Source organism: Mesorhizobium sp. J428, from assembly GCF_024699925.1.
Taxonomy (GTDB): domain Bacteria; phylum Pseudomonadota; class Alphaproteobacteria; order Rhizobiales; family Rhizobiaceae; genus Mesorhizobium_A.
Genome location: NZ_JAJOMX010000001.1, coordinates 780,059 through 837,729 on the forward strand (window position 1 = coordinate 780,059; position 57,671 = coordinate 837,729).

53 protein-coding genes and 2 pseudogenes (2 of these 55 running past the window's edge) are annotated in these 57,671 nt (G+C 65.0%); 31 read left to right on the top strand and 24 right to left on the bottom strand.

Features of this window, described 5'->3' with window-relative positions; genetic code table 11:
• The 27 genes and pseudogenes from LRS09_RS04050 to LRS09_RS04180 form a co-directional block, all read left to right on the top strand.
• Positions 1-311, top strand: partial view of a DUF2730 domain-containing protein gene (locus LRS09_RS04050; RefSeq protein ID WP_257804414.1) — the 3' portion only. Its footprint begins 46 nt before the window's first position; the window shows 311 of its 357 coding nt (coding positions 47-357); its start codon lies off the left edge, out of view; it ends in the stop codon at positions 309-311.
• Positions 308-604: a hypothetical protein gene (locus LRS09_RS04055; protein ID WP_257804415.1), complete on the top strand. Its 297-nt coding sequence runs from the start codon at positions 308-310 to the stop codon at positions 602-604. Before LRS09_RS04050 ends, LRS09_RS04055 begins: the two co-directional genes overlap by 4 nt.
• 1 nt (position 605) lies before the next feature.
• Positions 606-1,202, top strand: coding sequence for a DUF3486 family protein (locus LRS09_RS04060; protein WP_257804416.1), 597 nt, complete (start codon positions 606-608; stop codon positions 1,200-1,202).
• Positions 1,199-1,771, top strand: a complete 573-nt coding sequence (locus tag LRS09_RS04065) for a DUF1643 domain-containing protein (protein WP_257804417.1) — start codon at positions 1,199-1,201, stop codon at positions 1,769-1,771. The genes LRS09_RS04060 and LRS09_RS04065 overlap by 4 nt, the downstream gene beginning before the upstream one ends.
• A complete protein-coding gene (locus LRS09_RS04070; RefSeq protein ID WP_257804418.1) occupies positions 1,768-3,465 on the top strand; it encodes a terminase large subunit domain-containing protein in 1,698 nt (565 codons plus the stop codon). Before LRS09_RS04065 ends, LRS09_RS04070 begins: the two co-directional genes overlap by 4 nt.
• A 12-nt stretch (positions 3,466-3,477) precedes the next feature.
• Complete coding sequence (locus tag LRS09_RS04075) at positions 3,478-5,052, top strand: DUF935 domain-containing protein (protein ID WP_257804419.1); 1,575 nt, start codon at positions 3,478-3,480, stop codon at positions 5,050-5,052.
• The gene (locus tag LRS09_RS04080) at positions 5,049-6,410 is read left to right on the top strand and encodes a phage minor head protein (protein WP_257804420.1); all 1,362 of its coding nucleotides are present in this window, start codon (positions 5,049-5,051) and stop codon (positions 6,408-6,410) included. Before LRS09_RS04075 ends, LRS09_RS04080 begins: the two co-directional genes overlap by 4 nt.
• Positions 6,411-6,889: 479 nt before the next feature.
• Positions 6,890-7,987, top strand: a complete 1,098-nt coding sequence (locus LRS09_RS04085; protein ID WP_257804421.1) for a phage protease — start codon at positions 6,890-6,892, stop codon at positions 7,985-7,987.
• Between the two features lie 25 nt (positions 7,988-8,012).
• Positions 8,013-8,465, top strand: coding sequence for a hypothetical protein (locus LRS09_RS04090; RefSeq protein ID WP_257804426.1), 453 nt, complete (start codon positions 8,013-8,015; stop codon positions 8,463-8,465).
• Positions 8,466-8,499: 34 nt separating this feature from the next.
• Positions 8,500-9,393, top strand: a complete 894-nt coding sequence (locus LRS09_RS04095; RefSeq protein WP_257804428.1) for a Mu-like prophage major head subunit gpT family protein — start codon at positions 8,500-8,502, stop codon at positions 9,391-9,393.
• Between the two features lie 95 nt (positions 9,394-9,488).
• Complete coding sequence (locus LRS09_RS04100) at positions 9,489-9,788, top strand: hypothetical protein (protein ID WP_257804429.1); 300 nt, start codon at positions 9,489-9,491, stop codon at positions 9,786-9,788.
• A gap of 98 nt (positions 9,789-9,886) precedes the next feature.
• Entirely contained in the window at positions 9,887-10,474 is a 588-nt protein-coding gene (locus tag LRS09_RS04105; protein ID WP_257804430.1) for an HI1506-related protein, read from the top strand.
• A gap of 2 nt (positions 10,475-10,476) precedes the next feature.
• Entirely contained in the window at positions 10,477-10,908 is a 432-nt protein-coding gene (locus tag LRS09_RS04110; protein ID WP_257804431.1) for a gp436 family protein, read from the top strand.
• On the top strand, positions 10,908-11,477 hold the full coding sequence (locus tag LRS09_RS04115; protein ID WP_257804432.1) for a phage virion morphogenesis protein: 570 nt from the start codon (positions 10,908-10,910) through the stop codon (positions 11,475-11,477). Before LRS09_RS04110 ends, LRS09_RS04115 begins: the two co-directional genes overlap by 1 nt.
• Positions 11,474-11,908, top strand: a complete 435-nt coding sequence (locus tag LRS09_RS04120) for a hypothetical protein (protein ID WP_257804433.1) — start codon at positions 11,474-11,476, stop codon at positions 11,906-11,908. Before LRS09_RS04115 ends, LRS09_RS04120 begins: the two co-directional genes overlap by 4 nt.
• Positions 11,908-12,102 (top strand): hypothetical protein, encoded by a 195-nt coding sequence (locus LRS09_RS04125; protein ID WP_257804434.1) that lies wholly within the window; start codon positions 11,908-11,910, stop codon positions 12,100-12,102. The genes LRS09_RS04120 and LRS09_RS04125 overlap by 1 nt, the downstream gene beginning before the upstream one ends.
• A 2-nt stretch (positions 12,103-12,104) precedes the next feature.
• Positions 12,105-13,034 (top strand): phage tail tube protein, encoded by a 930-nt coding sequence (locus LRS09_RS04130; RefSeq protein WP_257804435.1) that lies wholly within the window; start codon positions 12,105-12,107, stop codon positions 13,032-13,034.
• A 100-nt stretch (positions 13,035-13,134) separates the two neighbouring features.
• Entirely contained in the window at positions 13,135-13,908 is a 774-nt protein-coding gene (locus tag LRS09_RS04135) for a DUF1799 domain-containing protein (RefSeq protein ID WP_257804436.1), read from the top strand.
• Positions 13,905-17,093: a phage tail length tape measure family protein gene (locus LRS09_RS04140; protein WP_257804437.1), complete on the top strand. Its 3,189-nt coding sequence runs from the start codon at positions 13,905-13,907 to the stop codon at positions 17,091-17,093. Before LRS09_RS04135 ends, LRS09_RS04140 begins: the two co-directional genes overlap by 4 nt.
• Entirely contained in the window at positions 17,090-17,512 is a 423-nt protein-coding gene (locus tag LRS09_RS04145; RefSeq protein WP_257804438.1) for a hypothetical protein, read from the top strand. The genes LRS09_RS04140 and LRS09_RS04145 overlap by 4 nt, the downstream gene beginning before the upstream one ends.
• Entirely contained in the window at positions 17,509-18,027 is a 519-nt protein-coding gene (locus LRS09_RS04150; RefSeq protein ID WP_257804439.1) for a hypothetical protein, read from the top strand. Before LRS09_RS04145 ends, LRS09_RS04150 begins: the two co-directional genes overlap by 4 nt.
• The gene (locus LRS09_RS04155; RefSeq protein WP_257804440.1) at positions 18,024-21,917 is read left to right on the top strand and encodes a C40 family peptidase; all 3,894 of its coding nucleotides are present in this window, start codon (positions 18,024-18,026) and stop codon (positions 21,915-21,917) included. The genes LRS09_RS04150 and LRS09_RS04155 overlap by 4 nt, the downstream gene beginning before the upstream one ends.
• Before the next feature lie 9 nt (positions 21,918-21,926).
• Positions 21,927-24,731, top strand: a complete 2,805-nt coding sequence (locus LRS09_RS04160) for a hypothetical protein (RefSeq protein WP_257804441.1) — start codon at positions 21,927-21,929, stop codon at positions 24,729-24,731.
• Between the two features lie 16 nt (positions 24,732-24,747).
• The gene (locus LRS09_RS04165) at positions 24,748-25,563 is read left to right on the top strand and encodes a hypothetical protein (protein ID WP_257804442.1); all 816 of its coding nucleotides are present in this window, start codon (positions 24,748-24,750) and stop codon (positions 25,561-25,563) included.
• Between the two features lie 563 nt (positions 25,564-26,126).
• Positions 26,127-26,938 (top strand): annotated as a pseudogene (locus LRS09_RS04170) (DNA adenine methylase).
• Positions 26,935-27,288: a hypothetical protein gene (locus LRS09_RS04175; RefSeq protein WP_257804443.1), complete on the top strand. Its 354-nt coding sequence runs from the start codon at positions 26,935-26,937 to the stop codon at positions 27,286-27,288. The pseudogene LRS09_RS04170 and the gene LRS09_RS04175 overlap by 4 nt, the downstream one beginning before the upstream one ends.
• A gap of 141 nt (positions 27,289-27,429) precedes the next feature.
• Positions 27,430-27,555, top strand: coding sequence for a hypothetical protein (locus tag LRS09_RS04180; protein WP_257804444.1), 126 nt, complete (start codon positions 27,430-27,432; stop codon positions 27,553-27,555).
• Positions 27,556-28,142: 587 nt separating this feature from the next.
• Here LRS09_RS04180 and LRS09_RS04185 read toward each other — a convergent pair.
• The 8 genes and pseudogenes from LRS09_RS04185 to glpD all read right to left on the bottom strand — a co-directional run bounded on the left by LRS09_RS04185 (position 28,143) and on the right by glpD (position 36,213).
• Positions 28,143-29,867: an ABC transporter substrate-binding protein gene (locus tag LRS09_RS04185; RefSeq protein WP_257804445.1), complete on the bottom strand. Its 1,725-nt coding sequence runs from the start codon at positions 29,865-29,867 to the stop codon at positions 28,143-28,145.
• 77 nt (positions 29,868-29,944) lie between these two features.
• On the bottom strand, positions 29,945-30,349 hold the full coding sequence (locus LRS09_RS04190; RefSeq protein ID WP_257804446.1) for a DUF2160 domain-containing protein: 405 nt from the start codon (positions 30,347-30,349) through the stop codon (positions 29,945-29,947).
• A gap of 21 nt (positions 30,350-30,370) precedes the next feature.
• Complete coding sequence (locus LRS09_RS04195; RefSeq protein ID WP_257804447.1) at positions 30,371-30,694, bottom strand: hypothetical protein; 324 nt, start codon at positions 30,692-30,694, stop codon at positions 30,371-30,373.
• Positions 30,694-31,512: a carbohydrate ABC transporter permease gene (locus LRS09_RS04200; RefSeq protein WP_257810115.1), complete on the bottom strand. Its 819-nt coding sequence runs from the start codon at positions 31,510-31,512 to the stop codon at positions 30,694-30,696. Before LRS09_RS04200 ends, LRS09_RS04195 begins: the two co-directional genes overlap by 1 nt.
• 82 nt (positions 31,513-31,594) lie before the next feature.
• Positions 31,595-32,470: a carbohydrate ABC transporter permease gene (locus tag LRS09_RS04205; protein ID WP_257804448.1), complete on the bottom strand. Its 876-nt coding sequence runs from the start codon at positions 32,468-32,470 to the stop codon at positions 31,595-31,597.
• A 2-nt stretch (positions 32,471-32,472) separates the two neighbouring features.
• Entirely contained in the window at positions 32,473-33,537 is a 1,065-nt protein-coding gene (locus LRS09_RS04210) for an ABC transporter ATP-binding protein (RefSeq protein WP_257804449.1), read from the bottom strand.
• Positions 33,538-34,620, bottom strand: a complete 1,083-nt coding sequence (locus tag LRS09_RS04215; RefSeq protein WP_257804450.1) for an ABC transporter ATP-binding protein — start codon at positions 34,618-34,620, stop codon at positions 33,538-33,540.
• Positions 34,621-34,659: 39 nt separating this feature from the next.
• Positions 34,660-36,213, bottom strand: a pseudogene (glpD, locus tag LRS09_RS04220) (glycerol-3-phosphate dehydrogenase).
• 889 nt (positions 36,214-37,102) lie between these two features.
• Between glpD and LRS09_RS04225 the strand changes: the two are divergent.
• Complete coding sequence (locus tag LRS09_RS04225; protein WP_257804451.1) at positions 37,103-37,549, top strand: hypothetical protein; 447 nt, start codon at positions 37,103-37,105, stop codon at positions 37,547-37,549.
• 472 nt (positions 37,550-38,021) lie between these two features.
• On the opposite strand, the gene LRS09_RS04230 is transcribed toward LRS09_RS04225, so the two are convergent.
• The 14 genes from LRS09_RS04230 to LRS09_RS04295 all read right to left on the bottom strand — a co-directional run bounded on the left by LRS09_RS04230 (position 38,022) and on the right by LRS09_RS04295 (position 54,177).
• Positions 38,022-38,462, bottom strand: a complete 441-nt coding sequence (locus LRS09_RS04230; protein WP_257804453.1) for a hypothetical protein — start codon at positions 38,460-38,462, stop codon at positions 38,022-38,024.
• Entirely contained in the window at positions 38,462-40,213 is a 1,752-nt protein-coding gene (locus LRS09_RS04235; RefSeq protein ID WP_257804454.1) for a hypothetical protein, read from the bottom strand. The genes LRS09_RS04230 and LRS09_RS04235 overlap by 1 nt, the downstream gene beginning before the upstream one ends.
• The gene (locus tag LRS09_RS04240) at positions 40,201-41,241 is read right to left on the bottom strand and encodes a glycosyl hydrolase family 8 (RefSeq protein WP_257804456.1); all 1,041 of its coding nucleotides are present in this window, start codon (positions 41,239-41,241) and stop codon (positions 40,201-40,203) included. The genes LRS09_RS04235 and LRS09_RS04240 overlap by 13 nt, the downstream gene beginning before the upstream one ends.
• On the bottom strand, positions 41,238-43,556 hold the full coding sequence (locus LRS09_RS04245) for a cellulose biosynthesis cyclic di-GMP-binding regulatory protein BcsB (protein ID WP_257804457.1): 2,319 nt from the start codon (positions 43,554-43,556) through the stop codon (positions 41,238-41,240). The genes LRS09_RS04240 and LRS09_RS04245 overlap by 4 nt, the downstream gene beginning before the upstream one ends.
• A complete protein-coding gene (gene bcsA / locus LRS09_RS04250) occupies positions 43,553-45,742 on the bottom strand; it encodes a UDP-forming cellulose synthase catalytic subunit (RefSeq protein ID WP_257804458.1) in 2,190 nt (729 codons plus the stop codon). The genes LRS09_RS04245 and bcsA overlap by 4 nt, the downstream gene beginning before the upstream one ends.
• Positions 45,743-45,902: 160 nt before the next feature.
• Complete coding sequence (gene bcsN / locus LRS09_RS04255) at positions 45,903-46,703, bottom strand: cellulose biosynthesis protein BcsN (RefSeq protein ID WP_257804459.1); 801 nt, start codon at positions 46,701-46,703, stop codon at positions 45,903-45,905.
• 244 nt (positions 46,704-46,947) lie between these two features.
• The gene (locus LRS09_RS04260; RefSeq protein WP_257804460.1) at positions 46,948-47,691 is read right to left on the bottom strand and encodes an SDR family NAD(P)-dependent oxidoreductase; all 744 of its coding nucleotides are present in this window, start codon (positions 47,689-47,691) and stop codon (positions 46,948-46,950) included.
• 10 nt (positions 47,692-47,701) lie between these two features.
• Entirely contained in the window at positions 47,702-48,421 is a 720-nt protein-coding gene (locus LRS09_RS04265) for an NAD(P)H-dependent oxidoreductase (RefSeq protein WP_257804461.1), read from the bottom strand.
• 46 nt (positions 48,422-48,467) lie between these two features.
• A complete protein-coding gene (locus tag LRS09_RS04270) occupies positions 48,468-49,397 on the bottom strand; it encodes a 3-keto-5-aminohexanoate cleavage protein (protein WP_257804462.1) in 930 nt (309 codons plus the stop codon).
• Between the two features lie 25 nt (positions 49,398-49,422).
• Positions 49,423-50,367 (bottom strand): dipeptidase, encoded by a 945-nt coding sequence (locus LRS09_RS04275; RefSeq protein ID WP_257804463.1) that lies wholly within the window; start codon positions 50,365-50,367, stop codon positions 49,423-49,425.
• Between the two features lie 25 nt (positions 50,368-50,392).
• Positions 50,393-51,181 carry an HpcH/HpaI aldolase/citrate lyase family protein gene (locus tag LRS09_RS04280; protein WP_257804464.1) on the bottom strand — a complete coding sequence of 263 codons (789 nt, stop codon included), beginning with the start codon at positions 51,179-51,181 and terminating at the stop codon, positions 50,393-50,395.
• 30 nt (positions 51,182-51,211) lie between these two features.
• Positions 51,212-52,492: a TRAP transporter large permease gene (locus LRS09_RS04285; protein WP_257804465.1), complete on the bottom strand. Its 1,281-nt coding sequence runs from the start codon at positions 52,490-52,492 to the stop codon at positions 51,212-51,214.
• A complete protein-coding gene (locus LRS09_RS04290) occupies positions 52,489-53,058 on the bottom strand; it encodes a TRAP transporter small permease (protein ID WP_257804466.1) in 570 nt (189 codons plus the stop codon). Before LRS09_RS04290 ends, LRS09_RS04285 begins: the two co-directional genes overlap by 4 nt.
• A gap of 120 nt (positions 53,059-53,178) precedes the next feature.
• Positions 53,179-54,177 carry a TRAP transporter substrate-binding protein gene (locus LRS09_RS04295; RefSeq protein WP_257804468.1) on the bottom strand — a complete coding sequence of 333 codons (999 nt, stop codon included), beginning with the start codon at positions 54,175-54,177 and terminating at the stop codon, positions 53,179-53,181.
• Between the two features lie 197 nt (positions 54,178-54,374).
• Between LRS09_RS04295 and LRS09_RS04300 the strand changes: the two genes are divergently transcribed.
• The 3 genes from LRS09_RS04300 (at position 54,375) to LRS09_RS04310 (ending at position 56,193) form a co-directional block, all read left to right on the top strand.
• Positions 54,375-54,776 (top strand): hypothetical protein, encoded by a 402-nt coding sequence (locus LRS09_RS04300; RefSeq protein ID WP_257804469.1) that lies wholly within the window; start codon positions 54,375-54,377, stop codon positions 54,774-54,776.
• A 113-nt stretch (positions 54,777-54,889) separates the two neighbouring features.
• Positions 54,890-55,291 carry a hypothetical protein gene (locus LRS09_RS04305; RefSeq protein ID WP_257804470.1) on the top strand — a complete coding sequence of 134 codons (402 nt, stop codon included), beginning with the start codon at positions 54,890-54,892 and terminating at the stop codon, positions 55,289-55,291.
• Between the two features lie 107 nt (positions 55,292-55,398).
• Complete coding sequence (locus LRS09_RS04310; RefSeq protein WP_257804471.1) at positions 55,399-56,193, top strand: IclR family transcriptional regulator; 795 nt, start codon at positions 55,399-55,401, stop codon at positions 56,191-56,193.
• A 12-nt stretch (positions 56,194-56,205) separates the two neighbouring features.
• Here LRS09_RS04310 and LRS09_RS04315 read toward each other — a convergent pair whose 3' ends face one another.
• Entirely contained in the window at positions 56,206-57,342 is a 1,137-nt protein-coding gene (locus tag LRS09_RS04315; protein WP_257804473.1) for an alpha-D-ribose 1-methylphosphonate 5-triphosphate diphosphatase, read from the bottom strand.
• A gap of 115 nt (positions 57,343-57,457) precedes the next feature.
• Positions 57,458-57,671, bottom strand: partial view of a phosphonate ABC transporter, permease protein PhnE gene (gene phnE / locus LRS09_RS04320; RefSeq protein WP_257810116.1) — the 3' portion only. It continues 1,313 nt past the right edge of the window; 214 of the gene's 1,527 nt are visible here — the last part of the coding sequence; its start codon lies beyond the right edge, outside the window; its stop codon occupies positions 57,458-57,460.

The window sequence follows — 57,671 nt, forward strand, 5'->3', positions numbered from 1 at the left end:
TTTCGGTGGGGGGCTTCCTCTACGCCTGGCTAAGCTCCGGCGCGAAGAAGGCGATGACGGACCTGGAGGTCTTCAAGAGTGCCGAGGCCGAACGGTGGGAGAAGATCGACGCTGTGTTCATCGAGCATGAGCGCCGGGTCCAGTCGATCGAGAACGAACTGAAGCACCTTCCCAGCCAGAAGTCGGTCCACGAGCTGCAACTGACGCTCAAGGACATGCAGGTCGAGATGGCGAAGATCGGCGCTTCAGCGGATCAGTCGGCCCGGACCGCCGCCCGCGTCGAAACCTACCTCCTGGAGCATGGCAAGTGAGCTACGCCGAACATCTCGAAGCCGACGCCCGCCTGGTCATCCTGCGCGAACTCGCCAGGCAAACCGGCGGCAGCCTGAACGAGAATATCCTCGTCAAGGTTCTTGACGCGTTCGGCTACCATCGCTCGCGCGAATGGGTGCGAACCCAACTGCGCAAGCTCGACGATGTCAGCGCGGTCAGATTGACCGAACAGGGCACAGTCATGATCGCCTCGATCACCCGCGCCGGCCTAGACCACGTCGAGCGCCGCTCGGTCCTCGAAGGCGTGGCGCGCCCATCTCCGGAGGCGTGACATGGCGAAGCGTTCCGGCCGCGGCCGCCTGTCCGGCATGGAACAGCTGCCGGAGGAGGCATCCCCGATCATCGCCGCGGCGGCCGAGGCGCTGCGCGACCGAGAGCGGACCCAACTCGACATCTACGAGGAGTTTTTCAACGCCCTCAACGCGCTGAAGCGCGGGCACCGCGGCGAGCTCGAGTTCACCATCCCGTCGTTCTCGGCGTTCAACCGCTACTCGATCAGGCTCGCGACGCTGACCCGGCGGCTGGAGGAGACCCGAGAGATTGCGGCGGCGATCTCGAAGCGCTTCGATGCGGAGGCCTCCGACGACCTGACGCTCATTGCGGCCGAGGCGATCAAGACGCTCGTCTTCGAGGTGTTGACTGCTGCTGGCGAAAGCGGCGTCGACCCCAAGGGCGCGATGCAGCTTGCCGGCGCTCTCTACCGCGCCACCCAGGCGCAGGGTGTGTCGACCGCAAGGCGCATCAAAGTCGAGAAGGAGTTCGGCGACAAAGTGGACGACGCCGTCGAGACGATCGTGCGCGAGAAGGGAATGACCGCCGAGACCGCCGAGGCGATCAAGGCGAAGATCCTCGGGGTGAGGAAGACGTGAGTTCGACCGATCTCTTTGGGAGTAATTCGGTGCGCCGCGATGCGACCTTCGCGGATGCCGGCTCATGTCGTCTGACCCTCACCCGCGACTGGGGACCTGGGCGCACCGCCTGTATGATAGGCTGCAATCCTTCGCGTGCCGGTCGAGCTAGCGACGATCCGACTTCCTTGTGGTGGATGCGATGGGGGCAAGCGCTTGGTTTCGGCAGGTTCGTAGCCGTTAACCTTTACCCGTTCATCAGCAGCAGCCCGGCGGAATGTCGCACGCGGGCGGCTTGGCAAGAGAACGGCCCTGACTGGCTCGCTCGCGACCTGATGCAGGCAAATCTCGATGTCGTGGTGCGCGAAGCGAAATCGGCGGACATGGTGATTGCCTGCTGGGGCGCGATAGCTTGGGACTTGGAATGGGCCGAACATGTCATTGAAGCTATCCAGTTCGGGGATGAGCCATGGCCGGACCTCTATTGCTTTGGTCGAACCGCGGGCGGTGCACCCACGCATCCGATGGCGCGCGGCAAGCATAGGCTTCCGCGCGACGTTGAGCCAAAGCTCTGGCGGGCGGCGCGATGACCGCACCGATCAGTCAGGCCGACTGGGCGCAGCTCCGCCGGGAGTCGATCGAGATCATGCCGGAGCTGGCCGACAAGCTCGGCCTGCCGAATGTGCTACTGCGCTACCAGGGCGACACGGTTGCCGAGCTGGAAAGCGGCACGGCCCTCCTGGTGATCGAGAAGAGCCGACGCGTCGGCCTCACTTGGGGGCTCGCCTCCTATGCCGTGCTGCGCGCCGCCAGGGCGCGCTCGGCCGGCGGCATGGACGCGATGTATATCTCCTACTCCCAGGAGATGACCCGCGAGTTCATCGACGCCTGCGCCATGTGGGCGCGCGCCTATGCGATCGCCGCCGCCGACGTCCAGGAGTTCATCTTCGACGACACGGATCCGCGCACACCGGACGAGACGCGTCAGATCAAGGCGTTCCGGATCCAGTTCGCGTCGGGCTTCGAGATCCTCGCACTGTCATCGGCGCCGCGGTCGCTGCGCGGCAAGCAGGGCCTGGTCATCATCGACGAGGCGGCCTTCGTCGACAGTTTGAAGGAACTGCTGAAGGCCGCACTCGCCTTTCTCATGTGGGGCGGCCAGGTCGTCGTCTGCTCGACCCATAACGGTTCCGAGAACGAGTTCAACGTGCTCGTCCAGGACATTCTCGGCGGGCGGCGCAAGGGCAAGCACAAACGCATCGACTTCGACCAGGCGCTGCAGGATGGGCTGTTCGAGCGCATCTGCCTCGTCACCGGCAAGGAATGGTCGGCGGAGGCCGAGGCGGCCTGGCGCCAGGATATCATCGACTTTTATGCCGACGGCGCTGACGAGGAGCTGTTCTGCATCCCGTCGATGGGCTCCGGCGCCTGGCTCACCGCTCCGCTGATCGAAGCGCGCATGACGCTCGACCCGGAAGAGGCACCGATCCTGCGCGTCGCGCTTCCCGCCGATTATCTGCAGCGCCCCGAGGTCGATCGGCGGCACCTCCTGGCGGCACAGATTGACGGTCTCGACGATGCGCTGAAGCTGCTTAGCCCGAAGCACATTCATGCGTTCGGCTACGACCCGGCGCGGATGAACGATCCGGCTGTCATCACGCTGCTTGCGGTCGACGGCCTCCTCAGGCGTCGCACGGCCCTCACGGTCGAGTTCAGAAACGTGCCGTTCGATGAGCAGAAGGCCATCGCCAGGCAGATCATCAGGGCTACCCCACGCCTCGTCGGTGCGGCCGTGGACGCGACCGGGATGGGCATGAACCTTGCCGAGGATCTCGGGCGCGAGTTCGGCTTCTACATTCCGAACGACGATCCCACGAAGGTCGTCTACGGCCTGGTGTGGCAGGTGAAGCTCTCGACTGGCTGGTACAACGAGCACATGCCCCCGGTGAAGGTCGCGTTCGAGGATGGCGCGATCGCGCTTACGAAGGACGTCGAACATCTCGCCGACCTGCGGCTGGTGAAGGTGATCCGAGGCGTGCCGACGATCCCGGAGGAGCGGGTCGCCGTCGCGGGAAAGAAGCGCCACGGCGACTTCGCGGTCGCCCTGGTGCTCGCCTACGCCGCCAGCCGCCTGCAGTGGCACGAATACGGCTACACGCCGGTCGGCCGGCCCCGAACGAAATACGACGAGGCGGACGCCGCGACTGGCGACATGCGCATGACGGCCGATGAGAAGCCGCGGCCATTCCGCATGGCAAGCCTGCGGCGGGGCGGAGCATGGTGATGGAGAACCGACATGGCTGAGAAGCGCGTGCAGCTGCTCGACGCGTTCGGGCGGCCAATCAACCTTCAGGCGCTGAAGGAAGAACAGGCTGCCCCGACGATGGGCAGCGTGCGTCGCCATGATGCGATGCATCCGGCAGCCGGCCTCACCCCGGGCCGCCTTGCGTCGATCCTGCGCGAATCGATCGAGAACAATCCGGAAGCCTACCTCGCGCTCGCCGAGGACATGGAGGAGCGCGATCTGCACTATGCCAGCGTGCTGTCGACCCGCAAGCTCCAGGTCGCTGGGCTGGAGATCACGGTCGAGGCCGCTGGCGAAGACGCCGAGTCGGTGAAACATGCCGACCTGGTGCGCGAGTTCATCGAGCGTGACGCCTTTGAAATCGAGCTGCGCGACATCCTGGACGCGGTCGGCAAGGGCTTCTCGGCCACCGAGATCTGCTGGGACAGTTCGGAAGGCGACCACAGGATCCGCGCCCTGAAGTGGCGCGATCCGCGCTGGTTCGAGTTCGACCGGGTCGACGGCGAGACGCTCCGGCTGCGCGACAACGCCGGCCCGGTCGAGCTGACCCCGTTCGGCTGGGTCATTCACCACGCAAAGGCCAAGTCGGGCCTGCCGATCCGCGGCGGCCTGGCGCGCGGCGCAGCGTGGGCCTTCCTGTTCAAGTCCTTCACGATCAAGGATTGGGCGATCTTCGTCGAAGCCTACGGCCAGCCGCTGCGCCTGGGCAAATACGACGCCGGGGCAACCAACGAGGACAAGGACAAACTGCTTGATGCGGTGACCTCGATCGGCACCGATTATGCGGCCATCGTGCCGAACGGCATGGCGATCGAATTCATCGAAGCAAACCTGAGCGGCAGCCACGAACTCTACGAGAAACGGGCGGACTGGCTGGACCGCCAGATCTCCAAGCTCGTGCTCGGCCAGACGGCGACGACGGATGCGATCAAGGGCGGCTACGCCGTTGGCAAGACTCATGACGGGGTGCGCGCCGATCTTGAGCGCGCCGACGCGAAGCAGCTCGCCGGCACGCTCAACCGCGATATCTCGGTCCCGCTCGTCGCGCTCAATTTCGGGCTACAGAAGAAGTATCCGCGGATCAAGATCGGCCGCCCGGAAGAGATCGACGTCGACAAGCTCGTGGCCAACGTCGAGAGGCTGGTGCCGTTGGGCCTCGAAGTGGGCATGGCCACGATGCGCGACAAGCTTGGCCTTCCGGATCCGGCCGCTGGCGAAAAGCTGCTCCAGGTGCGACGCCCGGACGTGCCGGCGGCGGGTGTCGGTCCTGACGGAAAGCCGCTGCCGCAGGCTCCCCCACCGCAGCAGTCGCTGCAGCAGGAAATGTCGCCCACCGACGCGATCGACACCGCCGTTGCCGGGACCATCGACGATTGGGAGCCGCTGGTCGGTCCGATCGTGGCAGGCCTCGCCGGCAGGATCGCAGCGGCCGGCTCTCTCGACGAGGTCAAGCAGATCCTCGCCGAGCGCTTTCGCGACATGGATCTCTCCGCGCTCACCGAGCAGCTCGCCCGGGCGGCGTTTGCGGCGCGCCTGGCCGGTGAGGCCGACGAAGATCTCGCATGACGATCACGCTCGACCCGCTGCCGCCGCGAGAGGCAATCGCCGCCCTGGCGCGTCGTGGGGCGCGGCTCGAAGAAAGCTTCGCCTGGCAGGACGTCTGGCAGGAGACGCATGGCGAGATGTTCACGGTCGCGAAGTCGGCCGGTTTCGACATTCTGAGCGACATCTATGCCGCCCTGCAGAAGGCGCTGGCCGAGGGAAAGACCTTTCGCGATTTTGCCGAGGAGCTCACCCCCGTGCTTCAGGCAAAGGGATGGTGGGGGCGAAAGGCGACGTTCGACCCGCTGACCGGGGAGCCGGTGATGGCGCAGCTCGGCAGTGTGCGCCGGCTGCAGACGATCTTCGACACGAACATGCGCGTGTCGTATGCGGCCGGGCATTGGGCGAGCTTCGAGCGCAACAAGGCATCCCGCCCGTTCCTCCGCTATGTCGCCATCCTCGACGAGCGGACGCGGCCGGCCCATGCCGCCCGGCATAATCTCGTCCTGCCCATCGACCATCCCTATTGGAACACCTGGGCGCCGCCTTGCGGCTGGAATTGCCGTTGCACCCTGCAGAGCCTCAGCCAGCGCGACGTCGACCGCATGGTGGCCGAGGGCGTCCCGCTGAAGTTCGAGCCCCCCGAGGATACATTCCGCGACTATGTGAACAGGCGCACCGGCGAGGTGAGCCGCGTGCCGGACGGCATCGATCCGGGCTGGGCCTACAATCCGGGAAAGACCGGTCATGCGCCTGCGCTCGCCCAGGCGGAGGCGAAGATGGCGCGAGGGCTATTCGGCGAACTGCCGCGCATGTGGCCGCCGCCGCCCGGAACTCAAGCCGAGCTCGATAAGCTCGCGACGCGTCTGTCCGAGGCACAGGCCGATTGGGAGGACACGCTCACGCCGCACGAGGTCGAGGCGATAGCCTACTACAAGGGAACAGGCGCGCGCCCGATGAACGCGATGCTACGCGGTGATGAGGCCACGCTGGAAGAATATGAGGAAGAGGACCTCGATATCGCTCGCGCGCTCGCCGACGACCTGGATGAGGCGATCGGCCGGGCAACTCTCCCCGCTAACGTGCGCACCTGGCGCGGGGTGCCGGATAGTGTCGCCGAAGGCTTTCGCGGGCTGAAGCCGGGAGACACGCTCCGGGACGACGGCTTCTTCTCGTCTTCACTGAATCAGCGTGTCGCGGAATCGTTCGGCGACTTCGTGATCGAAGTGCGTGTGCCGGAAGGTGCGCCAGCGATCGCGTTCGTGCATTTCATTCCGGACGTCAATCATGTAGAATACGAGGTGCTGGTGGCGCCGGGCGTCGAGATGACGGTCGTCGAGGTTCGCCCCGAAGGGCTGGTTGTAGAGGTGAAGCGAAAGTGAGCGTGGACAGGAACATGTTGGAAGCGGATCTCGCCGGGCTCGTCCCGAGCGGGCGCGCTCGCGACACATACCTGCGCCTGGGTGACGATCGCCTTGCCGCCGCCATCGCTAGACTGCGCCGCGACGAGGCTCGCTTGCGCCGCGACGGCCATATTGCAAGCACAGGCTTTGGCCTCCAGCTCGTCTCCGAGCAGGATCGCTCAGGAGCGTGAGTGCCCCTTGGATGGTCCCTGAGGCCGTCCAGAACCTTCAATACGCCTCCTACCCCGTTTAAAACCGGTTTTACGGCGGTGTTTTCGTCCGACCGGGGAGACATCTTTTGAGTTTTGGCAGATTGACCTCCGATCGGGTCTCGTGACAGCCTGATCGTGGCGCAGGTCGCGCCGGCCTGCGCCGGCGTCCCTTAGCCAGAACGACTGGCACTGGATGGCCGAATTCGGCCACCCGACTGACACGCCCGCCGCTGGCTAGATGCGGCGATGTTTCGTCCCTCAACCTTCACTTCGCTGCACGCCGCCGCCGATACAGCCGGCCTGGCGCTGTGCGCGGCGTTCCCGCTGCCCGCCTTCGAGGATGACAAGATCCCGGAGTGGATCAATCTGCTTCCCGCCGGCGCGATCATCACGACGGTGGACGGACGCGGTCCCTACAAGGTCCCGAGCGCGCCCGAGGTGGTTCGCGCCAGCCTGCAGCAGGCGGCCGGACCGATGGTCCTCGACGAGAACCACGCGACGGACATTGCCGCCGCCAGGGGAGAGTCGGCACCGGCGCGGGGCTGGATCGTCGAGCTCGACGCTCGGTCGGACGGCATCTGGGGCAAGGTCGAATGGACGAGGTCCGGCCTCGAACTGATGGCGGAGAAGGCCTACCGCTACATCTCCCCGGTCATCACACACACGAAGGACGGCACCGTCCTCGAGATCCGGCGCGCGTCGCTGGTCAACAAGCCCAATCTGCGCGGCATGGCTGCGCTTCACCAGGAGAACACCATGGACCTGCTTACCAAGCTCCTCGCCGCGCTCGGCCTTCCGGCGGCCACGACGGAAGAAGCTGTGATCGCCGCCGTCACGACGATGCATGCCCAGCAGGCCGCGTCGTCGACTGCGCTCCAGGCCGCTCTCTCGCCGATCGCCAAGGCAGTCGGCCTCCCGGAAACATCTGACGCGGCGGCGGTGCTGGCCGGCGTCGAGGCGGTGAAGGGCGGCGACCAGGAGGTCACCGCGCTGCAGGCGGAACTGACCCGTGTCGCGACCGAGCTGAAGTCCCTGCAGGAGGGCGGCAAGAAGAAGGCTGCCGAGCTCTTCGTCGACCAGGCGATCAAGGCCGGCCATGTCGGCGTGAAGCCGTCGCGCGAGCGCTTCATCGCGCTCCACATGGCCGATCCGGTCGAGACCGAGAAGATGATCAACGCCATGCCGACGCTCGGCGTCGGAGGGCAGGTGGTCCCCAACACGCCGCCCGCAGCCAATGGCGAGATCTCGCTCAATGCCGAGCAGATTGCCGTCGCAAAGGCGCTCGGGGTCGACCCCAAGGCCTACGCCGATACGCTGAAGAGAGAGCGCGAAGCCGCGCTCTGAAACGAAACCCCACGAGGATCCGCAGATGACCCTTTCCGCCGACCGCAATACGCCCCGCGCCGAGGGCGATATCCAGAAGCAGGGCATGGCCGCCTCCGTGGTCTGCTACGCCGGCGGCATCCTGATGCGTAACGCCGCCGGCTACCTGACCAAGGGCGCCACCGCGACCGGTTCGGTCGGCGTCGGCATGGCCCTCGAACGCAAGACCGGCGGCGCGTCGGCCGGCGACGAGAAGATCAATTTCCGGAAGGGCTCCTTCTGGTTCAAGAACTCGACCTCGACCGACGCGATCACCGTCGCCGAGATCGGCGACATCTGCTTCATCGTCGATGACGAGCAGGTGGCCAAGACCAACGGTACCGGGACGCGCTCCCCTGCCGGCTTCGTCGAGGACGTCAACTCGTCACTTGGTATCCTGGTCCGCTTCGACGAGGTGCTCACCCGCCTCTACGTCGAAGGCATCGCCAACCCGGTCTGATCGGCCTTTCCACACCCAACAGGAATCCGCCACCATGCTCATCAATAGCGCCAATCTCGACCATCTTCGGATCGGCTTCACGACGGCCTTCCAGGCTGGCCTGTCGCAGGCTCCGAGCCAGCACAAGCGCATCACCACCACATTCCGTTCGACGACCGCCATGAACGACTATGGCTGGCTCGGTGACCTGCCCGGGATGCGCGAATGGACCGGACCGCGTGTGATCCACAGCCTCAAGCAGTACAACTACCGGGTCGAGAACAAGTCCTGGGAAGAGACGATCGGCGTCAACCGCGATCATATCGAGGACGACAATCTTGGCATCTATGCACCGCGCTTCACGGCGATGGGCCAGGCGGTCGGCTCCAGCTTCGATACGCTGTCCTTCGCCCTGCTGAAGGCCGGCTTTGCCACCGCCTGCTATGACGGCCAGTATTTCTTCGATACCGATCATCCGGTGCTGGACGAGAATGGTGCGCCTCAGTCCGTGGCCAATACGGACGGCGGCGCGGGCACGCCCTGGTTCCTGATCGACTCGAAGAAGCCGATCAACCCGGTGATCCTGCAGATCCGCAAGGACGCGCAGTTTGTCACAAAGGACGATCCCCGCGACGACCGCGTATTCATGAACAAGGAGTTCCTCTACGGCGCGGATGGCCGCTGGAACGTCGGCTTCAGCTTCTGGCAGTGGAGCTGGGGGTCGAAGCAGACGCTGAACGCCGCTAACTACGCGATCGCCCGTGCCGCGCTCGCCGGAATGAAGGGCGATTATGGCCGGCCGATCGGCGTGACGCCCGACCTCCTCATCGTGCCGCCGTCGCTGGAAAGCGCCGCGCGCAAGCTGCTCAATTCCGAAAATGCCGCCGGCGGCGAGACCAACGAGTGGAAGGGCACGGCCGAGCTGCTCGTGGTGCCCTGGCTCGCCTAACGCATTCGGCGGCTGGTGCCCCTGGCCGCCGATCTGCCCGCCGGCAGTGTATCGCCGGCGGGTCTTTTGGAAGCAACCTCATCCGGAGTGTTCACATGCTCAAGAGAATGGGCCTCGTCTTCGCCCTGGCGGCCAGCGTGTTGGCCGCGTCGTTCACCGCCTTCGTCCTCCCCGCTTCGGCGGCCGCCGAGCCGTTCGTGTCGGCGCTCACCCCGTCCGGCTCCTACGCGATTGTGTCGATCGCACCGGCGCTGCTGATCTTCGTCTTCGTGTCCCTGGTCCTGCTCGGCGTGCCGGCTCGTATCGCCTTCCGCGCCGCCAGGCGCTGGGTGGGGGCCGGTCTTACGCGCGTGTCCGACCTGTTCAGTCCGCGACCGCTTCCATCGCCGAGTTGAGGGGGCGGCGATGTAGGACTGATCCGCCGGGCGCGATCCCGGCGGGTCTTTCGAAGGACGGCCCGCGCGGCCCTCCTCCCAAAGACCCGGAGATAGACATGGCGAAAGCATCAAAGCCGACTCGAGCGGTCGAAGTTCCCGAGGGCGCAGCCGTGGCGAAAGCCGCGGTGGGCAAGCGTCCGGTCGACGCGGGCGGCGCGCAGCCCGACCCGACCTTGGCCGAGGAGCACGTCGACTCCTCGGCGACGAATACCCCGAGGGGGAGCTCTGGCACGGCTCGCGAGGCCTCCAGCGCCGGTAGCGGTGTGGCGATCGACGGATCTGCCACCGGGACACAGTCCGGCTCCCCGAACCCTTCCGAAGATGCCTCCCAGGCTGTGACCGAGGGCGGCGGGACCGGTGCTTCAGAGGCCGGTCCCGCCAGCGCCGCGTTTCTGGTTCCGGAGGACGTGGTCAATGAGGCTCACGCGAAGTATCCGCTGCTGTTCGGGGCGTGGGAGGCGTGGAGAGCCGCGAGCCCGGATGCGCCGCCGACCTCGATCCAGATCAAGTCGAAGGTTGAGGGGTTTCGCCGCGCCGGCATCGCGCATTCCCGCACCCCGACCGAACACCCGATCGGCACCTTCAATCCCGACCAGGTTGAGGCCTTGCTCGCCGAGCCACATCTGACCGTGAGGTTCGTCTGATCGTGACCTACGCCGTCAAGCAGGATCTGATCGACCGGTTCGGGGAGAAGGAACTCCGCGAGCTGACCGATCGCGTCAATCGCCCGCCGACCACGATCGACGACGTCGTCGTCGGCCGTGCCCTGGCGGACGCTGACGGCCTGATCGACGGCTATGTCGGCAAGCGTTATGCGCTGCCGCTGGCGGAAGTGCCGCCCATGCTCACCAAGACCGCCGCGGATCTCGCGCGCTACTTCCTGCACGGCAAGGCGGCGGACAAGGACAGTCCGGTGACCGCGGCTTACAACCAGGCTGTCGCCTGGCTGCGCGACGTGTCGAAGGGCCTGGTCGAGCTTGGCAACGGGGCCATCGAGCCGCAGGCCGCCGGCGGCGGTTCGGTGAAGACCAGCCGCCCGAACCGCGTCTTCACCCGCGACACGATGGGGGGCTTCTGATGGCGGATGGCCTCACCCTCAGGCTCGACGATCTGGAGGTTCGCCGGGATCTTGAGCAGCTCGTGCGCCGCGCCGACAATCCGGAGGCCGCGTTCCACGCGATCGGCGCCTATATGGTCACGGCGACCCAGCGCCGCTTCGAGCGCGAGACCGGGCCGGACGGCCAGCCATGGCAGCGGCTCTCGCCGCGCACGGCAGCCAAGCGCATCGGCTCGCGCCGGCGCGGCTATGAGAACATCCTGCGCGTAAAGGCGCGGCTCTATTCGAGCCTCGCCTACGAGGCCTCCGCCGACCAGGTCGCGATCGGCACCAATGTCGCCTACGCGGCTGCGCAGCACCTCGGTGCCGAGATCCAGATGCCGGCGCGCGAACAGGACATCAACCTGTCGATCGGCAAAGGCCGGCGGCGCTTTGTGCGGGCATCTTCCAAGCGGAAGGAGACCCGCCGCGTCTCAGTCGGCGAGCACGTCATCCGCATCCCGGCGAGGCCCTATCTCGGCGTCGATGAGACCGACCAGGCCGAGATCCGCAGGATCGTCGAGGATCACTACAGGGGCGAGGCACGATGAGCGCGGTCGCATCGATCATCGAACGGCTGAAGCCGGACACGGACGCGATGTTCGCGATCGTCGAGGGCGCAGGAGGCTGGGCTGCGCTGAACGGCAAGCTGCCGACCGCGCGGCCCGCCGCCTATGTCGTGACGCTCAAGGAGGCCGGTGGCGACAATGAGCGCATGACTGGGCCGGTGATGCAGAAGCTGGAGAGCGACATCGCCGTGATCATCGTTACGGACAATGTCTCCGATCCCATCGGCGGTGCAGCCTCCGACGATATCGAGGTGCTCAAGCAGTGGGTGCGCGCGCGCCTGCTCGGTTTCACGCCGGCGGGCGCCGACGAGCCGCTGATCTTCGTCTCCGGCGAGCTGCTGCAGACGCGCAACGGAAGCGTCTGGTGGGAAGATGTGTTCGGCAACGCCGCCTATATCGAGGAGCAATTCTGATGAGCGACAAACCCTATGTCGAGCCGATAGGCGGCAGCTATGTGGTGGACGAGGCGACGGGCTCGGCCCGCCGCGTCGGCGGGACAGAGGAGCCGAAAGGCGCCCGCCCGCGCCCGGCCGATCTGGACCGCGCCGCCAAGGCGCAGCGCAGCTCTCCTGACGAGGCCGGACCGGCCGCGAAGAAAGGCAAATAGCCATGGCCAAGCGGTACTGGCGCAAGCTCGCGCTCCTCGCCAAGGTCGAGACGGTCTACGGCACCGACGCGGTGCCCGCCGGCGCGGCCAATGCGATCCTCGCCATCAACGTGACGCACAGGACGATCGTCGCCGACCAGCTGACGCGCGACCTCATGACCCCCTGGATGGGCCATCAGGGCGTCATCCTCGACGGCGTCGTCTCGACCCTGGAGTTCCAGGTGGAGCTTGCCGGCTCGGGCACGGCCGGAACGGCGCCCGCCTACGGCGCCCTGCTGCGGATGTGCGGCATGGCAGAGGCCGTGTCCGCGGGCGTCTCGGTCACCTATACGCCGGTATCGGCCGGCTTCGATGCGGGCACGATCTATTTCAACCAGGACGGCGTGCGCAAGATCATGCTGGGCACCCGCGGCAACGTCTCCGCCGACCTGGCGCCCGGTAACGTCCCTCGCCTGAGGTTCAGCTTCACGGGGCTCCTCGGGACCATCACCGACACGGCTCTGCCGGCAGTGACCCTCACGGCGTTCAAGAAGCCGGTGCCGGTCAATCCCGACAACACGACGCTCTCCCTGCACGGGCTCACGCTGATCGGCGAGCGGTTCACCTTCGACCTCGGCAATGTGGTCGAGAAGCGGATCCTTATCGGCGAGAAGAGCATCCAGATCACCGATCGCAAGACGGTCGGGTCGATCGTTGCCGAGGGCGTCCCGATCGCGACGAAGAACTGGTATTCGACCGCGCTCGATCACACGGTTGGGCCGGTCGAGTTCGAGCATGGCGTCACGGCTGGCAACATCGTCACGATCGGAGGACCGTCGGCGCAGATCGGACCGCCGGAAGACGGCCAGACGCAGGGCATCATCAACAACACGCTGCCGCTGATGATGCTGCCTGACGCCGGCAACGACGAGCTGTCGATCGTCTTCACCTGACCGCTGCCGGGCGACGCCCGGCGGCACCCACCTGACCGGGGCGTATTACCCGCTCCTTCAAACGCCGTTGAACCGGCTTTCGAGGAGGCTTTTGCACGCCATGAAGTTCAAGCTGACGACCGAATATCTCTACTGGTGGCCGGTCACCATCACGCTGCCGGACGAGAACCAGCCAGGAAAGTGGGTGAAGCAGAACTTCACCATGCAGTTTGCCGCGATCGACGAAGGCCGCGCCAAGGAGATCCACGCTGAGATCTCGGCGCTGCCGAGCGAGGAAGAACGCAACGCGCGCAAGCATGACCTTCTCGTCGAAGCCTGCCGCGACTGGCGCGACGTGATCGACGGCAACAAGCAACCGCTGCCCTTTTCCAGGGAACTGCTCGTCCAGGCGCTCGGCGTCGTCTGGTACCCGAACCGGGATCTACGAGGCCTGGGTGAGATCGCTCGCCGGCGAGGAGGCCCGAAAGGGAAACTGACCGAGGCCGCGCGGGCATGGGCGTTCAACCTGCTCGGCCGTGACGATCCGACGAAGCCGATCGAGATCGATGAGGACGTGGTGGCGGATTTCGCGGCGCTCGGCGTCACCGTCGAACGACCGCTGGAAGACGAGGCAAAGGAAGAAACCGACGTGTTCCTGGTGTGGGACAAGAACTGGCCGGCGCTGACTGCCTTCCTGGCGGTCGAAACGCAATGGCGCGTCCTGTCGATCGGCATGGCCGGCGTGGTCCGGCGGCTCGGCCTCGACTATGCGGCCGTCGACGTCGTGATGCGCCGCCTGAAGATCAAGAACGCCGTGTTCGAAGATCTCCAGGCGATGGAGCGCGCGGCCCTGAAGGCCTTCGGCGAGATCGCAGCGAGCGAGGACGGGGCATGAGCCTGAACTTCGCCCTCGTCATCGACGGCAATGCGTCCGGCGGCAAGCGCGCCGCGAACGAGGTGACGGTCGCGGTCCAGGACCTCGGCCGGGAGGTGCGCAACACGTCGGCGAACATGCAGGCGGCGGCGAATGCGAACCGCCAGGCCGAGACGTCGCACCGGGCCGCGACCGAGGCGATCCGCGGCGAGACGGCTGCGCAGCGGGACCTGACGGCCGCCATTCTGCAGTTCGCCGGCGTCCGCGCCCCGACCGCCGACAGCGGGCTGGCGGCACGGCAGGCCGATCTCGACGCCTATGGCTCGGCGCTTGACCAGATCCGCGCCAAGCACGTGCCGCTGTTTGCGGTGCAGCGCCAATATGGCGAGCAGCTGGAGGAGATCGCGGCGGCCGCGCGCGTCGGCGCGATCTCGGAGGACGAGCGGGCGGCGGCCGCCATGCGGGCCAAGGCCGCCTACGACCTGCAGATCATGTCGCTCACCCGCGGCGGCGCCTCGACCAAGCTTGCCGCGCACGAAATCCAGAACCTGTCGTTCCAGGTCAACGACATCGCCATGATGCTGATGTCGGGTCAGTCCTTCGGCATCATCATGGCGCAGCAGGGCGGCCAGATCGCGCAGATCTTCGGCAAGCGCGGCCTGGCGTCGATCATGCCCGAGCTCGCGGCCGGCATCGCGTCACTCATCTCACCGACGACACTAGCGCTCGCCGCAATCACCGCGTTATGCTATGGGGCGGAGTGGGCCTTTTCCTCAATGCAGGAAGAGGTGGCCAGCACCGATGATGTGCTGAAGCGCCACGACGAGACGATCCGCGCGATCAATGACGCGTGGAACGTGGCCCTCCAGGGTCCTGAGAAATACGCTTCGCGCAGCCGCCTGCTGCTGTCTTCGGTCGCACGCCAGAACCTTGTCGCAGTGCAGGCTGCCGCTCGCCAGGAGGGGCGTGACTTCTTCGGCGAAGCGGGCACCATCCGTAATCGCGTCCCGGGTGGCGGCGATTTCGCCGTCAGCGGAGAATTTCGACCTTTCGATGAGGCTTTGAGACAACTCCGCAGGGGGGTCATCGCCGGCAAGCCGGATTTCGACGCCTTCTGGGCCTCGATCAACCAGAAGGTCACCAGCGAGCCAGGCCTGCGCGTGCTGGGCGATCGGCTCATTCTACTCAGCCAGGACTTCTTCGAAACCGATCGCGCGGCAAAGGAGGCGGCTAAGGCTGTCGAGGCCACAGGTAGAGCCGCGGCGCAGGCGGCCGAGCGCTTCGACACCTACATGGCGTCATTGGGCAGGCTGAGGGAAGGTAATCAGAACCCGCTGTCCGCGATTGAAGAGGCGGAACGCGACTATGCCCGTGCGGCGGGCTCGGCGAACTCGCGCGAGGAACGCGACGATGCCTATGACGCCTACCAGCGGCGGCTGCAGCGGATCCGCGAGGCGCAGGAGATCGCGCAGCTGCAGGCCGGCGGCGGCTTTCCCATGCCCGCGCCCAACCGCGAGGATGCGCTGCCCTCCGCCAGCGACGTGCTGCGCGGCCAGGATGAGCGGATCCAGTTCCTGCAGCTCGAGGCGCAGCTGATCGGCGCATCCGACCAGGTCCGCGCCCGGCTGATGGCACGACTCGAGGCGGAGCAGGACCTGCGCCGCCGCGGCATCGACCTGCAGAGCGAGGAAGCGCGGTCGATCATCGCCAATGCGGAGGCGATCGCCGAGAGCGAGGTCAAGATCGACCGCGCGGCGCAGGCCTGGGAGCGCTGGCGCTCAGCCGGCGAGGACGCAATCGACGGCGTCGTTGACCGGCTGCTGGAAGGCGACCTTGCGGGGGTGCTCGAAGGGCTGGGGAAGGACGCAGCCAAATACGCGGTGGACATGCTGATCAAGAACCCGTCGAAGAACGCGGCGTATAATTCCGGCCTGCCGACCATGGAAGACGCCGGCGGCATCATGGGCCTTCTGGCAAGGATGTTCGGCGGGGCCGACAAGACTGCCGAGTCGGCGATCGGCGCGATCTCTGGGCAAACGGTTGCCTCCATGAACGTCACGGCCGCCACCGTGATGATCAACGGCGGCATCGGCGGACTGGTCGGAGGCGACCCGGCCGCGAACGTCACCAAGCTGCTGTCGCCCGCAAACAGCAACGACCCGAATGTCGGCTCGACGATCGACTTCATGCGGGCCGGCGGCAAGGCCGGCGTCGGGCCGGACTACAATGTCGCCAATGCCACGGCCTTCATCCGGCAGTATGCCGAGCAGATCGGCATCGACCCTGACATTGCGCTTCGCGTGGCGCGGTCGGAAGGGCTGGCCGATGGCGTCTGGCAGTCGAACCTCTCCCGGAACGGCTTCCGTGAGCCGTCCTACGGACCGTTCCAGCTGCTCAAGGGCGGCGCCGGCACCGGCTACGGAACCGGTCTCGGCAATGCTTTTCTCCGGCAGACGGGCCTCGATCCTGCCGACCCGGCGAACTGGCAGGCGTCGACCGCCTTTGCGCTTCAGCAGGCCAAGCAGGGTGGCTGGGGACCGTGGTTCGGTGCACGCGACCAGGGCATTACCGGTTTCATGGGCATCGACCGGAACGCTCCCAACGTGGACCCGGCGGAGGTCCTTAAGTCTTTCCAGAGCACGAGCGATGCCGTGTCCAAGCTCGGCAAGGTGGCGCTGCCGGCATCCGAGAACCTCGACGTCTTCGGGTCCAGCCTCGGCGATATGGGCAAGTCGCTCCTCGGCGGCCTCGGCTCGGGTGGAGGCGGCGGTGGCGGAGTCCTCGACTGGATCATGAAGCTGCTCGGCGGCATTCCCGGCTTCGCCGGCGGGACTGAGGGCGCGCCGGAAGGCTGGGCCTGGGTCGGCGAGAACGGACGCGAGCTGAAGAGGCTGCGCCAGGGCGACGTGATCCGCTCGGCGCCGCGCTCGCAGCAGATGGTGGCCGAGAGCCAGGTCGCCGCCAGCCTTGCCGCCGGCCGCAACCATCAGGCGGTCGCGCCGCTGCTGATCCCGCAGAAGCAGACGATCGTTCACAACTACGCCGGTGACGACGTGACCTCGACCCAGGAGAGCGACGGCGAGGGCGGCGTGCGCGAGGAAATCTTCATCGAACGCAAGGTTGCCGCTGCGATCGCCCGGCCGGGATCGGCGGCCAACAGGCAACTTCGTGCGGGCGGCTTCAAGCCGAGGAGGGCGCGCCGGTGACGCTGCCCTCCTATCCTCCCGAACTGCCGAGACCAAACCGTGACGGCTACAGGGTTGCGCGCGGCGACGGCCGCACGATCGGCCGAACCGACGCCGGTCCGCCGCCCCGCCGCCGCCGCTTCTCGGCTGTGCCGAAGACCGTCTCCTTCTCCACCGACCTGTCGCTCAGCCAGAAGGCGCGCTTCGACCGGTTCTACGAGGAGGATACCGCCGAGGGCGCGCTGCCGTTCCTGATGCCCGACCCGGCGACCCACGGGACGCCGCTTCTGACCGCCGGCGGCACACCGTTGCTGACCGCCAGCGGCACGCCCTTGCTCATCTCGCGGATCTGGCTTTGCCAGTTCGGCGACCAGCTGCCGACCGAGACGCCGCGCGGTGTCGAGTGGCGCGTATCCTTCACGCTCCTGGTGCTGCCATGAGGACCATCTCCTTCAATGCGCGGCTGGCGGCCGATGCCGAGTCCACGGACGAGATCGAGGTGGTGCTGATCAAGATCACGCATCCGCTGCTCGACGCGCCGATCCGCCTGTCCTCGGACAACACGGAACGGCTGTCCGTGGATCCACTTGCCTACGTCACCCGCTCGACCTGGCTGACCGACGACGGCTCGCCGTTCAAGTTCATCCTGATGGGCACGCAGATCCCCGACGAGACGAGCGAGGAAGCTCCGTCAGGCAACATCGTCATCGCCGATCTCGACAGCGAGATCGCCGAGGTTCTGTGCTCCACGACGGTGCCCGCTACCGTATCGATGGCGCTGGTCTATGCGTCGAGCCCGGACGTGGTCGAGCACGAGTTCCTCGACATGAAGCTGCGCTCGGCCGAGATCGACGGCGACCAGATCGTGCTGTCGTTCAGCAAAGAGCCGGTCCTGGAGGAGAGCTACCCAGCCGCCCGGATGACCAAGGAACGCTTTCCGGGGCTCTACGCATGAGCCACTGGAGCACGCCCTTCGTCGGCATTCCCTATCTGGACAAAGGCCGGTCGGTGGCCGGCGTCGACTGCTGGGGCCTGGTGCACCTCGTCTTCACGCGCCACCTGGGGATCGCCGATTTCCCGTCCTACGCCGATCGCTACGCTAGCGACGACGAGCGAGCCGAGATCGCGGCCATTGTCGCCGGCGAGGCCGAGCTGCCGATCTGGAGCCGCATCGGCGACGCGCCGCGTCCCTTCGACATCCTGTTCTTCCGGCGCGGGCGATGGGACTCGCACGCGGCGCTCGTCGTCGACGGACGGCGGATGCTCCACACGTCGGCGCAGGCCGGCCAGTCGGTAATCGCGCGCTTCGACACGGGCCGCAGGCCGACAGTGTATCGGGCACGATGGAGGCCGGCGGTGAACGCGCTCGTCCCCGTCACGGCCATGCGCCACATCGACCCAGCGACGGCGCGGGTCGCTGTCGAGCTGCCGGAGGGACTGACGATCGCCGAGATCGTCGAGCACGTCATGCCCGGCCTGCCCGAACCGGCTCGCGGCCGCGTCCGTGTGGTGCTGGTGACACCGAAAGGCGAGATCGCCATCCGTCGAGGCCTGTGGCATCGCGTGCGGCCACACGCCGGCGTGCATGTCGTCGTGCGGCTGGTTTCCGGCAAGAGCGCCTTGAGCTCGCTGCTGACGATCCTGGTGTCGATCGCCGCCGCGGCGCTCGCCGGTCCGCTGGCCTTCCTGCTCACCGGTCCGCTCGGCACCTCGTCGATTGCCTACGGTGTCCTGAAGGCCGGCATCACGCTGGCGCTGACAATGGTCGGCGGCCTCCTGGTCAACGCACTGATACCCCAGGACACGCCGGAAAAGGAGAAGCCGGCCTTCGCGATCGGCTCCTGGCGCAACCGGTTCACGCCGAACCAGCCCGTGCCGGACCCGATGGGACGGATCCGCATCTCGCCGCCTTTCGGCGCGTCCAGCTTCACCGAGGTAGTCGGCGACTACCTCTATTCCCGATCGCTGTTCGTGATCGGCGAAGGCCCGATCGAGATCTCGGAGCCGAAGATCGGCGACACCCTTATCTCGGAATACGATGAGGTGCAGGTCGAGATCCGCGAGGGCTGGCCGGCCGACGAGCCGCAGACGCTCTATCCGCATCAGGTGTTCGAGGAGTCGCTGAGCGTCGACCTGACCCGGCCGATGCCGCGCGACGACTACGGCAACATCATTGCCGGCACGCCGGAATCGAAACCGGTGAACCGGTTCACGGCGAACGACGCGTCGGGCGCCGGCATTCTTCTGTCCTTCCCAGCCGGTCTCTTCGCTGTCGACGACGACGAGAAGGCATGGGGCATCAACCTCGATGTCCGCTACCGTCTGGTGGGAACCGAGGACTGGACGTCGGGGCCATCGCTCAATCTCTGGATGAAGAAGAAGGACCCCTTCTTCCGCATGATCCGGCTCGAGTTCCCGGCGCGTGGCCGCTACGAGATCGAGATCGAGCGGATGTCGCCCTCCGATCCGACCGATCCGGACGACAAATACACCTATGTGATGCGCTGCACCTGGGCGGGGCTGCAGTCCTACCGCCCCGAATATCCGCTGAACTACGGCAGGCCGCTCGCATTGGTGGCGATCCGGGTCAAGGCGACGTCGCAGCTCAACGGCACGCTCGACACGTTCAACTGCATCGCCGAGCCGCTGCGCAAGGATTACGACTCGGGCACAGGGACCTGGATCGTCCGCAAGACGCGCTGGGCGGCTTCCTACGCGGTTCATGTGCTGCAGGCGCCCGGCAACCCGTTCCCGGTTCCGGACGAGGAAATCGACTGGCCAGCCTTCGAGGCCTGGCACGACTACTGCGTGCTCAAGGGCCTGACCTACGACCGTATGCACGATTTCGACGCCTCGCTGCAGGAGGTGCTCGCGGCGATCGGCGCGGCCGGGCGCGCCGCCATCCGCCACGACGGCAGAAAGTGGACCGTCGTGGTCGATCGGCCGCGCGAGTTCCCCGTGACGCATCTGAGCCCGCGCAACTGTCGCGATTTCCGCCTGGCGCCTTCCTACTTCGATCCGCCGGACGCGTTGCTTGTGCAGTTCCTCGACGAGACGGCCGACTTCGCGCCGCAGGCGCGGCTCATCCCATGGCCGGTCGATCTAAGGTTCGCCACACAGGCTGCGCTGGCCGCCGATCTCGCCCATGACGACGGCGCAGAGGCCGAGGTCCATTCGGACACGCTCGACCTCAACAACGGCATCTGGGTGAAGTCGGGCGCTCCGGGAACAGGGTCCTGGACGAGGAAGGTGATGACGCGCATCGAGGAGATCGATCTGCCCGGAAGCGTCAATCCTGACAGGGTCTTCGTCGAGACCCGTCGGCGCCAGCACGAGATCATGCACCGCGCTGTTGAGTCGTCCTGCGTGCAAGACGGGAACATCCGGACCGCGACACCTGGCGACCTGGTGATGGCCTCGCGCGACGTGATCCGCCGCGTCAGACATTCGGCCAGGGTTAAGGCGGTCGACGGCAACATGGTCGTGCTCGACGATGCCTTCGAGATGGAAGAGGGCGAGACCTACGCGATACGGTTCCGCGTCTATGTGCCGCCCGCCGGCGAGGGCGACGAAGGCTCCGACCACTCGGTTGTCAGAACGATCGCGACCTTCGCTGGACGCACCAGCGTCGTCTACATGACCGGCACCGGCGAGGCACCGGAGCCGCGTTCGATTGTGCATTTCGGGCCGGCGGCGTCCGACTCGATCCCGCTCATTGTTGCGGCGATCGAGCGCGGCAGCGGCGACACCTCGGTGCTGCACATGCTGCCATCGGCCGAGATCATCGACGAGAAGACCGACGCGGAGATCCCGTATCCATGGACGGGGCGGACCGGCCCGATCTATCCGGACCTCAACGTGCCGGCCCCGGCACGTATCGTCCAGGTGCTGACCGGTTTGACGGGAACCGAAGACCCGGACGGCCTGTTCGTCTACCTCGCGCCGGGATTGGGCAGCCCGGCGATCATCGTGTCCTACAAGCTGCGGCATCGGCTCGCTGGCGCGGGGAGCTGGGCCGGCACGCTCACCTGCTCCTCGGCCGATGCCTGGATCGACGTCACCGGCTACGCCGCGGGCGACAGCGTCGAGCTGCAGCCGCAGGCGGTCAGTGTCGGCGGGGTCGAGGGTGATTGGGGCACGGCAATCACCATCATTGTCGGAAACGATGATGAGGACCTGCCGGTCGTGCTGCCGGATGCCAGCGTGACGGCAGGCCTTGGGCATTTCGAGATCGCCTTCGTCACCGGCCCGGACACGAAGACCGTGAAAGTTCAGGTCTACCACAACACGACCGGCAGCCCGCCCACGGCGGCCGACAAGCTCTGGGCGCCAATGACAGTCGAGGTGAACTCGCCCTACAGCCGCGTCTATGGAGACCCGTCCCGGACCAACGACTTCGCCAATTCAGGCTACGACAGCGATACCGTCTGGACGAAAGGCACCGGCTTTACGATTGGCGCGGGCAAGGCGACCGGTGTCCCGGGCACGGCGTCCTCGATCACCCAGGCGCTACCTCCCGAAGCCGGAGCCGAGTATCGCTTCGCGGTCGATGTAACCCATCGAGCCGGCAGTGTCGCGGCCCGCTTTAGCGGCGGGGGCGGCGTGACCGGCACGCAGATGAACACGACCGGCCGGCTTCGGGACACAATCACAGGCATCTCGGGCAACACGGTATCCGGCTTCCGGAAGGACGAGTTCTTCGACGGCGACCTCGACAACGCCGTGCGCTTCAAGAAGACGCCGTCCTGCCTGGCACCGGGTGCCCATTATGTCTGGCTCGAACCACTCAACGAAGACAACGCCGGCGGTCCGATGTCTGGCCGCTTCGACGTGTTTGTCGACTAGGAGAAATACATGCCCGAAGGAACGATATCGATCGATCTACCTCCGTCCGACACGCTCGCGGAAGTAATCGGCAACGTCGCCGGCGTGCCCAATACGGTTCGCCAGAGCTTCGAAAAGCTCTCGCAGCAGCTCGCCAGCACCGGGCCTCTTGCTCAAAAGATCGCGGCCGTCTCCGCTGGCGTTCAAAGGCGGCTTAGCCCTGCGGCGCTCGCAACGACCGGCGATGTCGTGCTGACCGGTGAACAGACGATCGACGGGACGCTCACCAGCGCGACGCGCGTGGCTGTGTGGAAACAGTCGGCGGGCGCAACAATCACCTATGCGGACGGCTCGACGAACTCTCCCGAGAACGGCGTTTACGACACGGCGGCGGGTGCGTGGAGCCGTGCGGCGGATGCAAACATGGCCGCGGAACTTGCGAACGCGGCCATTTACGTCTCGGGCGGGACTGATAATGGCGGGGTCACGCTCTTCTTCGGGATCGCCGATGACGACGAGCTAGGAACCGACCCTTGCCTGGTCGTGCAGATCGACGCGAACGACAGCGTTGTGGATCTGGATGACCGTGTCTCCTCCGCCGAGGACGAGATCGAAGCCGCGCGCGGCGGCGAAGCTGATCTCGCAGCGGCGATTGGCCTGAAGGCAGACGCCACTGCCCTCGCTGACCTTGCAGCAGAAGTTGACCTGAAGGCAAACGCCGATGCCGTGGTCAACAAGAGCGGCAACGAGACGATCGCCGGTATCAAGACGTTCAGCTCTCCGCCGGTCGTGCCGGGCGATTCGTTCTCGATCGCCGCGACGAACGGGCTTCAGGCTGCACTGGATGGGAAAGCGAGCAACACGGCGCTGGCGGGCGAGATCGCCCGGGCGACTAACGCCGAGGCCGCGCTTGCGCTGGTGAAGGCCAACATTGCTTCGCCGACATTTACCGGCACGCCTAATGCGCCGACCCCTGCCGATACGGAGAGTGGAACGAGGGTGCCGACCACACTCTATGTGACGCGCAAGCAGCGGCTTTTGGGGAGCACGCGGCCCGTCGACACGCCGTTCTATTCCGACGGAAAGCTGGTGCTGGAGACGGACGCCGCAGGCGCCACGCACTTCATCGATCCGGTGACGGGCCACCGCTCGATGCGCAACCTGGTGCTCGACGGCGGCCGCGGCCCGGCACAGAACGGCATTCTGCCCGTCGCCTTCGACCGAACCGGCAACGTCATCTCCGGCTACTCGGACGGCGACTACATCCAGTTCCACCCGGAGCGCTTCGCGGGCGTCGTCGTCCAGGGCGACCACAACAAGATCTCGCAGCTGTGGTGGATCGAAGACAATCACCATCGCGGGGCGCAGATCAAGCGCCAGCTCACCTATTCGCAGCACGGAGTGACGGGCTATCGCTGGGTCAAGTATCCGGACATGGCTGCCGGCGAGCCCGGCATCGTCATCGCAGAATTCAACGATCATGACCTGATCCGCGACCGCCACAAGAGCCGCCGCGTGCATGTGCACCCGAGCGCGCCGACGGAAGTGCCGACCAAGATCGTCATGGTCGTGGTCAACTCGCAGTCGAATGGCGTCGGTGCGGGTCCGACCAATGCCGCGTTCCCTGGCATCGGGAACAATGCACAGACCACGCGCAAAGCCATGCCGCTGCGCCGGCTCGTCCACTCCGCCACCGGAGCGCAGCTCTACAACAAGCTGCTGATGTTCAACGGTGGCGTTATCCCGCATCAGGACGGCGCCACCGGCCCCATCGCCGCGCTCGACGCGGCACAGATCGCCAGTCTTCAGCCGCTGGTCGAGGGCACGAATGCGGTCGCGACGAACCGCGAGACGTTCCTCGGTGCGCTGGCGCATCACCTCAACGGTCCGAACGGCTACGACGGTTCAGCCTACATCATCGCCGCGACGCTCGGGGTCGGAGGAACCGGGTGGAAGGATCTGTTCTACGATGTTGACGATGTCGGAGCGGAGAGGCAGCAGGCATACCTCAACTGCCTGATCGCCATCGAGCGGGCGCAGGTTCTCGCGACGAACGTCGGCCTGCCGCTGGAGGTGCACTTCGTCGTCGACCAGGGCGAGAACGACATGGCGGCGGGCATCAGCACCTACCAGGCCCTGATCGAGGAGTGGCTGCCGATCATGCAGGCCGATGTCGAGGCCATCACCTCGCAGGCCGTCACGCCGCAGCTGTTTCTGGCGCAGACCATGTGGGCGCGTGGCACGGAGAACAGGCCGGCAGACAGTTCGCTCGCACAGGTCAACGCGGCCATCGCCAATGCCGACGTCCATATCCTGCCGCCCGCCTACTTCGCGGATTACAACGGCGATACCGCGCACTATCCGGGCTGCGAGCACCAGTGGCGCGGCGCGCTCTACGGCGAGGTGATGGCCGACTGGCTGATCCGGGGCAAAAATTCGGCGCTCTACGCCACGGCCGCCACCTACTCCGGGGCGACCATGCAGGCGACATTCACGCATCCGCTTCAGCGTGACAACGATACGATCGTGCCGCCCACGGCAGGAGGTATCTCGCACAACAACTCGGCCGGAACGACTGTCTCGCTTTCGGCCGTGCGTCTGAACCAGGCCGATCCGACCAAGCTCGATCTCGCCTTCGGGGCTTCCGTTCCGGGTGGCGCCGCGGAGACGTTCCGTGTCGGTCATGGCGCCCAGGTATCGACGAACGCGCTTGGCTTCGACGTTGGACTCCGCTCCGTCTGGCGGAGATCGGACTGGGAGCGGTACTCGATGCTCGACGGGCGGCCACTCTACATATTCGCCAATCTCCAGGAAATCGTCGCTCCAGCGGCGTAACAGAAAGGACAATCCCGTGACCGGCTCGATCCCGAAAATCCCTTTTGCTCTCCCCCATATCCCTGCGCGACCGGCGTTCACGGTCCCAGGGGCCGAAGGGCGTATGCTCGACTTCGAAGACATCGAACTCTGGATACAGCCCGATCTTGGAAATGTGCGGACCGGGGCGGGCAATTATCTGTCGATCACGGGACGCAAGGGCTGGCGGGCGCAGAGCAACGACGCCAAGATCGCCCTCGGGACCGGGATGGCAAACGCGATCCCGACGATCAATATGGCGGCAGGCGTGACGACATTGGGAAAGCTGCCGCTGCATGTGCCGGGATACATCATAAGCGGCAGCTACTTTGTCGCCGTCCTGTTCAGATGGGCATCGACGGCGGTGTTCGATGCGACGGTCTATCGCTTCATGTCGGCCGGGATCACGGGCGGCGCGGATGTGGAGTTCTACTCGACTTCTAACCGGTTGGTGCTGCGTCACACCGATGCGCTGTCGCAAACGGCTGTCCTGACGATGGCCGCCAACACCAGCTATCTGGTCTGGGCGTCCTACGATGCCGCCCTCAATCAGGCAAAGGTAGGTATCAATTCGGCATCGGCGACTGCGTGGTCCACGAATGCGCTCACGGGGGCCGGAGGAGCTGGGCGCGAGATCGTCATCGGTTCCGTTCTGAACGCCGAAAAGACACAGGGATCGCAGCCGCTGCTTGGCGAGGTGCGGGGGTTCTGGGCCGGTCGCACACCATGGGTCGCACCGGAAACTGACACGGTGCGGGAGGCCTTCCTGCGCGAAATCGCTTCGCTTTACCCCGACGACATCACATTGTCCTGATCGCGGCATTGCTTGGACAGGCTCGGCGCGAACATCTGCTCGATCGAGCCGGCGCGCGGTCGGCACTGCTCCGGTGCCCGGCGCGCAGCCGGCGAGGCAAAGGGCAAAGAGGATCAGAATTCGCATGGCACTCCCCGGCTTGGGATCGGGGAGTTGGAAAGCCGCTGACGCAACCGCTTACGCCTTCGGGCCGAAGCCCTGTTGTATAGCGCAAGCCTCCCCGAACCGAAGCCGGGTCGGTGAAAACGCTCCCCGGATGCACCGGAGAGCGTTGCGGTCCCTCGGACCGTTCGTCAGCGGGGTTTCCACGCCCCAGCGCGCCGTTTGAACGCGCCAGGGCGGAATCTAGTCGCGGCGGCTCTCCGCTGCAAGGAAGGAAAGACGAAACAGCCGGGCGCAGCCGGCACATGTGGATGACCACGGATGGCCCGGAGTTTGCTCCGGGCAGCGGGACCGCCGCCAAGCTGATACCCGCCCGACAGCCAGATCACATACCTGTCGCACCCGCTGCCCACGGAAGACCGTGAGCCAGACGAGCGTGACCGATTCCTGGACACCCTTAAATGCCCGTTGAAAGCGAATTCACACCTGTTTCATCGACACACCCGCCGGCGCCTTATATCGGCGGCAAACGCAGGCTCGCGGCCGAGCTGGTGCGCCGCATCGCGGCGGTGCCCCATCGGACGTACGCGGAGCCGTTCGTCGGAATGGGAGGCGTCTTCTTCCGCCGCGATCGCAGGCCGCCGGCCGAGGTGATCAATGACCGCAACGGCGAAGTGGCAAACCTTTTCCGAATCCTGCAGCGCCACTATCCGCAATTCATCGAGACTCTGCGCTTCCAGATCTCCGGGCGGAAGGAATTCGAGCGGCTGAAGGCCTCGGACCCGTCCACGCTGACCGATCTCGAGCGCGCCGGCCGATTCCTCTATCTCCAGCGGACAGCCTTTGGCGGCAAGGTGGCCGGGCAGAATTTCGGCGTCGATCCTTATGCCGGCGGCGGCTTCAACCTCACCCGGCTGGTACGGTACTCGAGGGCGTTCACGAGCGGCTCGCCGGCGTCGTGATCGAGTGCCTGGACTGGCAGGGGTTCATCCGCCGCTATGATCGGCCTGGCACGCTCTTCTACCTAGATCCGCCCTATTGGGGCTCGGAGGGCGACTATGGGAAGACGCTTTTCGACCGGTCGCAGTTCGCGCTCCTGGCCGAGGTGCTGCGCGGGATCAAGGGGCGGTTCATCCTGTCGATCAACGACCGGCCGGAGGTGCGGGAGGTATTCGCGGGCTTCGAGGCCGACGGCGCGGAACTGCTTTACTCGGTGTCGGAAGGCAAGCCGGTCGAGGCGAAGGAACTGATCATCAGCGGGCCTGCGCAATGAGTGGACATCAGCAGACCCAGCCGGGCGTCAGCGCCTTGACGCTCCTCGGCCGGCGCTCCATTTCTGTGCCCATGTCCTCAACCCGGCTGGAAACCATAGGCGATCTCGTCGATGGCGGCTACTCGCTGCACTACCTGTGCTGGTGCGGCCGACACGGCTGGCTGGACCTTGAGGGTATCGCCGAGGGCTTTGGCCGCGATATCCGCTACCTGCACGACAACCTAACGCGCCGTCTGTCGTGCGTAGCCTGCAAGCGGAAGGGCCAGATCACGTATCGGCTACACGGACCATTGACGGATGGAACGCCCGTCAGCCGGGAGCGGCCTCGGATGCTCTATGGGGCGGGCTGAGCCGTTTCGCTCGTGGTGCCATTTGAACTTGCGCACCGCGCCATTTGATTTTGCGCGCTACAAGACGGCGTTTACTTGGACCGGTTCTGACGGTCGGCCTGTTCTCACAGGCTGGCTTTGCGGAAACGATGCCGCATTCCGATGCCGCTGCGAGGCCAGCAGTCCGGCTTTGGGCAGATCGTCTCCGGGCTCGTCAATGGCGCGCTGGGGCTGAAAGAAGACGTGCCGGCCGAGATGGCCGAGCCGTCAGCTTACAGGCGGACCTGAGTGGGTGATGCATCTCTGCGGGAAACACCGGGATGCATTTCCGTTCCAATGGATCTTGCTTCGAACAGGCCGACTAGAATGGGGCCGTTAGCGGGTAGTCCGCTTTTGGGCATTGAGAACCCAATAGCCCTTGAGCAATTGCCGGATCACAACGGCGATGTACGCAAAGATACACATTTCTCCCAGTGGCCAATATGCCAATGAAGACATAGCGACTGCGCCCGTTATGGGGAAGGCGGATCCGGGCATCCGAGTTGATCCTAGCGACCCGGCTTTGGCGCGGCGAAATAAGTTACCACCAATGTCAGGACGGTTGGGCTCCCGGCAACGACGCCGGCCGTGCGGTACCGGCCGTGCAGAGGGCGACCGTACCTGCCCAGCCGACCGACGAAAACTCTTCGGTGAAAGTAGCTATCCACGATAAAGTCTGGCGACGATGAAATTGCCGCATCTGTCCGCGAAACCAGAGCTGGATCATGGTCGCCGAGATTGCCGCTAGTGTCGAGCCGGCTGCCAGAATCAAAGAGTGTCGGGGCGAAACCATCGCGAAAGGGAGGCGGCCAAGCCGCCTCCCTCGCAAGTTCGACTTACTTCTGCCAGCTCTTGACCAATTCGTCGTAGCTGACGGTCTGTCCCTGGTCCTTCTCGTTCTCGATCTTGAGCTGCGGCGCGAGGTTGCCCTTCTTGACTGCGTCCGCGTTCCAGTAGGCGAGATCGTGCTCTTCGGCGAGCTTCGGGCCGATATCGCCCTGGACGCCTGCACGCTCGAGACGCGCCAGCACCGCTTCCTGTTCGGCGCAGAGCGAGTCCATCGCTTCCTGTGCCGTCTTTGCGCCAGACGACGCATCGCCGATCGCCTGCCACCAGAGCTGAGCCAGCTTCGGATAGTCAGGAACGTTCGTGCCCGTCGGCGACCACTGCACGCGGGCCGGCGAGCGATAGAACTCGATCAGGCCGCCGAGCTTCGGAGCGCGATCCGTGAAGCTCTTGTGCTGGATCGTGCTCTCGCGGATCAAGGTCAGGCCGACATGGCTCTTCTTGACGTCCACCGTCTTGGAAACCACGAACTGCGCGTAGAGCCATGCGGCCTTGGCGCGATCGTCGGGCGTCGACTTAAGCAGCGTCCAGGACCCGACGTCTTGATAGCCGAGCTTCATGCCGTCCTTCCAGTAGACGCCGTGCGGCGACGGAGCGAAACGCCATTTCGGCGTGCCATCCGCGTTCACCACCGGCAGGCCCTCCTTCACGAAGTCCGCCGTGAAGGCTGTGTAGGTGAACATCTGCTGCGCAATCATGCCCTGCGACGGAACCGGACCGGATTCGCCAAACGTCATGCCCTGCGCCTCCGGCGGAGCATAGGCCTTCATCCAGTCCAGATACTTCTGGATGGAGTAGACGGATGCCGGGCCGTTGGTGTCACCGCCGCGCGCGACGCAGGAGCCGACAGGACGCGAGTTCTCGTCGACCTTGATGCCCCATTCGTCGACCGGGAGACCGTTTGGCAGGCCCTTATCGCCGTTGCCGGCCATTGACAGCCACGCATCGGTGAAGCGCCAGCCGAGCGACGGATCCTTTTTGCCGTAGTCCATGTGGCCGAAGACCTTCTTGCCGTCGATCTCGCGGCCGGTGAAGAACTCGGCGATGTCCTCATAAGCCGACCAATTGACCGGAACACCGAGATCGTAGCCGCACTTGGCCTTGAAGTCGGCCTTGTTCTTCTCGTCGTTGAACCAGTCATAGCGGAACCAGTAGAGGTTCGCGAACTGCTGGTCGGGCAGTTGATAGAGATTTCCGTCCGGCGCGGTGGTGAACTTCGTGCCGATGAAGTCGGCGATATCGAGGTTTGGATTGGTGACGTCCTTGCCGGCGTTGGCCATCCAATCGGTCAGGTTGCGGGCCTGCTGGTAGCGCCAATGGGTGCCAATCAGATCGGAATCGTTGACGTAGGCATCATAGACGTTCTCACCCGACTGCATCTGCGTCTGCAGTTTTTCGACGACGTCACCCTCACCGATCAGATCATGGGTAATCTTGATGCCGGTGATGTCGCTGAATGCCTTGGCAAGCGTCTTCGACTCATATTCGTGGGTCGTGATGGTTTCCGAAACGACCTTGATGTCCATGCCTACGAAGGGCTTCGCAGCATCGATGAACCACTGCATTTCGGCTTCCTGCGCAGCGCGGTCGAGCGTCGACATGTCGCCGATCTCCGCATCGAGGAAGGCTTTCGCTTCGTCCATTCCGGCTTGGGCGTTGCCTGCTGCCAGGAGCAGGACAAGCACCGAGGTAGATGTTACAAGCTGCCGTCGCATGAGTTTCCTCCCTTATGAGTGTTTACGACTGTGATCGGAGCGGTCGCCGGCATGCGGCCGCTCCACCGTTTTTCCCTCTAGACGTAGCGGAATACGCCAACCGCGTAGACCAACGAGAGAGCGAGAGCCCACCATAGGTTCGGCCCGACGAGGCCGAGCCATGCGAGGTGGATGAAGGCGCTGCCGAGCAGCGATAGAAAGAGACGATCCCCCCGGGTCGTTTCGAAACGCAGGACCCCGACGCGTGGATTGCCGCCGGGCGAGGCGTATTCCCAGACCGCCATCAGCGAGAGCAGAAGGAAGATCGTCAGGAAGAACAGGGCGGTGGGGAACGTCCAAGCCATCCACCCTGCCCCCAGCGACCCGAACCAGTCGCGCGTGCCGTCCTTGACGGGCACGAGGGTGGTCAGCCCGAACACGGCCGCCGCGTAGACGGCAAGCACGATGGCGAGGGGGATCTGCCAGTGGCGGGTGGCGGTCATGTGCTTTCTCCCGCAGTTCGCTCACCCTTGGAGGACGGCTCCAGCGTTGCGGCAGCCAACACCGAGCAGACGCCAGCGAGATGGGCATAACGCATGCCAAGGCGTCCCGAGAGCTGACAGAGACTCGGCATCGACGACTTCGGATCGCAGGTCGGCAAGATCGTCTTCCACGTCGGAGAGGACGACATTAGGCTTGTCGACCAGGAACATGTCGGCAGGAAACACCGACCAATAGGTCGGCTGGTCGATCTCCACCGAGTCGATTCCTGATGCCGATATCTTGTCGAAGATACCTATGGCGAGCTGGCGCACTTCCTCGATCATGATCGCCTGTCGACCGCTCATCACACCCTCCCCAGGGCAAAGCCCTTGGCGATGTAGTTGCGAACGAACCAGATCACGAGCGCACCCGGAATGATGGTGAGCACGCCGGCCGCCGCCAACACACCCCAGTCGAGGCCCGATGCGGACACCGTGCGGGTCATCGTCGCCGCAATGGGCTTGGCGTCGGTGGTCGTAAGCGTGCGCGCGATCAACAGCTCCACCCACGAGAACATGAAGCAGAAAAAGGCGGCGACGCCGATGCCGCTCGCCACCAGCGGCATGAAGATTTTCACGAAGAAGCGCGGGAACGAATATCCGTCGATGTAGGCGGTCTCGTCGATTTCCTTCGGGACGCCGGACATGAAGCCTTCGAGGATCCACACCGCCAGCGGCACGTTGAACAGGCAATGCGCCAGCGCCACCGCGATATGCGTGTCGATCAGCCCGAATGCCGAGTAGAGCTGGAAGAACGGCAGGGCGAACACCGCCGGCGGCGCCATCCGGTTTGTCAGCAACCAGAAGAACAGGTGCTTGTCGCCGAGGAACCGGTAGCGCGAGAAGGCGTAGGCAGCGGGCAGCGCGACGGAGATCGAGATCACCGTGTTCAGCACCACGTAAGTGATCGAGTTGATGTAGCCATTATACCAGGACGGGTCGGTGAAGATCACCATGTAGTTCCGGAGCGTCGGGTTCTGCGGCCACAGCGAGAAGGTGCCAACGATCTCCGTGTTGGTCTTGAAGCTCATGTTCACGAGCCAGTAGATCGGCAGCATCAGGAAGATGATGTAGAGCGTTGGCACCAGCCACCAGAACGGCACGGTATCCCCTCGCCTGCGCATGGCGCGGGCGACCGAATCCTGGCCGGCACCGGCCGGCGCGTTTGCTACGGCCATGTCGCGCGCGGCCGCGCTGGTCTGCGGCTCAGCCATCGTTCCGCTCCGCGCCATAGTTGGTCATGACGGTGTAGAACACCCAGGACAGCAGCAGCACGATCAGGAAGTAGATGATCGACATCGCCGCCGCCGGGCCGAGGTCGAACTGGCCGACTGCCATCTTCACGAGGTCGATCGACAGGAACGTCGTCGAATTGCCCGGCCCGCCGCCGGTTACGACGAATGGTTCCGTATAGATCATAAAGCTGTCCATGAACCTCAGCAGCACCGCGATCAGCAGCACGCGGTTCATCTTCGGCAGCTGGATGTAGCGGAAGATCGCCCAGCGCGATGCGCCGTCAATCTTGGCGGCCTGGTAGTAGGCGTCGGGGATCGAGACGAGGCCGGCATAGCAGAGCAGCACGACGAGGCTCGTCCAGTGCCAGACATCCATGATGATGACGGTGAACCACGCATCGAAGGAATCGTTGACGTAGTTGTAGTCCCACCCGAGCCCGTTCAGCACGTAGCCCAGCAGGCCGATGTCGACGCGGCCGAACACCTGCCAGATGGTGCCGACGACGTTCCAGGGGATGAGCAGGGGCAATGCCATCAGCACCAGGCACACCGGCACACCCCAGCCTGAGCGCGGCATGTTGAGCGCGATAAAAATGCCGAGCGGGATTTCGATGGCGAGAATGACGCCCGAGAAGATCAGGTTGCGCCCCATCGCTTCCCAGAAGCGGTCGGACGTCAGCATGTCCTCGAACCATTCGGTGCCGGCCCAGAAGAAGACGTTGTTGCCGAACGTGTCCTGCACCGAATAATTGACCACGGTCATCAGCGGGATCACCGCCGAGAACGCCACCAGCAGCAGCACCGGCGCGACCATGAACCAGGCTCTGTTGTTCCAGGTTTTATCCATGGTCAGACCTCCATCCGCCAGGAATCGGCGTAGAGATTGATGCCGGCCGGGTCGAACGTCACCCTTGGCTCCGCTGGCACGCTCTCGTCTTCGCCGAGAATGGCGACGAGGTCTTTCCCTTCGAATGTCGTGCGCACGATCTTGTGGCGCCCGATATCCTCGACCTTGGTGACGGAGACCGGCATGCCGGTCGACCCGAGCCGCACGAATTCCGGCCTGATGCCGAGTTCGATATTGCCTTGCGGTTGCGACTTCGGCACGGACGGCAGCTCGATGCGCTGGGCGCCGATCCGCGCGCCATTGCCTTCGATCGCCGCCGGCAGGACATTCATGCCCGGCGAGCCGATGAAATAGCCGACGAAGGTGTGCTTCGGCCGGTTGAACAGCTCGGCCGGCGTGCCGATCTGCACGATCCCGCCGTCATACATCACGACAACCTGGTCGGCGAAAGTCAGCGCCTCCGTCTGGTCGTGCGTGACATAGACCATGGTGTAGCCAAAGCGGTGGTGCAGCTGTTTCAACTGTGAGCGCAGCACCCACTTCATGTGCGGGTCGATCACCGTCAGCGGCTCGTCGAAAAGGATCGCGTTGACGTCCGAGCGCACCAGCCCGCGGCCAAGCGAGATCTTCTGCTTCTGGTCGGCGGTGAGGCCCCTCGCCTTGCGCTTCGACCATTTCTCCAGGTCGATCATGGCGATGATCTCGCGCACCTTGCGGTTGACATCGGCCTCGGGCACACCGCGATTTCGTAATGGAAACGCCAGGTTGTCATAAACCGTCATCGTGTCGTAGATCACCGGGAACTGGAACACCTGCGCAATGTTGCGCTCCTGCGTCGACAGGTTCGTCACGTCGCGGCCGTCGAACTTCAGCGCCCCATGCGATGGGTTGAGCAGTCCGGAGATGATGTTGAGCAGCGTGGTCTTGCCGCAGCCGGACGGACCCAGCAGCGCATAGGCGCCGCCGTCTTCGAAGGTGTGATGCACCTCGCGCAGCGCGTAGTCCTTCTCGGACTTCGGGTTCGCGCCGTAGGCGTGGCGGATGTGGTCGAGTTCGATCCGTGCCATCTATGCCGCCATTGTCTGGGTTGACGTCATCGAGCGGCCGGCGTCGTCGAACACCAACACGTGGCGATGGTCGATGAACACATCGACCCGGTCGTCCGGCTTGAAGGTCTGGATTCCCGCGGCCAGCATTACCCAGCGCGCGTCGGCGAAATCGAGGTGGACGAAGCTTTCCGAGCCGGTGATCTCGGTCACTGTCACTCGCGCCGTCACCGACACCGCGTCGCGGTTCGGCCTGGTGACAGAAAGATGGTGGGGCTGGAAGCCGATAGTGTAACGCCCGTCGGCAATCCCCGCGACATCCGCAGGCACCGGGAGGTTTACCCCACCATCAAGCAGGAAATTCGCGCCGCGCTTTTCCAGTGCGATCGTATTCAACGGCGGATCGGCAAAGGTCCGCGCCGTGATCAGGTCGACCGGCCTGCGGAACACCTCGATCGTCGGTCCGAACTGCGTCACGCGCCCTTCCGACAGCGCCGTCGTGTTGCCGCCGAGCAGCAGCGCCTCGTGCGGTTCGGTTGTCGCATAGACGAAGATCGCGCCGGTCTCGGCGAAGATTTTCGGCAATTCGGCCCGCAGTTCCTCGCGCAGCTTGTAGTCGAGATTGGCAAGTGGTTCGTCGAGCAGAACCAGCCCCGCCTTCTTGACGATCGCCCGCGCCAGTGCGGTGCGCTGCTGCTGCCCGCCGGACAGATTGAGCGGCGTCCGGTCGAGATAAGGCGTCAGCTTGAGAAGGTCGGCAGCCCGCCTCACCTCGCCATCAATGATCGAGCGTTCGGCCCCGGCGACGCGCAGCGGCGAGGCGATGTTTTCGTAGACGGTCATCGCGGGGTAATTGATGAACTGCTGGTAGACCATCGCGACATTGCGCTTCTGGACTGGCACTCCGGTGACATCCCGGCCGTCGAAGAACACCGCGCCACTGGTCGGCCTGTCGAGGCCCGCCATCAGCCGCATCAAGCTGGTTTTGCCAGACAGCGTTGGCCCAAGCAGCACATTGAGCGAACCGTGCCGAAGCGTCAGCGATACGTCGCGGATGTGCTCCGCGCCGCTGACCACCTTCGAGACGTTCCTCAATTCCAGCATTGCTCCTCCCAAAGCGCCGCGTCTGGCTGGTGTTCTATTCTATGCCGCTTCCGTCCGTGCCCCACCTGCAACGTCGCGCAGGTACCCCTCCAGCACACGCGCCTCCTCAGGAGAGAGCCTAAGCCCGCGCTTTGTCCTGCGCCAGAGAACATCTTCCGCCGTGACAGCCCATTCATTGCGGATCAGGTAAAGCACTTCGGCCTCATAGAGATCCGCGCCAAACTTCTTGCCCAGGTCGGTTGCCGACTTCGCGCTTCCCAACACCTGCCGCGCGCGCGTGCCGTAGAGGCGCACCAGCCGCCGCGCGTGTGCATGCTCGAGGAAAGGGTAGCCGGACTTCAGCTTTTCCACCTCGTCCTCGAAGCCCGTCGGCGCGAAATCGCCTCCGGGAAGCACAGCATCGTGCGTCCAGGAGCGGCCCTTCTTGCCAAGATGCTTCTCGATCTTCTGCAGCATCGATTCCGACAGCCGGCGATAAGTCGTGATCTTTCCGCCAAAGATGTTGACGATCGGCGCTGAGCCGTTGCCACCCTCATCCTTCAGCACATAGTCGCGCGTCGCCTCCTGCGCCTTGGAAGCGCCGTCGTCATAGAGCGGTCGCACGGCCGAATAGGTCCAGACGATGTCCTCGCGCGTCACGGCTTGTGTGAAATATTCGCTGGCCGCGGCGCAGAGATAGTCGATCTCGGCATCGCTGATCGAAACGACATGCGGATCGCCGTAGAAATCCTGGTCGGTTGTCCCAATCAATGTGAACTCTTCTTCGTAGGGGATCGCGAAGATGATCCGCCTATCCTTGTTCTGGAAGAAATAGGCGCGCGGATCGTCGAACTTCTTTTTACGACGATATGGCTGCCCTGCACGAGGCGCACATTGTGCACGTCATTCTGGCCAACCGCGCCCGACAGGACATTGTCGACCCACGGCCCAGCTGCGTTGACAAGTAGCCGCGCCTTGACCTTTTCGGTCTTCCCGCTACGCAGATCTTCCAGCCCGATAGACCAAAGGTCGCTCTCCCGCCGCGCACTCACCACCTTCGTGCGCGTCCGGATCACCGCGCCCCTGTCAGCGGCGTCTCGCGCGTTCAGCATGACCAGCCTGGCGTCGTTGACCCAGCCGTCCGAATACTCAAATGCTTTGGAAAACAGCGGCTTCAACGGCTTGCCGGCCGCATCCTGCCGCATGTCGAGTACGTGTCGCCGGTAGCATCTTACGCCCGCCGATATGGTCGTACAGAAAAAGCCCCAATCGGATCAGCCATGCCGGCCGGATGCCCTTTGCATAAGGGAGCACGAAGCGCATCGGCCGGATGATGTGCGGCGCGTTCTGCCACAGGACCTCGCGCTCCATCAGCGCTTCGCGCACCAACCTGAACTCGTAATGTTCGAGATAGCGTAGCCCGCCATGGATAAGCTTGGTCGAGCCGGACGACGTCCCGCTTGCAAGGTCGTTCATCTCCGCAAGGAAAACGGAATAGCCGCGACCCACGGCGTCACGCGCCACGCCGCATCCATTGATGCCGCCTCCGATGACGAAAATGTCATGGATCGCGTTGTCCACGCCGCTCCCTCTTTGCTTTCGCACCCGCAGCATTTTTGCCTTGATCGAAAGTGAGGCGGATTATTTCGCAATAATATCGAATGTCAAACGAAAACGCGCGGCAATGCTCGCGGAGACTCCGATATGGGCCCGCCGACGACGTGCCATGACGCTCTATCGTCACCCCGGTTCTAACGCGACAGGCGCGGTATGCCCTTGGGCCGGAGCTGCCGCTTCTGCGCTGCGATGCGATCGACGTAGGCATCATGAGCCGAGATTCGTTGTCGGCTTTAGAAATTCTGCTAGCTGTCGTCGTCGCGGCTTGAGCACGAAATACATCGCATGCGATGTTGCATCTGTTCTGAAGATTGCACATCGGAGATTGTCGTTTTTGAGAATCAATTAGACATTAGGTTGCAGCGACAAGAGGCGCCAAATGAAAGTCGGCAGTGCGCGGAATTCGCGCCATGGCTTCGCTGTCCGACTGGCGAAGGATGGGTGATATGTCGGAGCTGAGGACCTGAGACCTTCTCTCCTAGGCTATCGAGATTTTCGGTAGTTCGGGCTTCCTCGGCCTATCACGCCACCATGGATCTCCTTCTCTAGGTCTACGCCGTTTACGTGCACTGTTCCATCTTCGGGGAAGAGTAAATGTTGCAAGAGCAAATCGCAGATCGCCTTCTACCTATCCCATCACTGTAGAGTTAGGATAGTTCCCCATTGAAAACATGTATCCAAACGCTGGATGCGCCGTTGAATTCTTGTTCAGCGACATAATCAAAAGAGAGCTCGCCAGCGCTTTTTTCCCGACTAATGGATACACGGCAACTTCAGCATTTTCGGCCCGGGTAAGCCAGATTGTCTGATACGTACACACTTGACGAATTCCGCAGGTGCCGTAAGGTAAGGTCGTCAAATGACATCATGTTAGGAGGACAAATAGATGGACTTCTCTAGAGTATTGGTTGCCGCTACTGCATTGATTGTGTTCAATATACCCAGCTACGCTGCCGAGAGGAGATTAGGCGCCGGCCTGAATACGCCAACTGCCGCTGATCTGAGCCCGCAAGGGTTCGGTGGCGCGACGCGCGGCTCGGCGCAACTGTTCGCCGTCGTCAACGGCGCTGACGGCTCGCGTGCCCGTGGCAAGGGCGATGCGGGGACTCCTGGTGGTGCAAAGCTTGGCGTCGGAACTTATGATATTCGGTTCTCGCGAGATATCACTGACTGTTCGTTCACCGGAAACATAGGGGGCACCGGCTTTGACAGCCCCTTCGGCTTTGTTTCTTTCACCAAGCGCTCAGGCGCGGGCAATGGCGTGTTTGTCCAGACGCGTAACCAGACCGGCGCTTTGGCTGATCTGAACTTCCATCTCTACGTCGATTGTTAATCGGCGGCACGACTATCTGTCCGGGGGGAAAAATCCTCCCGGACACTCCTGTTAAGACCGCCTATACTGCGGTTGCCATCGCCCGGTCTGCAGCGTTAACTGCAACATGCAGTTGGCAAGAGAATCGGTGCCCGGCGTGAACCCAAAACTCTCGCAGTCGGATCTGGCCTCCGAGTGCTTATCCGCGTAGACGAGTTCTGTGGCGAAAACCAACAACGATGCAGTGATGATGAAGGAAAGCAGATAGTTCAACATACGCATGTTGGTTTCTCCTCGCTATCTAACTAAATCAGTCGGATATATTGAGACGAAAATCCATCTTATCAGATGAAATTACCTTTAGGGATTCTCCCCAGCTGAGGCAGTCCCTCGCTTTCTACAGATAGTGTGCAGTCCACAATAATACGGAGCACGCCGCAAAGCCGAACATGCAGATAGCCGAGCGGCTTCCCGTCAACTTCACCCCGGTTCCTCACCGCTGGGATGCGTTCTCGTTCACGGCGGCGAGGCCTTTGAGTGCGTCGCGGCTGCCGGTGCCGGCGGCGGCTTCGAATATGCGGCGGGCATCTTCGCGGCGGTTGAGGTTGAGGTAGGCGTAGCCGCGCAGCACCATCAGGTCGATCCGCTCTGGGGCGATCTGCGCGCGCTGGTCGAGCGCGATCAGGGCCTCGATATAGCGGCCGTTCTCGAACGCGCCGAGCGCGCGTTCCGCCAGGATGCTCGACTGCAGTTCGGCCACCCGGCGCCGCTGCTGCGGCGCCTTCGCGGCTGCGACCGCAGCGTCGTCGACGAGGCCGGCGCGCAGATAAGCAAGGCTCTGGCCATAGGCCGCGTCGCTGCGGGCCTGGCCGTCCGTCGTCGCCAGGGCGCGTTCGAAGGCAGCGGCCGCTTCCAGGGGCCGGTTCGCGTCCATCAGGCACCAGCCGCGGTCGAGCGCGCCCTGCGCCGAGAGCGTCGACGGATGGATCGTGTCGGCGCAGCCGCGCGGGCGGCTCGCCGCATGCCCGGCGCGGCCGCGCTCTCGCTCACCGCATTGTTCCGGGGCGCTGCGAGAACAGGGGCGGTCTCGACCGCAACGGATTGCGTCGACGGGGAGGCAGCAGGCGTCTCCACCGCGACAGAAGTCGGTGCGCCGCCGGCCGGCTGGCCGCGCGTCCGCTCACCCACGGCGAGGATGCGCTCGGAACGTCCGCGCCAGATACGCTTGAGCTCGGCCAGTGCCGCCGCATTGCCGAGCTGCTGGTACGTCAGCGCCAGCCCGTAGGCGGACGGTTCGTCGTCGGGGTTCCAGGACAGCGCGGTCGTGAACCATTTCCCGGCCGTTTCGAACTGGTTGAAGGCGCGCGCATACCAGCCGAACTGCTGCGCGGCGGCAACGTCGCGCGAGCTCGCGGCGGCCGCAGCCATGCGCTGCAGCACGTCGGGCGGCACGTCGACGCGCGGCTCGACCCCGAGCAGATTGGCGACCGCGGCGAGATAGGACGAGCGCGTCTCGTCATTGGCGTCGCGCCACGGGTAGAGGACGCTTTCGGCCTCCTCGAAAGCCTTGCGGGCGACGAGGACCAGGGAAAGGCCCTGCGAGGCCTCGGCGCTGTCCTCGATCCCCCGCGCCGCCCTGAACCACTTCTCGGCGGCCTCGCTCTGGCCGTGCCGCAGGTTGTACCACCCCAGGAGCAGGCTGTCGGATGCCTTCCCCTCGGCGGTCGCGAGCTTCTCGACCCGCGCCAGCTGTTCCGGCGAGGCGTCTACCGCCGGGTCCGCGCCGCCGGCCGCCACGCCCTTGCGCGCGAGATCGTCGCGCACGGGCGCGAACTCGCCGGCGCCCGCCGCGTCGAAGCGCTCGAGCGCCAAAAGCTCGTCGGCCATCTCCGAGGGCAGCAGCCGCACTGCATTCTGAGCCGTCGCCAGGCGTTCCTGCGTGTCGTCGCAATTGGTGAGGATGTAGCGGTAGGCGTCGCGCGCCCGGTTCGCCCGCTGCGTTTCTGCAAAGGCCTCGGCAACCCGCCAGAGCACGTCGACCTCGCTGCAGGTGAGCAGGCTCGGATTCCCGGAACCGATGCGGATCACCGTGTCGTATTGGTGAAGGTTGGAGGCGTTGACGAGCTGCTCGCGCGCCTCGGCGACGGCAAGCCGCTCCAAAAGGTCGGGCGGCGGCGTCCAGCCAGGTTCGTCCGTCCGGCGCTGCGCAATGGCGCGGCGCGCCTCGGCATATTTGCCGGCGGCATAGAGCGCCCAGACAGCCTCCAGCTTCTCGTCGACGTTGACAGGAACCGCAAGCGGATCGGCAGGCGGCGTCCAGTCGGGATAAAGCGCCTTGAGGCGGGCGATCTCGGCCTCCAGGCGCTTCGTGTCGCCCTGACGGGCGAAGTAACGCAGCGCCGACTCGTCCACCTTCGGCCGCTGGCCGGCCTGATCGGGTGGCGCCCCGGCGGGCGGCGGCACGGCAGAAGGGGCGGGCTGCGCCTGCGCGGTTTCCGCCGGCGGCATCTCCTGCTGCACCTCGATCACATCGTCGTCGGGAAGCTTGAGCCTATGCGGCGGGACGGTTCCGGTCGGGCGCGGATCCCATGGCGGCACGACGTCGTCGGCAATCGCATGAAAGCAGGTGCCGGCCCCAAGCAGGGCAGCGGCCGCCAGTCGGATCGCGCCTCTCACGGCAGGCATCGTCCGCCCCCGCTCCGCAGATGGGACAGGGCCAGGAGATGGAGGGTGGAGGGATAGTAGAGCGTGGGCGAGAAGCGCCGGAGTTCGTCGGGGATGGGCGCACCATCGACGACGCAGTCGATCAGCGCCGGCAGGATGCGGTAGCCCGGATCGTCCAGCCGGTCGCGCGCGCCACCACTGCTCAAATGCACAGTCGTGGGGGTCGTATCGGTCCCCGCCATTCCCTTGCGCAGCCTCCTCAAGACTTCCACCTGGTCCGTCCCGTCCCGAATAAGATAGAGCGGAATCCGCAGGGCATTATAGCCAAACTCGGCGGGAAAGCCTTCAGCCGATTTCAGTTCATCCCCAAGTGCAAGCCAGTCGGGCGGAAGCTGGCGGGGGCCGAGCTTGACGGCGCGGACCAGCCTGACCCCGTCGCGGCGAAGGCGCTGCCAGTCATAGGCCGGGGCCAGCGACGCCAGCACGGGAAAGGCCTCGAAGACCCAATAGGACAGGTTCACCACCGGGCCGTCCTTGCGGCCGTCGGCGTCGAACCCGGTCACACCCGGCCGCAGCAGCATCACGCCGCCATATTCGTAGACAACCGACCTGCCGATCGCCTCGGCGAGGCGCGCGGCCGTTGCGGTCAGGTCCGCCCGTTCCCAGCCCTTGCCGGCCAGCGCGAGCGCATAGGCGATCAGGATGTCGCCATCGGAGGCATTGTTGGGGTCCGTGACGTGCGGATTGGCATTCTCCTCCCAGCGCCATGCCGCCAGCCCGTCGTCGCGCAACAGGAGTTCCGTGCGGGTGAACGTCCAGATCTGGTCGAAATCGGCCATGTTTCCGGCGAGGTAGGCGAGGATGAGGCCATAGCCCTGGCCCTCGCTGTGCGAGATGCCTCCGTTGCCGTCGTCGACGACACGCCCGTCTGGCATCACGAAGCGCGCGCGATAGCTCTCCCACTCATCGGGCCGGACGGTCGGCTCCGCGGCCGCGGCAAGAGAGGTGGTGAACATCGCGATCGCCGCTGCCCAGAGCCAGCGCCTCACCGCCGCCTCCCGAGACGACTCAGCAGGAACGTCGTTGTCGCGCCGAGCACGACGCAGGCGAGGATGAGGGCAAGGGAGTAGGATAGGATATTCGCCGAAAGCCAGTTGGCGGCGATGAGCCGGTAGTTCCAGATCGACGGCGGCACCGTTTCGACGAATTCGAACTGCCCGACCGGCACCGTGTCGACCTCGCGCGTCGCGGGGTTGAACGAGGTAATGTGACCGGACAGCTCGTCCCAGTTGCGAAGATCGGTGAACGCCACGAGGTTTGCGCGCAGGGCTGCCGCATCGGGCGCGACGATCACCGTCCATGTTCCCGACCCCGCCGGATTGCTGCTTTGTGCGACCACGAGGCCCGACGTGGGTGGCGGCACATAGGCCCCCTCCTCCTCCGGCGCGAAGCGCAGCATGTCGGAGGTGATGTTGAAGGTGCGCTGCAACCATTCGCGGAAGTCGCGCCAGGTGCTGCCGAACCAGGACCCCGTGACCTGCTTGCGCCACTCGTCGAGCGTCGGTCCGGCTGGAGCCGGACTCCCCGATGCACCTGCCTCCCAGTCGGCATCGCTTTCGACGGAAACGCCAACCTGCTGGAGTATCTGCTGCGGAATGTCGGCCGCGCCGCCCATGATAATCGCATTGCGCATGCCGAGTCCGTCCTGCGACGCGACGAATTCGATCGGCAGGATACGGCCGGCTGATCTTGCCATGCGCGCAAGCAGCGTCGCGAGGCCCGAAAGCCCGTCATCCGTCGTGCGGTCCACCATGACGGCAATTGGATCCGCCGAGCGGCCGTAGGGGAAGCTCGTGCCCGAGAGTGCCGACAGGTTGGGACGCTGCGCGATACGTGCGAAAGTCGGCATGTCGAAGCGGGAGGTGTCGAAGAGCGCAAAGCGCGGCGTATCGTTTGCCGCCGTACCGGGGCTGCACACCTCGTCGGCCGCCGTGCGCAGATCCGCCTCGAGGACAATGCGGTTCAGGCCGGGCTGGATATGCTGCATGGTAAAGTTGATGGGGAAGCGGTTGAGCACCGCACCCTGCGTGGCCGTGATCGGCATCGAGGCCGCGACGCTGCCGTTGACATACACATTGATGAGGCTGCCGGGCTCGACCTGGTCGGAATAGGCCGCGTCCAGCAGGATACGCGCCTCGCCATAGGCTTCGGCATAGAAGTCGGCGGGCACGCCGAACTCGAACTCGGCCGTATAGCGGCGGCCGGAGAACTGCTCGGAACGCAACCCCATGTCGGCGAACGGCACCTGCTTTCCGGCAAAAATCATCGGCGCGTTGGGCGTACGCCACGCTTCGGTCACGAAGACGTCCCGCTGCACGTCCAGCGACCTGTCGACCGGTGCGGCAAGGCTGTCGAGGGCCGCACTCCACTGCGCCCTGTCGCGGCCACTGACGAGGTAGACCGGCGCTTGCCCCTCGCTTGGCGGCGCGAAGGCGCTGAAAGCGCCTTCGATTGCGGGCAGCGCATATCCAAAGGAGGAGAGCTCCTCGGCCGTCCCGAGCAGCACAACCAGGTCTGCCGCGGACTGGCCAGGCGGGCGGGAACTCACGCTGATCTCGATGTCCGGCGTGTTGATATGCCGCGCAAGCGCCTGGGAAAGCCGCATGAGATCGTTGGCGATATCGAGGCGCGCCAGGGCCGGGGCGACAATCGCAACGCGAACCTTGCCTGCGGCATCTCCGCCGACCGCGGAAAGCTCCTCGGCGGTCGCGAGTTCGGCGGCGGCCGGATCCTCAAACGAGAGGTAGGTCCCGCTCGCCGCGATTTCGGTCCACAGTTCGTAGGTCGATTCGATTGTGCAGTCCGTCCGGTGGCGGTGGCGGGCCGAGAAGCCGATCTCGTTGCGCCCGGCGCGCAGCACACCGGCCGGAATCGCAACCTCTCTGCTGACGACCCCATCGGGCGCTGAGACCTGTTCCTCGTGGATCGCGGTTCCGTTCACGACGAGGCTCAATTTGGAACTTTCAGGCGCGACGACGACGGCGTTCTGGTAGCCGAAGGTCAGTGTCGCGGGCGACGCGGCCTGACGGGGGGAAAGGTAGATCGCCCAGGTGCTGCGGGCCTGCTCGCCGGCAAGGGTCAGCTTGGCGTCGGGCAGCAGGAAACGCCTGAACCGGGCCGGCTCCGCCGGCGCCTCAGGCTGGGCGGGCGGCGGCGCGGCCTCTTCGTCCGGCCGAACCGCCGGATCGTCGGCCGGCGCCGACGGCGTCGGGCGCTCCGGGCTCATGTCGAACGGTGCGTTTTCCTGCGCCGGCGCGCCGGAGGCGAAAGCCAGCATCAGCGCGGCGACCAGCACTGCCCTCATCTGGATGCCTCCGTGCTCCGCGCCTCGTCCTTGTCGCCCCGGGCGCTCCGGAAGAAATAGACGAGGCCGCGATAGGTCTGGAACATCGCCAGCCGCAGGAACCAGATCGTCCCCATCAGGACGCCGGGATTGCGCCGCCGCGCGCTCTGGAACTGCGTCCACTGATCCGCGCTGGCGAAGACGAGATCGGCGACGTAGCGGTGATGGTCCGCTACCGAGCGGATATATCTGCAGCCGATGGCGAGCCCGTCCGCAGATCGCTGCGAGTTGCGGATTTCCACTGGCAGAATCGCGGTGCCCGCGCCGGACAGCATCTCGAACCGAATGTTGACCTCGCCATCGCCCAAAGCATCGAGAGCGTCGCCGCGATACACCTTGATCCGCGCCCCGTTGACCGAGACGTCCTCGATCGTTCCCGGATACCAGATGCCGTCCCGCCCAAGCTCGCAGCGCCGCTTGATCTTGATCCGGCGCGTCGCGGCCCGCTCCCGCTTCTCCGACACCACGCCGAGCGCACAGCCCGCCATGATGAGGTTCAAGAGGTTCCACCCTCCGACGACCAGCGTGACATCGGCCTTGTAGGGCTCGGCATAGACCCGCCAGGCCGCGACCAGCGTTGCGACCGTCAGGAGAGCGAAGATCACGAAGAACGGCCGGCTGAGCTCCGAGAGCCGGCTGACCGCTACGGATTCGTCCTTGGCCGTCACCTTGAACGTCGGCTTGCGCGGATTGAGCATCACCGAAATGACGGCCGGTAGAAGGTGGACCGATTGGATGTATTCGTAGAGTTCCGAAATCCACGGCCAGCGGAAACTGCCGTAGAGATAGTTCTGCATCATCAGGTTCACGATCATGTAGCTGAACGTGTAGGCGAGGAACTCGCCGCCCGAGGCCGTGAAGATCTGCAGGTCGAAGAAGAGATAGAACAGCGGCGCAAGAAGGAAGATGGTACGCGGGAAGGGAAACAGCCAGAACAGCGTCGAGGACATGTAGCAGAGGCGCTGGGGGAAGCTCAGCCCGCGCTTGAGGAGCGGGAAGCGGAACCGCAGGATCTGCATCATGCCCTGCGCCCAACGGCTGCGCTGTCCGATGAAGCTCGCGAAAGTCGTCGGCTGGAGGCCGGCGATCAGCGGTTTGTCGACATAGACGCTGTTCCAGCCCCGTGAATGCAGCTCGATCGCCGTCTCGCAGTCCTCGGTGATCGAGATACCCGAGAAGCCGTTCGATTCCATCAGCGCGGCGCGGCGCAGGACCGCCGCCGAGCCGCAGAAGAAGGCGCCGTTCCACTTGTCGAGGCCGCGCTGGATGATGCCGTAGAACATCTCGTTCTCGGACGGCATCTTCTCGAACGTCCTCAGATTCCTTTCGAGGGGATCGGGATTGAGGAAGAAGTGGGGTGTCTGCACGAGGAACAGTCGCGGGTCGTCATTGAAGTATCCGACCGTCTCCCGCAGAAAACTGCGCGTCGGCGCGTGGTCGGCATCGAAGACGGCGATCAGCTCGCCTTGTGAATGGGCGAGACCGTTGTTCATGTTGCCGGCCTTGGCGTGCTCGTTGCGTTCGCGCGTGAGATAGCGGGCGCCGAGGTCGGTGCAAAGTTGCTGCAGCAAGGTGTGCCGCTCGAGCGCCGTCTCGGCCTCCACGACATGGGCGGCGCTGCGCTTCTGCACCGTTCCGCCGTCGTCGAGCAGCCAGACGGTGAACTTGTCGGCGGGATAGTCCATCGCAAGCGCCGCCGCGATCGTGTCGGCCAGAAGCTGCGGGTCCTCGTTGTAGCTGGGCACGAAGACATCGACGGTCGGCAGGTTGGATTCGTCAGTCACGATCTTCGGCGGCCGCGACCGCAAGGGCTTGGCGACGATGAACAGGCTCAGCCCGAGCATGAACACGCTGTACATCTCGGCGAGGTAGAGCAGCAGCCCGGGAATGAAGTTCTCAAGCTGGCTCACGGGCGGCAGCGTGCTCGTCGTGCGCCAATAGGCGTAACGAAGGACGATGGCGGTTCCAAGCGCCAGAGCGACGAGACGCCAGTTGCCTTCGGCCCGCAGCAGCTTGAGGATCATCATCAGCACGAGCACGACAGTGCCGGCGATCAGATGCGTCTGGAGGTTGATCGGCAGCGACACGATCAGAAGGACCAGCGCCGCCGAAAGGGCCCAGACCAGGACAAGGAGAAACTTGCTCATCTCGACCGTACCCGACCAAACGGTTTCGTGTCGCGTGACTGCCCCTCAAGTCCGCGCATCATCTAAACGTCTGCGCCACTGCAGATTGTCTTAACGCACGGCGAAACGACCGAGTTCGGTAAGTTTTCCGTTAACGGCATCGCCTCGGCCGCCGGCAATGCTATCCGCCGCTTGGCGGCGGAGGCACGATCGGCGTCGTCCCTTCGCCCGGCGGTGGCGGCACCACAGGGGCGCCGGCGGGAGGAGGCGGCACGGGCTCTGGCGCCGGCTTCGGCGGCGGCGATGCGCTCGTGCGCACGGTTCGCCGCACCGCTGGCGGCTGTGCGGGCTCCGCAACTCCGTCAACCCACGAGCCATCGGCCGGATTGACCGTCTCGCCGGTCCTGCCGAGGCGAGGATCCGGATCCGGCGCATTTCCGCACGGGTTCCAGCCGCCCGGCAGCGATGCGTTGATGGTGTAGCCGTACATCATCGCCAGTAGCGAGCGCTCGGTGGCACCGCGCTGGCAGATGCGCATTCTGACCTGGATCGACCCCTGGGGCGAGAACGGGCCGGCGTTCTTGGCGCTCGTCATGCGCTGCCAGCCATAGAGGCACATGTCGCCCGACCCGTGCGTGCCGACCGCGTAGCCGAATGGGCCGTAGCTGTTTTGCGCATATAGCGGTGACCGGCGCATCGCCACGCCCGGGAAATAGGCCCGCAGTTCACGGCCGATGTCAGACGCGGCGAGGAAAGGATCGCCCGCGCGGGACGTGCCGGAGCCCTGCCCCATGCGACCGAAGATCTGTATCCTGATCATGTTCTGCCCCGACACCGCCGTGTCGGATGCAAGCACGATCTCCTGCTGGATGGCATTGCTGTAGGTGCGCTCGATGACGCCGGTGACCGCCGGACCACCAGGCGGCGGCAGCGCGAACGCCTTTGCGGGCTCCACGCTGCCGTTCAGTGCATGACGCGTCACGGCAGGCCCGCCGCAGCCAGCCAACGCCAGAACACAGAAACTCAGCGCCGCCGCAGAGCAGATATGCCAACGCGGAAAGAACGCGAGGACCAAGACAAGCCTCGAATCATTATATGCCCTCCGGCATCGTAGATCGCCTTGTCCGCTTTGCGCGCAGATAGTGGCGCCGGCACCGGTTCATCCACAACGAGGGTTGGCGACACTGGTTCCAGGCCGACCCTACGCGGCTGCGCCGCGATAATGCTCACGTGAGCCCGCCGTCCGCCAGGATGGTGCGGCCGCTGATCCAGCGCGCGTCGTCGGAGACGAGGAAGGAGACGATGCCGGCGATGTCATCGGGCTGGCCGATCCGGCCGAGCGGCGTCGCGGCGCGGATCTGGTCGCCGCGTTCGGCGATGATCGCCGTCGTCATGTCGGTCTCGATCACGCCCGGCGCCACAGCGTTGACGGTGATGCCGCTTGGACCGAGTTCCTTCGCATAGCCTTGCACCATCGCAACAATCGCTGCCTTCGATGCGGCATAGACGGTGCTCGTCGGGATCGGGCTATAGGCGAGGCGCGAGGAGAAATGAACGATCCGCCCGCCCTGCCCCGCCATGGCGGCCGCCGCCGCTTTGGTCAGCATGATCGAGCCCAGCACGTTGGTGTCGAACATCGCCCGCACATAGGCCTCGTCGACCTGGGCCAGCGGCCGGTACGGGCCGATCCCGGCCGTATTGACCAGCGCGTCGAGTCGGCCGAAATGTCGCTGCGCCTCCTCGACCATCCTTATGGCGTCGCCGTCGACGCCGATATCGCCCTTGACCGCGAAAGCGCTGCCGCCCGAGGCCGCGATCTCGTTGACGAGCACCTCGGCCTCCGCCGTCGCCGAGCGATAGCCGATCGCGACCGCGGCGCCGTCCGCCGCGAGCCGCCGCGCCACCGCAGCGCCGATGCCCCGTGAGCCGCCGACGACCAGCACCACCTTGCCTGCAAGCTTCTCGGCCATGGCTTTCTCCTTATCTCTGCTGCCGCCAGGCGCCGTCCGGCACGAGGTCGAGCGGGTTGTCGATCTTGAGGCTGCGGTCGACCGGCTTGGCAGCCGCCTGCAGCACCCGTTCCTCCAGTGCGTCGAGATAGGCCGCGCGTCCAGCCGCATCGACGCGCGGCGCGCCATAGGCAACGAAGGGCGGCTCCAGCTCGTATCCCATATATTCGAGGCCGAGATGCTGGATCTGCCACAGCACCTGCCGTTCCAGTTCGCCATAGGCGGCGCCCGCGCCGAAGCGCGCCGTCGTGCCGCCTGACGTGAGCGACACCATCGCACGCCGGCCGCGGAAGACGCCGGTGTCGAAGCGCAGCCCGTCGGCATAGCCGAAGCCATAGGAGAAGACGCGCTCGCCCCAGCCCTTTAGGATCGCCGGCACCCCGCCCCACCAGAGCGGGAACTGCAGGATGAGGAGATCGGCATCGGCCACGCGCTTCTGTTCGCGCGCGATGTCAGGCGCATAGGTGCCATGGCGCGCCGCGTGCGCCTGCTCGGTCTGATAGTGAAAGACGTGCCGGTCGGCGACCGTCAGGAAATCGTGACGGCCGGCAACCGGATTGAACCCTTCGCCGTAAAGGTCGGAAATCACCACCTCATGCCCGGCTCGGGTCAACGCATCCCGCGCGCGGTCGCGCATCGCGGCATTGAACGACGCAGGCTCGGGGTGGGCGTAGACGATGAGGACGTTCATGGCCGGAGGAAGATCCTGGCAAGCGCTGTCATCAAACCCATCATCCTCAGAAATTCACCTTGTCTGCGCCCTTGAGCTGCAGGATGTCGCGGGCCTCGGCGGGTGTGGCGATCTCGAGGCCGAGGCCTTCGATGATCGAGCGCACCTTCGTCACCTGCTCGGCATTGGTCTTCGCCATCCGGCCCGGACCGAGCCACAGCGAATCCTCCAGCCCGACGCGCACATTGCCGCCCATCGCGGCCGCCTGCGCCGCGATCCGCATCTGGTTGGCGCCCGCCCCCAGCACCGACCACGAATAGCTGTCGCCGAACAGGCGGTCGGCCGTCCGCTTCATATGCGCCACGTCCTCCGCATGCGCCCCGATCCCGCCCAGGATGCCGAACACCGACTGCACGAAGAAGGGCGGCTTCACCAGGCCGCGGTCGACGAAATGCGCCAGCGTGTAGAGATGGCCGATGTCGTAGCACTCGATCTCGAAACGCGTGCCGTTCTCCGCACAGGTCGTCAGGATGTTCTCGATGTCGGCGAAGGTGTTCTTGAAGATGCGGTCGCGCGAGCCTTCGAGATAGGGCAGCTCCCAGTCATGCTTGAACTCCTTGAAGCGGGCGAGCATCGGGTAGAGGCCGAAGTTCATCGAGCCCATGTTGAGCGAGGCGACCTCCGGCTTGAAGGTGGCGACCGGCTGCAGCCGCTCCGCAATCGTCATGGTCGAGGCGCCGCCGGTGGTGATGTTGACCACGCAGTCGGAGCGCTGCTTGATCACCTTGAGGAACGGCTCGAAGGCAGCCGGCGACTGGTCGGGCAGGCCGTTCTTCGGATCGCGCGCATGCAGGTGCACGATCGCCGCCCCCGCCTCCGCCGCACCGATCGCCGCATCCGCGATCTCACTCGCCGTCACCGGCAGATGCTCCGACATCGACGGCGTGTGGATCGAACCCGTCACCGCGCACGTGATGATAACCTTGCGAGGGGCCATCGGCGATCTCCCTTGTCTGTCGGCGTCAGGCCGCGAGGCCCAGCAGGCCGGCGGCATTGGCCGAGGTGATCTTCCTGATGTCGGCCTTCGACACCTGATGGTCGAGGAGATCGGAAACGATCATCCGGTAGCCGTCGACCGGCTTCGGCGCCTGGGTCAGGCCGAGGTCGGAACCGAGGATCGTGCGGTCGACACCCGCCACCTCCATCATGTGGATCAGGTCCTCGGTCTCGTGCTGCTTGGCGCGGCCCGGGATGAACATGCAGATCGAGTGCTCCATATAGGCGCCCAGCTCGACCAGCCCGCGGATGTCGTCGTCCGAACAGCCGACAATGTAGCTCGGATGATTGACCATCAGCTTCCTGACGCCCCGCTTCTTCGCTTCCTCGAACAGGGCGAACAGCTCCGGCACGTTGAGATGGCCGCCCGCCAGGATCACGTCACCCTCTGCGATCAAGTCGCAGATCTGCTTGGCCTCGTCGATCAGCCTGCCGTTCGCGTCGAGGACGGTCAGCGGGATCGGCGCCAGCATCGGCTTGGCCGTCTTCGGGAACGACTTCGACGCATAGGCCTCGATGTGGTTCTTCGCCGCGAAGGTCGGGAACCAGACGATCTTGCCGCCGAGCTTGATCGAATGGTCGACGGCGTGCGGGTTGATGCCGCCCGACGCATTGTTCAGCGCGACGCCCGAGAACAGCTGCACCTTCGAATCCGGATAGATGTCCTTCAGCACGGCGCAGTGCGGCATGCCGACATAGTAGTGATCCTTGTAGAGCAGCGCCTTGAAGCCTGCTTCCTCGGCCATCCGGAACGCCTCGGTGTGCCCGAGGATGCGTGGCATCGCGGCCGGGCCGGAATGGCAGTGCAGGTCGATCGCGCCGACCAGCAGATCGGCGACCTCGGCCTTGCGCGCCGCGCTCATTTCCGGAAGCGGCACGATCATCGGATAGTCGGTGGTGGTGTCGGCCATGGTCGTTCTCCTTGCTCTTTTGCGGTCACGCGCTCTTGGCGCCGACAGCGGAAATGTCTGCGTAGGCCTTCAGCGCCGCCTGGCGCATGAAGCCCTGGTCGGACGCGACGATGAACGTCGTCGCCCCCATCTTGTGGAACCGGTTGGCATCGTCGGCATTGGCGACCATCATCGCCACCGGCTTGCCCACCTTCTTTGCCGCGGCGATGATCCTCTCGCAGGCGGCCATGATCTCCGGCGCGTCCATCGCGGGTGCGCCGAGCGCCACCGTCAGATCGCCGCGGCCGATGAAGACGCCGTCCAGCCCCTCGGTGGCGACGATTGCATCGATGTCGTCCAGCGCCTCGGGGTCCTCGATCATCGCGATGAAGGTCACGGATGCGTCCTGCGCGTCGACATGCGGCCAGACCCCGACGGCGCCGAAATTGCCGGCGCGCGTCGTGTTGGAGAAGCCGCGCCGGCCGCCGCGGAACCGGCAGGCCCGGGCGATCTCCTGCGCCTTGGCGACCGAGCTCACATGCGGCACCAGCACGCCGGTCGCGCCGTCGTCGAGCACTGCGAGAATCTTCGCGGCACTCGGCTCGGCCACCCGGACGATTCCCGCGGTGCCGGACGCCCGGGCGGCGAGCAGAGCGTGGTCGATCGTCACGCGATCCCACGGCGCGTGCTCCTCGTCGATCACCACAAACTCGAACCCGGCCTGGCCGAGGATCTCGACCGGATGGCTGGAGGGCGTCTTGACGAAGGTGCCGACGAGGGTCTCCCCGGCGACGAAGCGCTGGCGGAAACCGGTTGAAGCGGGTTGGGCAGGCATGGGCTTGGTTCCGTTGCTGTGGGTGGCCGGTCAGGGCGCCGGGGTCATGAAATTGGGCAGCCAGAGCGTCACGGCAGGCACCAGCGCGATGAGTGCGAGCAGACCGATGCAGATGAAGAACATCGGTATGACCTCCTTGCTGACAGCTCCGAGCGACTGGCCCGAGATGGCGCAGACGACGAACAGGCAGACCCCGACGGGCGGCGTGACCATGCCGATCACGACGTTCAGCGTGACCATGACGCCGAACTGGACGAGGTTCATGTCGATCACCTCGGCCACCTTGAGCAGAATCGGCATGGTGACGATCATCACCGAGATCGGCTCCAGGAACTTGCCGAGGATCAGCAGCATGATGTTGATCATCAGCAGGATCACCAGCTTGTTGTCGCTGATCGAGAGCAGCTGGTTGGCGAACGTGGTCGGCACCTGCTCGATGGTCAGCGCGAAGGCGACGATCGAGGCCATGGCCAGGATGAACAGCAGGCCGGAGGTGGCGATCGCGGTCGAGATCAGCGACTGCCAGACCTTGTCGAAGGTCAGTTCGCGGTTGAACAGGCCGACCGCAAGCGAATAGGCGACAGCGACCGCGGCCGATTCCGTGACGGTGAAGACGCCGGTCTTGACGCCGCCGACGATGATGACGGGCAGCATGAGCGCCGGGATCGCCGCCCACAGGGCCTTCCAGCGCTCGTTCCACGGCACGCGCGGCATGCTGGGATAGTCGTTGCGCACGGCCTTCCACCAAGCATAGGCGAGCAGCGACACGCCGAGGATCAGGCCCGGCACCACGCCGGCGATGAACATTTGGCCGATCGATGCGCCGGAGAGCACGCCAAACACGATCATGGTGATCGACGGCGGAATGAGCGGATCGATCACGGAGCTCATCGCCACGAGTGCTGCGCCATAGGCCTTCGGAATGCCCTGCTTGGCCATGGCCGGGATCATGAACGAGCCGATCGCGGACGCCTGCGCGATCGCGCTGCCGGAAATGCCGGCGAACAAGGTGGAGGCCAGGACGGTCACCAGCGAGAGACCGCCCTTGAAGTGCCCGACCAGCGCGTTGGCGAAGCCGATCATGCGGCCAGACAGACCGCCCGAGTTCATCAGGCTCCCGGCCAGCAGGAACAGCGGGATCGTCAGCAGCACGAACTGATCGACGCCCTGCAGCATGCGCTGAGGCAGCGCCATGACCAGCGCACCATTGCCGGTCAGATAGAGATAGAGCAGGCCGCCGGTGCCGAGCGCCAGCGAGATCGGGATGCCGAGAACGAGGAAGGTGGCGAAGATTCCGAGGAACGGGATCATGATATGCTCTCCGCGTTCACTGGAACCGAGACGGGGCGGCCGGTCGCCACGCACCATGTGTCGTAGGCGAGCCGTCCGAGGAAATGGACAAGGAGAAGCGCGCAGCCGAGCGGCACGGCGACGTAGATCCAGAACACCGGCACCCGCAATTCATCGCCGGTCAGCGACATCCAGATGAAGTCGATCGCGGGGATCATCTGAGCGCCGAAGCGGAGCGCATGGCCGATGCCGGACTGGATGATCATGTAAAGAAAGATCGTCACCGGAATCGCGGTGACGAGCCGTATCGTCATGTAGACCCACGGTGATACACGCGTTGAAAACAGGTCGAGGACGACCATCTCGCCGCGATGATAGGCGTAGCCGATGAACAGGAATGTCTGCCACAACAGGATGTAGCGGCAGAGCTCCTCGGCCCAGATCAGCGACGAGTTGAAGATGTAGCGGGCGATGACCTGCACCACCATGATCGTGACGATCACGCCCATGGAAGCGCCCGCGAGAAACTTGATGACCCGTTCATACCCGGAGAACAGGGTGGTCGGGACCGAATGTGTCGTCGTCATTCAGAGGTTCGCCTTCAACGCGGCCACACCACCTTGGACAGCATGGCCGGGACCAACGGGCGGCGGTCAACGCCGCCCGTGAGGTTATGGAGGGATAGGGGCGATCGCCCCGGGGGTGCCTCAGGCCATGCCGCGCGCGGCGGAGACGAACTCGGCGATCAGCGGATCCTTGGCGCTCCAGGTCTCGACGATCGGAGCGACCTTGGCCTGCATTTCGGCAAGATTCTCCAGTTCGTGGATCTGCACGCCCTTGGCCTTGAGTTCGTCGCGGCCGGTCAGGTCCTGAGTCTTCGTATATTCGAGCGTCGGAGCGACCGACGCACGGCCGGCCTCGCGCACCGCCTTCTGCAGTTCCTCCGGCAGTCCGTCGAACACCGCCTTGTTCATGGCGATGACGTTGTGCCACGGATAGTGGCCGGTCAGCGTGAAGTTCTTGCCGACCTCCCACAGATTCTCGCCGAGCATCGAGGAGACGTTGATCTCCACCGCGTCGATGACCTTGGTCTCGAGCGCGCCGTAGACTTCGCCGTAGGGCATGCCGACCGGCGACACACCGACGCCTTCCCAGATCGCCTTGTGCAACGGCACCGGCAGGATACGCGTCTTGAGCCCGGCGAAGTCCGGAACCGACTTTACGACCTTGGCCGCGGACAGGAAGTGGCGCTGCCCGATATCCGTGGTCTGCAAGCCGACGAGACCCGCCGGCGCGAGGTCGTCCAGCACCTTCTGGCCGATGTCGCTCATCGCGACCTTGGTAAAGTGGTCGTAGTCCTTGATCAGGAAGGGAAGCTGGTAGGCGTCGAGCGCCTGGCGTCCCGTCACCAGCGGGAACAGCACGCCGGAACAACCGCACAGTTCGTTGGTGCCGGCCATGGCCGACTCCAGGTTCTGCTTGTCCTCGCCGAGTTGGCGGTTGGGGAAGATGGTGATGTCGATCGCGCCGGGCACGAGTGCCTCGAGCGCCTTCTTGAACTCCACCGCGGCGATGTGGCCCGGATGGATCTCGTTGGCGGCATGGGCGAGACGCATCGGGATCGGTGCGGCGCGCGAGACGTGGGGCATGGCAAGCGTTACGGCCATCGCGCCTGTCGACACGATGAGCTGTCTGCGGGTCAGCATGAACGTTTCCTCCGTTTCGTTATGCAGAACGCTGTTTCGTTCAATAGTTCCTTGATCAAATGACCCTGTCAAGCGGGATCAGGCATTTTTTGCGACACGGCGCAATCGTGGCAACTGGTCTTGACAAGAACCGCTGAGACAGCTTTCTAATTTTAGATCAAGCGTTCCGTCAGACAGAACGACTAGGGAGAGAAACGATGTACGACCCGAGCGACCCAAGATCCCGCATGGCCGCAAGCGCAGCCGCCTCCAAGGCAGTCGCCCCACAGGCTTTCGCCGGTGCCGATTACGGCCTCTTCTACGAGATGGCACCACAGGTCGTCGGCGACGGCGCGAGGACGTGGCTGACCCGAGGCCAGAACTTCCTGGTCGCCCAGAGCGAGGTCGACGCGGGCGGATCTTTGCCGCGCGCCGGCCAGGCCGACGAATACGTTCTGCTGCTCCCCGACCGTGACACGCCCGCCGTCATCGAGGCCAACGGCGAGCGCGTCGAGGTCGACGGCTTCTCGCTCGTCATCCTCCCGCCGGGCGACAGCCGCATCACCCTGCCGAAGGGGGTCGTGCGACGCGGATCTTCTCGACCCGGTCGGACGACCTGAACGCGCTCTGCTCGAACGCCGAGTCCTACGCCGAGCAGCACCCGAATGTCGCGCTGCTGGAGCCCTGGCCCGATCCGGTCGGCGGCTTCCGCATTCGCGCCTACAGCCTCGACGTGCCGCCGACGCCGGGCCGTTTCGGCCGCATCTTCCGCTGCACGACTTTGATGGTGAACTATCTCGAGCCTCAGCACGGCCCGCGGGACATCACCAAGCTGTCGCCGCATCACCATGACGATTTCGAGCAGGGTTCGCTGGCCCTCGACGGCGCCTTCACACACCACCTGCGCTGGCCTTGGACCACAAACCTCAACGTCTGGCGCGATGACGAGCATGCGCTCGTCCAATCGCCTTCGCTGACTGTTATTCCGCCGCCGGCGATCCATACCTCGCGCGGCATGGAGCCGGGCCTCAACCAACTGATCGACATCTTCTCGCCGCCGCGTGTCGACTTCGCGAAGCAGGGCTGGGTGCTGAACGCGGACGAATATCCGATGCCGGCCCATCTGGCCGATTGACCGTGCGTGGTCTGTCGTCCTTCAGCGGGCTTGCTCCGCGCGGCAGGAACGATAAGTCTGGCACTGGTGCCGATGTCGTTGAGCGGCGCGGAAGGGGTAAGAACGCGGTGAAGGACGGCACGAATGGCGAGACATCACGCGGAGGGTCGATCCAGGCGGTCGAGTTCGCACTCGAGATCTTGGAATATGTGGCACGCGGCCAGACATCCGTCGGCGTGTCGGAAATGGCGCGCGCCTTCGACACCACCAAGAGCCGGATCCACCGGCACCTGCAGACCCTCGTCTCCGCCGGCTATCTGATCCGCAACGAGGAGACCGAGCGCTATTCGATCAGCGCCCGGCTGATGGCGCTCGGCCAGGCCGTCAGCGAGAGCTTCGAACTCGCCACAGCCGCCCGCGACGTCGCGCGCGAGCTGCGGGACCAGACCGGCCACGCCGTCGCCATCAGCCAGCCCGAGAACGACGGCATGCGCATCCTCCTGGTGATGCCTAGCCGGTCCAACATCGAGATATTCGTCAAGCCGGGCTCGCTGCTGGCCTACAATTCCAGTTCACAGGGCAAGATCTCGCTCGCCTTCGGCGACGAACTCGTCTTCGCGCGCGTCCTGTCCGAGCCGCTGGAAATGCGAACGCCCTATACCATCACCGACCCGGAGCAGCTCCGCCGGGAGGTCGAAGCGATTCGCAAGCGCCGCTGGGCGGTCGGTCCCAACGAATCGATGATCGGCCTCAACGCACTCGCGGCCCCGATCTTCGATGCGCTCGGCAGCTATGTCGGCTCGATCGCCATGACCGATTCGGTTCAATACATCCCCGAGACGCCGACGACCGACCAGGTTCGCCACCTCCTGGCGGCGGCCGCCAAGATCTCCGCCAATCTCGGCTTCCGACCGAGGAAGTGATCGGAAGAGAGGTCAGCTCACCCGCTGGCCGCCGCGCCAGACGGAGCGAACCGTCGGCAGCCCGTGATGGTGGCGCACGCGCACCAGGTCGGCCCGCTTCTCCAACGCGATCTCGCCTCGGTCGTCGAGCCTGACGGTGCGCGCAGGCGTGGAGGTCACCAGCGCGACGGCCTCGGGCAGGGATATCGCCCCCTCCCCCTCGGCCAGCAGAAATGCCGCATGGATCAGCGAGGAGGGGATGTAGTCCGAGGAGAGCACGTCGAGGATGCCGGCGTCGGCGAGGTCGCGGGCCGCGATGTTGCCGGAATGCGAACCGCCGCGAACGATATTCGGCGCGCCCATCAGCACGCTCATCCCCGCCTCGTGCGAGGCGCGGGCCGCTTCGAGCGAGGTCGGGAATTCCGCCAGCCGCACCCCGTCCGCGATCGCCTCGTCGACATGGGCGAGCGTCGCGTCGTCATGGCTGGCGAGGGTGACGCCTGCCGCGCGGCAATGCTCGGCGACGGCCCTGCGATGGACGGCCGAATAGCGCGCGGACTGTTCCCTGCGGGTCGCGACATAACGCTCGAACGCCTCGTCCGAGAGGCCCCGCTTGGTCTTGTAGTAGAGCGTATACTGCTCCATCGTCTGGAACTGCCGCTGGCCGGGCGCGTGATCCATCAACGAGGCGAGCCGCACGTTGCGGTCGGTCTTGAACTGTTCCAGCGCGTCGAGCACGTCGGGCGACGAGACCTCGCAGCGCAGGTGCAGCAGATGGTCCGCGCGCAGCCTGTCGTGTCCCTGCGCCGTCTCGATCGCGTCGGCCAGGAGGCGCATTTCGTGCGGATCGAAGCCGCCGTCCTCGTCCGAGCCCATGCGCAGGCAGTCGAACACGGTCGTGATGCCGGAGGCCGCGATCTGCGCATCATGTGCCTGCACCGCGGCGATCGCGTTCCAGCGTACGCCGGGCCGCGGCGAATAGTGGCCTTCGAGGTGGTCGGTATGGAGCTCGATCAGGCCCGGGACGAGGTAGTCGCCCTCCAGATCCTCGCCCGTCGTGCTCGACGCCGAAATGTCCGCGATACTGCCGTCGCGGATGAGCACCGCGCCGGGCCTCACCTCGTCGCGAAGGACGATCATGGCGTTGCGGAGAACGGCTTCCTGCGGCATGCGGGCGACTTCCCATTGCGATCGGCCCGCCGGACCTTCGGTCGCGGGTCTGCAACTGGTCGCTTAGGAGATTTGCATGACAGTTTGACGAAGGCCCGTGGGCAAGTCAGCGGGATCAGCTCGGACCGGTCGGCGGTGCGATCAGCCGCTGCCTCAGCGCGGTGGAGACGTTGTCGAAGATGAACACCACGATCAGGATCAGGATCACCATGTAGGCGACGTTCTCCCAGTCGGAATTGGTGCGGATCGCTTCCCAGAGTTTCAGGCCGATGCCGCCGGCTCCGACGGCGCCGATGATGGTTGCCGAGCGCGTGTTCGATTCCCAGAAG

Coding starts and splice junctions, on each gene's coding strand:
- LRS09_RS04080 (WP_257804420.1), top strand. CDS start 5,049: ATGACGATCACGCTCGACCCGCTGCCGCCGCGAGAGGCAATCGCCGCC.
- bcsA (WP_257804458.1), bottom strand. CDS start 45,742: ATGAGCAAGTTTCTCCTTGTCCTGGTCTGGGCCCTTTCGGCGGCGCTG.
- LRS09_RS04245 (WP_257804457.1), bottom strand. CDS start 43,556: ATGAGGGCAGTGCTGGTCGCCGCGCTGATGCTGGCTTTCGCCTCCGGC.
- LRS09_RS04155 (WP_257804440.1), top strand. CDS start 18,024: ATGAGCCACTGGAGCACGCCCTTCGTCGGCATTCCCTATCTGGACAAA.
- LRS09_RS04270 (WP_257804462.1), bottom strand. CDS start 49,397: ATGGCCCCTCGCAAGGTTATCATCACGTGCGCGGTGACGGGTTCGATC.
- LRS09_RS04215 (WP_257804450.1), bottom strand. CDS start 34,620: ATGCTGGAATTGAGGAACGTCTCGAAGGTGGTCAGCGGCGCGGAGCAC.
- LRS09_RS04200 (WP_257810115.1), bottom strand. CDS start 31,512: ATGCGCAGGCGAGGGGATACCGTGCCGTTCTGGTGGCTGGTGCCAACG.
- LRS09_RS04130 (WP_257804435.1), top strand. CDS start 12,105: ATGGCCAAGCGGTACTGGCGCAAGCTCGCGCTCCTCGCCAAGGTCGAG.
- LRS09_RS04135 (WP_257804436.1), top strand. CDS start 13,135: ATGAAGTTCAAGCTGACGACCGAATATCTCTACTGGTGGCCGGTCACC.
- LRS09_RS04100 (WP_257804429.1), top strand. CDS start 9,489: ATGCTCAAGAGAATGGGCCTCGTCTTCGCCCTGGCGGCCAGCGTGTTG.
- LRS09_RS04295 (WP_257804468.1), bottom strand. CDS start 54,177: ATGCTGACCCGCAGACAGCTCATCGTGTCGACAGGCGCGATGGCCGTA.
- LRS09_RS04225 (WP_257804451.1), top strand. CDS start 37,103: ATGGACTTCTCTAGAGTATTGGTTGCCGCTACTGCATTGATTGTGTTC.
- LRS09_RS04265 (WP_257804461.1), bottom strand. CDS start 48,421: ATGAACGTCCTCATCGTCTACGCCCACCCCGAGCCTGCGTCGTTCAAT.
- LRS09_RS04190 (WP_257804446.1), bottom strand. CDS start 30,349: ATGACCGCCACCCGCCACTGGCAGATCCCCCTCGCCATCGTGCTTGCC.
- LRS09_RS04195 (WP_257804447.1), bottom strand. CDS start 30,694: ATGAGCGGTCGACAGGCGATCATGATCGAGGAAGTGCGCCAGCTCGCC.
- LRS09_RS04285 (WP_257804465.1), bottom strand. CDS start 52,492: ATGATCCCGTTCCTCGGAATCTTCGCCACCTTCCTCGTTCTCGGCATC.
- LRS09_RS04090 (WP_257804426.1), top strand. CDS start 8,013: ATGACCCTTTCCGCCGACCGCAATACGCCCCGCGCCGAGGGCGATATC.
- LRS09_RS04290 (WP_257804466.1), bottom strand. CDS start 53,058: ATGACGACGACACATTCGGTCCCGACCACCCTGTTCTCCGGGTATGAA.
- LRS09_RS04205 (WP_257804448.1), bottom strand. CDS start 32,470: ATGGATAAAACCTGGAACAACAGAGCCTGGTTCATGGTCGCGCCGGTG.
- LRS09_RS04260 (WP_257804460.1), bottom strand. CDS start 47,691: ATGGCCGAGAAGCTTGCAGGCAAGGTGGTGCTGGTCGTCGGCGGCTCA.
- LRS09_RS04235 (WP_257804454.1), bottom strand. CDS start 40,213: ATGCCTGCCGTGAGAGGCGCGATCCGACTGGCGGCCGCTGCCCTGCTT.
- LRS09_RS04105 (WP_257804430.1), top strand. CDS start 9,887: ATGGCGAAAGCATCAAAGCCGACTCGAGCGGTCGAAGTTCCCGAGGGC.
- LRS09_RS04085 (WP_257804421.1), top strand. CDS start 6,890: ATGTTTCGTCCCTCAACCTTCACTTCGCTGCACGCCGCCGCCGATACA.
- LRS09_RS04150 (WP_257804439.1), top strand. CDS start 17,509: ATGAGGACCATCTCCTTCAATGCGCGGCTGGCGGCCGATGCCGAGTCC.
- LRS09_RS04180 (WP_257804444.1), top strand. CDS start 27,430: ATGCCGCTGCGAGGCCAGCAGTCCGGCTTTGGGCAGATCGTCTCCGGG.
- LRS09_RS04160 (WP_257804441.1), top strand. CDS start 21,927: ATGCCCGAAGGAACGATATCGATCGATCTACCTCCGTCCGACACGCTC.
- LRS09_RS04210 (WP_257804449.1), bottom strand. CDS start 33,537: ATGGCACGGATCGAACTCGACCACATCCGCCACGCCTACGGCGCGAAC.
- LRS09_RS04115 (WP_257804432.1), top strand. CDS start 10,908: ATGGCGGATGGCCTCACCCTCAGGCTCGACGATCTGGAGGTTCGCCGG.
- LRS09_RS04095 (WP_257804428.1), top strand. CDS start 8,500: ATGCTCATCAATAGCGCCAATCTCGACCATCTTCGGATCGGCTTCACG.
- LRS09_RS04315 (WP_257804473.1), bottom strand. CDS start 57,342: ATGCCGCAGGAAGCCGTTCTCCGCAACGCCATGATCGTCCTTCGCGAC.
- LRS09_RS04175 (WP_257804443.1), top strand. CDS start 26,935: ATGAGTGGACATCAGCAGACCCAGCCGGGCGTCAGCGCCTTGACGCTC.
- LRS09_RS04140 (WP_257804437.1), top strand. CDS start 13,905: ATGAGCCTGAACTTCGCCCTCGTCATCGACGGCAATGCGTCCGGCGGC.
- LRS09_RS04300 (WP_257804469.1), top strand. CDS start 54,375: ATGTACGACCCGAGCGACCCAAGATCCCGCATGGCCGCAAGCGCAGCC.
- LRS09_RS04075 (WP_257804419.1), top strand. CDS start 3,478: ATGGCTGAGAAGCGCGTGCAGCTGCTCGACGCGTTCGGGCGGCCAATC.
- LRS09_RS04185 (WP_257804445.1), bottom strand. CDS start 29,867: ATGCGACGGCAGCTTGTAACATCTACCTCGGTGCTTGTCCTGCTCCTG.
- LRS09_RS04280 (WP_257804464.1), bottom strand. CDS start 51,181: ATGCCTGCCCAACCCGCTTCAACCGGTTTCCGCCAGCGCTTCGTCGCC.
- LRS09_RS04060 (WP_257804416.1), top strand. CDS start 606: ATGGCGAAGCGTTCCGGCCGCGGCCGCCTGTCCGGCATGGAACAGCTG.
- LRS09_RS04070 (WP_257804418.1), top strand. CDS start 1,768: ATGACCGCACCGATCAGTCAGGCCGACTGGGCGCAGCTCCGCCGGGAG.
- LRS09_RS04120 (WP_257804433.1), top strand. CDS start 11,474: ATGAGCGCGGTCGCATCGATCATCGAACGGCTGAAGCCGGACACGGAC.
- LRS09_RS04230 (WP_257804453.1), bottom strand. CDS start 38,462: ATGGACGCGAACCGGCCCCTGGAAGCGGCCGCTGCCTTCGAACGCGCC.
- LRS09_RS04125 (WP_257804434.1), top strand. CDS start 11,908: ATGAGCGACAAACCCTATGTCGAGCCGATAGGCGGCAGCTATGTGGTG.
- LRS09_RS04275 (WP_257804463.1), bottom strand. CDS start 50,367: ATGGCCGACACCACCACCGACTATCCGATGATCGTGCCGCTTCCGGAA.